Genomic DNA, 57,671 nt, shown 5'->3' on the forward strand with positions numbered 1-57,671 from the left:
CATCACCGTTTCCGGCACCGATTACAACGTAAACAGCGCCATCTCAACGGTTGCTGCGAATGCAACGGAAACCTTCACTGTCAGCCTTTCAGGAACCAACACAGGCAACTTCAGCGCTACCGTAACCATCACAAGCGACGATGCTGATGAAAACCCTTTTACATTCCCGGTAAGCGGAACTATCACGTTCCCCGAAATCAATGTATTTGCTGGTAATGACAACACGGCATCAGCTATTTCCGATGACCAAACAGAAACAATTAGCTTTGGATCCGCTGTTAAAGAGACTGACGTTTCCAGAACTTTCACTATCGAGAATACCGGCACCAGTACTCTTAACGTGAGTAGTGTGATTGTTTCCGGATCAGATTTCAGTGTTTCCAGTGCCATTACTTCCGTCGGAGCAAATGAGTCAGCCAACTTTAGCATCACCCTTTCAGGAGCAAATGCAGGCACCTTCAATGCGACAGTAACTATTGCGTCTGACGATGCGGATGAGAGTCCTTTCACCTTCGTTATTACCGGCACAGTCACGTATTCAGAGATCAATATCTTCGCTGGCCCAGACAATACTGCGACGATGGTCACAGACGGGCAAACGTCGCCAGTGGATTTTGGCAGCATAGTTCAGGGCAATTCCATCACTCGTACTTTTGCCATACAAAATGCAGGCACCAGTGTGCTCACGGTGAACAGCATTACATTATCCGGCACCGATTTCAGCGTTTTCAATACCATCACCAGCATTGCCGCTGGCGCCACAGAAACATTCACCATCACACTGTCGGGGAACAACACAGGAAACTTCAGCGCCGATGTAACCATCGGCAGCGACAACAGTGGTGACAGCTCATTTACCTTCCCGATTACAGGCTCGATTACCTATCCTGACATTGCTGTGTTTGCCGGAGAGAGCAATTCGGGAGAAGCTGTATCTGATGAACAAGCCACCCCTATTAACTTCGGCAGTGCTATTCAGGAAAATAATATCGTTAGAACATTTGCCATTGAAAACACAGGCACAAGCAACCTCAACATCAGCACCATCACTGTCGACGGTACAGACTTCATAGTCAACAGCACCATCGCCGGTATTTCACCCGGAAACACCAAAATGTTTACAGTAACTCTATCTGGTGCCAATGCAGGCACGTTCAACGCCACAGTTGCTATCATCAGCGACGACCTGAATGAAAGCTCTTTTACATTCCCCATAACCGGCGAAATATTATCTGGAGTGCCTCTGGTACCTGAAATAGAAGTATTTGTGGGAAGCAGCGACACCGGCACAAGCATAACTGATGGACAATCCACAGCCATTGAAATGGGTACCACCGAACAGGGTGCCGACCTGGAAGCGGTCTTCACAATCAAAAACACGGGAAATGCTGCGCTCGAAATCTCAGGCATCACCTCTTCAAGCGAAGTATTCAGTATTCTGTCGTCAATAACAAGCTTACTGCCGGGAACAACCGGGCAGTTTACAGTAGTGATGGACGCCTCGGCGGGGGGAGATTTCACTGCAACTATTTCCATTGCCAGCAATGACGACGATGAAGCAGATTTTGACTTTTCGGTCAGTGGAAAAGTTGAATTTGAAGAGATGCAGGTAATAGAGGAAAGCAACAACAAGCTGATCACTTCCAACACACCAGTCAACCTGGGCACGACTCAGTTTGGAGACCCTATTTCCAAAGTATTTTTTATCGCCAACCCGTCAGAAAATGAAATCTTGATAATTCACTCCGTTGAAATCACAGGTGACGAATTTGAGGTGGCGCAGGTACCAGAAACCGTTGAAATTGGCGAAACAGGCCTGCTTGAGGTAGTGCTTCGGGCAACAGCCGAGGGAAGTTTTTCGGGTACCGTGACGATCAAAAGTAACTTCGCTGATTTTGTTTTTGACGTGTCGGGTGAGGTTGGGCCCAGAAACAAGACCATTCATGTCTTTAACGTGCTTACCCCCAATGGCGATGGAAAACATGATTTTCTGAAGATTGAGCGCATTACCGAATACGCAAATAATTCGGTTTCCATTTTCACCAAGGCAGGCAAACTGGTGTATCAAGCTGACCGGTATGACAACATAGATATCAAATTTGAAGGCAATGGGAATGTTGGCAGCAATCAGGCCCTGGATGCCGGCACTTATTATTACCTAATCAAGCTAGAGCGTGGGAAAAATGAATCCGGATTCATTCAGCTACTAAGAGACTAAATATGAACAGACACCTCTACTTATTCTTAGTTTTACTTGTAGCTGGGCGTTGTTTTGGACAGAATGTAGTACCGTACAGCCTGTACCTGATGAATCAGTCAACTCTGAACCCTGCTTATATTGGCGTGAACAGCCTAGCCAATGTCACAGCGATATCGAGGAAACAATGGCTGGGCATCGATGGGTCTCCCCTTACCACCACGTTAATGGGATCGAGCACCATTTCCATGCACAGTGCTGCCGGCTTGCGGCTTATGAGTGATAGTTATGGTATTAATACCGACACTGAAGTAATCGCCAACTATGCCTATCATATCAATTTCGACGATGACCATAACCTCTCGTTTGGTCTTCAGGGAGGCTTTCTTTCCTCCACCATTAATTACGCTAAGTTAGATGTCGACGTCTTTGACGACCCGTCGGTAGGCACTGGGAAGCAGTCGGAGTTTACGCCTAGCTTTGGCTTTGGCGCCATGTATAAGTCAGATTTCTTCTATCTCGGCGTGGCTGTTCCTCAGGTAACTAATTCCAATCTGCAAACCAATGGCGTCCAAACACGGAACCTGTATCAAAGTTACAACGTAACCGGCGGGTTCATCATCACCACCGTACGAACCTTAAAAATTAAACCTTCCTTTCTCGTTAGCTATTCTCACAACGATCTCCTGGTGGATTTGAACGGTCAGGTGCTCATCGACGAAAAGATATGGCTGGGTGCCTCCATCAGAAACTTTGGTGCTGGCGGAGTGAATATCCTATTCACAGAAAACAATATGTTTCACTTTGGCTACTCCTTCCAATTTCCGTTCAATGAATTGGCTACCGTGGGATATGGAACACATGAAGTGATTGTTTCTGCCGACCTCAAGCTTGGCAAAAGACATGACCTTTCGGGTCGGTATTTCTGATCTATGAATGCGTTGATTGCTGGACCAAAAACCACATAGATAAACCGTGCGCCATCCGTTCGTGCACCAGAGCGGGTATCAAGTCAAATTCGGTTACATATTTCCAGACTGATCGAAACCTACTTGTCATATACATTTGCGTCCCATCGTGCATCAGAGGCATAATGGCTTTCTAGTCAATTAGATGTACTTTTAGTGTCCGCCGTTCATTTGGCGACACCGATGTTTAGCCAAAAAAAGAAATTCAGGACAAGACAAATAAAGACATGGATGAAACTGATCCTCGAACGCTGCCTATCTTCAAAAAAGGACAAGAAATACTCGAAACTGTCCGGCTTATTGGAAATCTAATTCCTGAGGATGACGAGATGTTACAAGATATCAAGGGCCATATGCTGTCGGATGCTGCATTGCTCACAGTAAAAGTAGCCGGCGCAGAAGCTGGCGACCTTTACGACATCAGAATGGAAGCAGCGGCCATTATCCGAAAAGCAGCCAGAGACTTAATGGTGCAAAACCACAGTCTCGACATGCATGGGTTTAAAGAAGTGCGATACTACCAACTGGTACGGGATCTGATAGAAGAGTATCGGCTGCTCTTCATCGATTGGGTGGCAGGATTTGACACAGATAACTATATCGTCGACCAATGGGGCTTGTTTAATCCTCCCGGAATTGGGCCTTTTGACGAAAACGATGAGTAAACGTCGCTACCAATTTTTTGATTCTGATGTGCCTCAAAATAGACGCCCTAAACCATCAGACATCACCATAGCGTATTCCCAAATATTCAGTTAAATTGAGAGTGTAAACCTATACCTATGAAACGATTACTCCTCATTTTCCTGGCAGGAATTCTCCTCACCTGCCAGCCCCTCCAGGATCCGGCTTCCTCTGCGCTTACTATTGGCACCCCGAAGGCTGCCGGGTTCTCTCCCACCCGATTGGCCAGAATCGACACCTCTCTGCAGGACTGGGTAGACAAAGGCTGGATAAATGGGGCAGTTGGCCTGATCGCACGAAATGGTAAAATTGTTTATTACAAGGGCGTTGGTTACAACGACATTGAAACGAAAGAGGTGTTGGACAAAGAGGGCATTTTCAGGATCGCCTCTCAAACCAAAGCTATCACCAGCGTGGCCGCCATGATGCTGTACGAGGAAGGAAAATTTCTGCTGGATGACCCGGTGGCGAACTACATATCCTCCTTCAAAAATGCTCAGGTTTTGGATACGTTCAACCCGGACGACACCACTTACACCACGGTTCCGGCGAACAGAGCTATTACCGTACGAGATATTCTTACTCACACCTCCGGCATAGACTATGCACAAATAGGCAGCCAGGAGGCGCAGGCAATTTATGCTAAAAACAATATCACTGCCGGGTTGGACGTGTATGAGGGAACCCTGGCGGAGGCAATGGGCAAACTGGGCAGCCTGCCTCTTGTGCATCAACCAGGCGAGCGATGGACGTATGGGCTCAATACTGACTTAGCAGGCCGTCTTGTGGAGATCTGGTCCGGGATGACTTTGGAGGAATTCTTCAACGCCCGCATTTTCAAACCACTGGGGATGGAAGACACCTATTTCAATATCCCTGAAGTGAAGGCTGACCGTTTGGTGAATTTCTTTTTGGAGGACTCCACCGGTTTGAAAAAAAGTGAACAAGCCCTGGGTGGCGATATGAACTTCCCGCTTCGTAAAAAAAGCTATTTCTCCGGTGGCGGTGGATTGTCGTCTACCATTTACGATTACACTATTTTTCTACAGATGCTGTTAAATGGTGGTGAGTACGACGGAGTGAGACTGCTTTCCCGCAATACTGTGCGCATGATGACAATGAATCAAATTGGAGACGTGACATTTGGGGTGAACAAATTCGGGTTAGGATTCGAGGTCGTTTCAGCAGCAGGAAGTGGCAAATCCCCATCCAATGAGGGCACCTACAGTTGGGGTGGAGCATTCTCCACCAGTTATTGGGTTGACCCGAAAGAAAAAATGGTGATCCTTTTCTATCAGCAAATGTGGGGTTCTCATACCAACACGACTGGCAACACCTTTAAAGTGCTGGCTTACCAGGCACTGGTTGATTGAGTGTGTCCGGAAAAGCAGATTAATTGAAGGTAGTTATAAAATAAATCACGGCTACTCCGAAGGCTTAAAGAAAATGAAAATTTGAATGATCACCCCGATCACGATAAGCACAGCAATTTCCAGCTTGGCGATCATATCGCTATTCTTTATTGCCCGGTTTGAGTAGTGAATTTGCCTGATCCCCTCGGCTAACTGTATCTCCGATAGCACGTCCAAATCGTTGCTGACCCTATCAAACTGAGCTTGTATATTCTCAATATATCCTTTTTGTTCGGAGGGAGACTTGCCAAACAATTGCTTTTCGGCCTTCAATAGCCTTTCCAGGTTGGCCTGAAGCGACTCAAAGTACTGCGCCTCTTTCGGGGTAAGCTCCGTAGTGTTGTATTTCTCAATAAGGCTTTCTATTGAGTCGTTTGCACTTTGGTTTGCCTTCGCTATTCCCTCCAAGTCGTCGGTATAAAGTGATTTATTCTTATACTGCAACTGGCGGGAAATTTTATAAATATAGTCCTTGGCAACAAGCCGGTCGTCGTAAACGGTTTCCAGCGAACGCTGCACAATGGCAAAATGATTATTGTCCATGATGTTTGTGGCCAGCACAAGCAAAAACACCACAAGCAGCGCCGCAACAATCTTGATCTTTTGGAAATGGGTCAGTTTACGTATCATATCGGGTCAGTTTTCACAAGAGTTACGTGAACTCTACCATGTGGGTTAGTTTTCTCTGATCAACAGCTACGTCTGTCTTGCAAGCGGTATTGTATCATGCTATTCTATAGTTCACGTGGGCATTTTTCGAAACCTTCCTTCTGATCTTTAGTTTTTCTGTCTTTGTGCATTGGTCTCGACAGTGTCTACTTTACATACACCGTTTTCACATTCACGAACTCCATCATGCCATTTTTGGCCAGTTCACGGCCATAGCCCGAACTTTTAGTGCCGCCGAAGGGCAATCGTGGATCCGACTTCACCAGCTCGTTGACAAAATAAGCGCCATCGCTGATGTTCTCCGCATGACTAAGGGCCTTTTCAATGTCGGTCGTACAAACCGTGGTACCCAAGCCGAATTTTGACTGCTCAGCCAAAGCAAAGGCATGCTTTTCATCTTTGGCTTTGATCATTGGCGCCAGCGGTCCAAATGTTTCCTCGTCAAAGGCAGGCATGCCCGGAGTAACATTCGTTAAAATGGTAGGCTCGTGAAAGCATTCGTTTTGCTTTCCGCCGAGCAAGAGCTTCGCCCCTGCTTTGATCGACTCCTGCACCTGCCGCTGAAGTTGATCTGCCAAATCCTTGCGAGCCAGGGTGCCTATCTGAGTGGTATCATCCATCGTGTCACCAGCTTTCAGTTTGCCGACGGCCTCCACATACTTTGCGACAAACTCGTCGAACACAGCTTCAACAACAATAAACCGCTTGGCGGCAATGCAGCTCTGACCACAGTTCATCATTCTTGCCGTGAGTGCCGTCTGAATGGCTTTTTCCATGTCGGCATCCTCCAGCACGATAAAGGAGTTGCTTCCTCCCAGCTCAAGAACGGTCTTTTTCAAGTACTTTCCAGCTGTTTGAGCCACCGACTTACCTGCACCTTCGCTGCCAGTAAGCGTTACTGCCTTTACTGTATCATGGGCGATGACGGCTTCTATTTTCGTATGATGAATAATTAGGTTTTGGAACACTCCCTCAGGAAAACCGGCTTTTTGAAATACACCAGCTATTTGCTCAGCGCAGCCAAAAACGTTGGGGGCATGTTTGAGCAAGGCAACGTTGCCAGCCGTGAGAGAAGGCGCAGCGAAACGGAAGACCTGCCAGAAAGGGAAATTCCAGGGCATGATGGAAAGGATACATCCCATGGGATCGTGTCGCACGAAGCTTTTTTGCGCCTCCGTCTTTATCACTTCATCAGCCAGGAAGTCAGCGGCATTCTCAGCGTAGTAATCGCAAACCCATGCACATTTGTTCACCTCTCCTCTTGACTCAGAAATTGGTTTACCCATTTCCAGCGTGATCATTTTTGCATACTCCTCCACATTATCCCGCAGCACAGCGCCCGCCTTTGCCATCAAACGGGCTCGTTCAGCAACAGGTACCTTTCTCCATTTATCGAAAGCACTCTGAGCCTTTTCAATCATCAAGTCGACTTGTGGCGTGGTTTGCTCTTCGTAAGTTCCTATTACCTGTCCGTTATAAGGATTAATGCTCTTGAATTCCATTCATCTCAATTTAATGACTAATGTAGTCAGTAACTACCCACTCTCTGTAATTGATTCTACGATACAACAACAACGCATTTTTAGCATTCACTAATAACATTTCCGCTCTCTGCAAATGATGGCATTTGCTGGTTTAATCCATCATTATCGTTCTTGCACTTAAAAATACAAATCGATGATCTTGAAAGCTTCTGATGATTGAATAATTTGTCGTTTGATATCAAAACCGAAGCAGACCATGCCCATGCAACCAGGTACCAGTAACCACCCTCTAAGCTTTACAAAGACGGAAGAATTGCTTGCCCGTAGAAAAAAAGTGGTAGCCAACGGCGTAAGCGTTTTCGTGCCTTCCTCGGTCATGGAGGCGCACGGAGCCACCATTGTTGATGCCAATGGAAACGAGTTGATCGATTTTGCCGGAGGTATTGGAGTTACCAACGCTGGTCATTGCCCGCCGCCAGTAGTGAAGGCTATTCAGCAGCAGGCAGAAAAGCTGATCCATGCTTGCTTTAATATTTCCACCTATGAGCCCTACCTCGAACTAAGCGAAAAATTGGCTTCGCTTTTCCCGCACGGCGACAGCACGAAAGTGATGCTGACCAACACCGGTGCTGAGTCGGTGGAAAATGCCATCAAAATTGCCCGTCAGGCCACCAAACGACCTGCAGTGTTGTGTTTCAGCGAAGCATTTCATGGCCGCACTATGATGGCCATGACGCTCACTTCCAAAATTAACTATAAAACTGATTGCGGCCCCTTTGCTCCAGAAGTGTACCGCTTGCCCTTCCCCAATTTCTACCACGATGGGCAGGGGCTCAGTGAAGATGATTTTGCGGAGCAGGAACTTCAGAAGCTTTACGATTCCACGCACACACTGGTCGATCCTAACAGCGTAGCTGCCATCATTATCGAGCTTGTACAGGGCGAAGGAGGCTTTAATATAGCTCCGAAAGCCTATGTAGAGGGCTTACGTGCATTCTGTGATGAATATGGCATCATGCTCATATTCGACGAAGTGCAGAGTGGATTTGGAAGAACCGGGAAATGGGGCGCTTATGAGCACTACGGCGTTACACCTGACATTTCCACCTGGGCAAAGTCATTGGGGTCAGGCATGCCCATCGGAGCAGTGATTGGTAAACAGGAAGTGATGGACGCTGCCGCCGTAGGAACAATCGGAGGTACCTATCTGGGCAATCCAGTTTGTTGTGCCGCAGCTATCGCCACGATCAAGTACATGGAAGAGATCAATTTGAACGAGAAGGCCCTGCAGGTGGCTGAGATCGTAAATAATCGCTTCCTGAAGCTAAAGGAAAAGTGCCCGGCTATTGGAGATGTCAGAGGACTTGGTGCCATGCAGGCGATTGAGTTTGTGGAGAACGGCGACCCTAACCAGCCCGATGCTGACACCGCAGCAGACCTTACCAAAGCATGCCTGAAAAGAGGCCTGATTCTGTTAACCGCAGGCACCAACAAAAATGTAGTGCGTGTACTCAGTCCACTTGTTATTTCCCAAGAGCAGCTGAATCAGGGGCTGGACATTATTGAGGAGGAGCTATTAAAACTAACAACATAAATACCAAATACTAGTCTAGTGCAGAGTGGGGCACATTTTTCACCCGCCCTCGGTATTCGATATTGGAAAAAAATGCCCCGGTGTCCTCCAACTCAGGCTCAGTATTTCACTAAAACGTCTACATCATTTGACACTGGCGAACCAAAATCGGGTCGGCCTTCCTTCCACGAAAAAGGCTGAATCCTCACCTGTCGGCTATCCCAGCCGCCTCCCTTGACCGGCATGGCATGGTACACGATATAGTCCTGCCCACCGCTTTCTACGAATGACGCATGCCCTGGACTGATCACTTGTTCTGTTCCAGAAAAGACAGGGTTTTCGCCTTTGACCCACGACTCTGGGAGTATAGGATCGCCTCCTTTCAGTTCAAGCAAACCCAAACAATAACTGTCGGACCAGCTGCCGCTGGCAGAATAGACAATAAACATGCGACCACCTTTCTGCAAAACTTGGGGACCTTCGTTGATGGTAGGCAATTCGTCGCTGGAGCCCCTCTTTTCCCATTCAAACTCCGGGCTGGATATTTTCACTCTTTCCGAGCTTATAAGCGTCGGGCTGCTCATCTCAGCAATGTACAAGTGTTGAGCTTCGTTGACTTCACCTTCCCAGCCTGACCAAACAAAGTACATTTTACCATCAAGAGTAAACACAGTGCCATCAATGGCCCACTTGTCTGTATCATCACTTACCTTACCGGCATAAGAGAAGCCGGCATGTGGCATATCGGCTGAAGATGACAACGCATGCATTCTGTGATTTTTGTTTTCTCCATCATCGGCCGCAAAGTAGACATACCACTTCTCATCCAACCGGTGGAGCTCCGGTGCCCACACCTCTTTTGAATACATGCCTGAGTCAGGAGCCTGCCAAATCATGTGTTCCTTAGCCGTATTCAAATCAGAGAACTTCTGAACCGATTTCACATAAATGCCTACACCTTTGGCGTAGCAATAGTGAAACGTGCTGTCCTGCCGGATGATCCATGGATCTGCTCCAGAGTCGACAATAGGGTTGGTTACAATTTCCTCAAAAGATGCATCTGTCTCTTTTGGCTGACTATTGCATGCGACCAGAAAAACAGCAAATAGGCTAAAAATGCTTTGTCTCATCATTGGAGTCTTGGACGATTTTCTTTAGCTGCCTAAGTTAACAGCTAAAATCTAAACCGGAAATGAAGCAAACTATAAGCAATGCCTCAAGCTCTCAGTTCCTCCATGTCAGCCAACATCTCCTGTAGCCTGTTCATCACGTTCCCATAAACCAGCTTAAGCTCAAACTTGTAAAGGCGGCCGCCGAAAAAAGCGAGAAAACAGGCCACAACCATCACGCCTATGATACCAACGAGGGGAAGCCCGCCAACCAAATAGGTTTGAGGATAATGGGCCATTAGTTTATTCATTAGTGCCTCACCCAACGTCCTTCCTTCAACGTCAAAAAACCAAAAACCAGCCAGAAGAGAAAGAAACGCCCAGGGGTAGTTAAATGCCGACATTTTTGTATTGATGGAAATTTGCTTTTGCATCCAGGCATCGAAAGCTTTGAGGTATTGATAGCTGCTTACGCTTTTATCAATTTTCTTTAATCCATTCGAAAGCCGTTTGTTAACGACTGCCACCGCATTGAGAAGCAAAAACATGGGTACCCCCATATAAGGCATGCCGAACAAAAAACTTACCGGCAACAACACAACAGAAAAAATGAGGATGGCGATCAGATTAATCTCAAACATCCTTTTAAACTTATCAACAATATGCTTCGACTTTTGGCTGTATAACTGATTGATCTTAGGTGCCACCAAAGCATCGCTCACCAAAAACCCTTCTTTCCAAATAGCTTCAATTGACCTTTCCATCTAATATTACTTTTAGTCGATCCTTGATTCGTTTAATCCGCACACCAATATTATTGGCATTGGTGCCGGTTATCTCGGCGATTTCCTGATAGCTCTTTTCGTCGAGGTAGAGCAAAACCACTCCTCTATCAACCTGAGAAAGCTGTTTGATGGCAGCATATAATTCGTTGAGCGACTCGTTGGCAAATGCCCGGCTATCTTCCGTGGCCTCATCCGGCAGGTAGTCGGACGCAAAATGATGCGGGTCGTTTTTCCTTTTCTTCAATAAGGTAAGGCAAACATTCAAGGCAACCCGGTACACCCAGGTCGACCACTGCGACTCCTCTCTGAAATTGGCATGACTCCTCCAAATCTGCAGGCACACCTCCTGATAGTAATCTTCAAAATCTTCCTGAGTATTGGTATATGCCCGGCAAATCTTGATGATGATGCCCGAAAACGGCAAAATCATGGACGTATAAAAGTCGCTGCTCAAATCTTTTACCTTGGTTGGTGGCCAAAGTTGGGGATTATTACACCCGGGGCATTCCCTTTTTGATGTTTTTTGAGGAGCGGAGGTGGAATCAACTGTTATTGATCACAGCGTCGACAAGTGGCGTTTGCGCTCAGTTATTTAAATTCAACATTTAACACCCTATCTTGTGCTTCGGCCTGAGCGTCGAGATACCTCCCAACAACCAAACCAAAAGCGATTCCAAAACTAATCCCGAGAGAGCTGCCGAGCGTTCTGTCAATCATCATTCCAAACATGCCACCAAAAGCCACGCCAAAGGCAATCCCCAGTGCTGTGTAGTGGCCTTTTGCGATAAGAGAAAATTTGTCTTTCAAAAATTGCTGAAACTTTGCCAGCTTCTTTCTTAGGTGTCTTTTTCTGTTTTCCTGGTAGGCATTCAATTCCATAACGTCCAACTCGCTTTCTACTGTGGCAAGATCCTCTGCTGATAACTGTCGGTGTTGCAAGTCCAACAGAATACCAATCATGTTTTGTAAAACCTTTATCTCAGACTTTTTCTCAGTCTGGACTTCCTCGGCTTTAAGTAAATCAATGGCTTCAGCTATTTTCATAATCGTTTTCTCTGGTTAGTGGCCAGCGCACAAAAACCTTACACCTCTTTGAATCTTTTTTTCAAATTGAAAGATTCGATTACCATATTGCCATAAGCCCCGCTCTTGATATAAATGCAATTTACCTGCAGGCAACCGACTTGCTATTTGCCATGTTCAGACTTTTTCTCTCCCTTCTTCAACAACTCATCCAGGCTACTCAGGTGTTGCGTCCAGTACTTCTCAAAGTGGCCTATCCAACTCTGAACCTCTTCGAAACCCTTAGCATTGAGGCTGCAAAGCCGTTCCCTACCCCTTTCTTCGATATTGATGAAGCCCGTATCTACCAGCACTTTGATGTGCTTTGACACTGCTGGTCGGCTTATCTCAAAAGCGTCCGCCAGGGTGTTGATGCTGCTCTTTTCCTTGGTGAGCAGCATCAGTATCTCCCTGCGGTTTTTGTCGGCAAGGGCCAGAAAACTATCGTACTGTGTGTGTGTCATGTTGTATTTCATTAAGCGCTTTCATCAGGCGCTTGCTGAAGAATTTACCCCAGCCTTTTTCCATGATAAAGGCAGTAAAGGCCCCTTTAAGTCCCTGGAAGCCTGTATGAGAAAGTTGAAGCTCCGTGCCGCCGTTCTTCTCCACCAGTTTGTAGGTAACAACAGTATCCAGCGACAGCTCGCCAGGTCGTGGGCCACCCTTGAGAGCGTAAGCCAATTTCTCTTTTGGCACTACTTCAAGCACCTCCAGGTACATAATGCCGTCCCAGCCCCGGCGGGCTTTTTGGGTTGATGTCCATTGAAACCCTGGCTCCGCCTGAAAAGGCTCGTCTCTATGAATAGTACTCCACTGTTTCAACAAATCTGCGTCGGTCAGGTATTCCCAAATAGTATCGATGGAATGCGGATAAAACCATTTTAAGTGTATTTCCTTTTTCATTGCACTATGCGTTTTTCTGGTTCAAACTCCATGTGTTGCCGTCGGGGTCTTCAATCGAAGCAAACTTACCCCAGGGTGTGTCGTCAATCTTACCAACTTCGATGCCATTGGCAGCCAACTTTTTAACGTCGCCTGCGATATCGTCGGTGTTAATCACCACCGCCTGAAGGCTGCCCGCAGGCATCTTCGGAAACCATGTCACCAATGTGATGCTCGTTTCTCCTTTGGGAAAACCCATCTGTATCCACAGCTGATCACCCTGAAATGGCGCTTCTACCACTATATGAAGTCCCATTTTCAAATAGAATTCCTTTGCTCGCTGCTGGTCTGACACCGGCACTGATAGTACGTCGATCCTGTTCATACTGCTATGCGTTTTTATGTTATGTGAATCAAAAGTTACGCAATTATATATGTAACTTTTGATTCACGCAATTTTTTTTAGTTTTTTTATGCCTGGTTGGGGTTCAAGGCACAATCAGTCACAAGTGAAGCTTTATCGCAGCGGTAGTGATTGATATAAACTTCCGATAAACTTTCCTTGATTCGTATGAAGGAATGCCAGGGTATTCGCCTTACCGCAGGATGTCCGCATTCACCTTCACATTCTCCAACGTGAAATCCTTAACCAGGCTCTTGTCAAAAGCTGGGTTGACAGCCTTGATCGTCAGGTTTTGGAAAGTGAAATCAGACAGCCGGTCGTGCTCGGTAATGGCCACATCGAAAAAGATCTCGCAGTCGAGGTCGATATTGCGCATGGTAATGTGATCTGAGTACGACAATGGCACCTCTTCCCTGCCTTTCAGGTCAAAAAACTGCGTCCAGGGCTTTACATAGATAAAGCTGTAGGCATTGCCGGTAATATTCTCAACGGTCACATACTCATACTTCTGAGGTGTATCAGGCCGCATTTTGAGCCATAGCAACCTCCTGGCTTCATTTACGTGGCTATTGCGCAGCACAACGTTCTTGTCGTGGATAGACTCACTGCCAAAGGTCAGCGCTGAGTGGCAAAAGCCAAACTCGCAGTCTTCAATGAGGATATTGGTGTTCTCTCCATTATTGGCATTAGTGTCAGCAAATGGCCCCTTTCCTCCCTTGAGAGCAATGGCATCGTCGTTGACCGACATGTAGCAACCTTTGATGAGTACGTTGGAGCAGACATCCAGATCAATGGCATCGGTGCTGGGCGCTTTCACCGGCGCATGTGGAGAAGAAATATGCAGGTCAAGGATTTTCACATTGTTGCACTGGTAGTAATGGCTGGTCCAAAAGCCCGAGTTGTGCAAACGGACGTCCTGCACCTGCACATTGTCGCTACCCCAAATAAACACCAGGCGTGGCCGTGACACCTCTAAATTGGTGCAGTTAGGGTCTTCCTCTCTGCGTTTCCAGAACGCTTCCCAATATTTCAGTCCATTACCATCAATAGTGCCTTTACCGGATATCGTGAAACCATCAACACCGTAGGCATTCACCAGCGCTGGAAAGTAGTCGAGGTTTTGGCCTTCCATTCTGGAGGCCATTTTAGGATAGTGAGCAATATTGTCAGAGCCTTTGAGGATAGCACCTTCAGACACATACAAATGTGTTTGGGGCTTAAAAAACAGCGCTCCGCTTAGAAAAGTACCTTTCGGGATGATTATAACGCCTCCGCCATTACTGCTGGCTTCGTCGATGGTTCGTTGAATGACTTCAGTTTGTAAAACAGTGCTGTCATTAACCACTCCATAGTCGGTAATGGTATAGGGCGTTCCGAGGTCAGCCAATTTCACCTTGGTGGTATCCGAAAACCACTCGGGTATTTCAGTGCCGTCGGGCCAAAGATTGACTTGCTTTGATTCCGGTGAAGTGCAGCCGAAAAATGCTGCAACACCGATGAGGAGTAAAAAAAGGACATTGCTGCTAGCTAGACGAGTCTTCATTGTTTCCGTATGTCGTGCGGAAATATAAGAAATCTCATCCTTTTTAGTGGCATTGCGATTGCCCCATCGTCTTTTATGGGGATAAAGGATGCCCAATCACTTCATGCCACATCAACGACTGGCCCATTGTTCTTCAAGTATGGCCTTTGCATACTATTTTTCAGCGCACACCCACCATCGGCAAAAGCTGGCAATCAAGCGAGCTCATGATCACTGGCTGCCCAGCTTCTTACCCTGGATCTGAATAGTGCATCGGCTTCCTCCGTCCAGTTGTAGTTATCCCTTAAGTATCTGATCGTATGTTTTTCCACCTGTGTGTAATCTTGTCCGTCTGAAATTGTACCAAAAATCTTCTCCGCATCCGCTTTGCTTATGCGTCCATCTCCCTGACCAGCAATAGCCTCATCGGCCATGTTGAGTGTGGCAGCTTTGTACCTGTGGCCATCAATATGTCGGTAGTAAGAGATTTTCCTCAGCGCCAGTTCTTTGCTGACCTCTTCGAGTTCTCTTTCTTTCTCAGCCATTTCAACTTTCAACAGCCCTATTTCCTTTTTGAAATTCTTTGATGCGATAGCGTCCGCCTTTGATACATCATGTCTTCCTGAGGCTTGCTCGTTTGCGCTGACCTTGGCCATTGTAAGTTGCTCACGGAGTTGTTCTAGTTCGCTTTCTCTTTCGTTGGTGATGGAGTGTGCTGTTTTTAGTTCTTGCTTCAGGTTGTTTACTTCCTTGCCAAGCTGATCGTTTTGACGCTGGAGTCTGTAATATTTGGCTTTCCAAAATCGATAGGTGAAAAAGACACCTATGAGGCAGGAAACGGTAAGCAATGCGAGTATTTCTAAGATGGCTAGGATCATGGTTTTGAGGATATGAGTATGGTTACTCGTCTGTTTTTAATTCTGTTCAGTTCTGAGGTATTGGGTACCAGTGGATTGGCTTCCCCTTGAGAGGTAAATGTCAACGCTGGCCAATCGATGGTGCTGGCCTTTAAGGCCGTCATCACATAGTTGGCCCTGCTGAGGCCCAGCTTCATATTGTAGGCTTCAGTCCCCAGGTCGCAGGTATAGCCCGTGATGCTCATGTCTACCTTTCGGCCAGCCAGCAAGGGTTGAAGGCTATCAGCAAACTGCTTGACCGCCCCGGGGTGTATCATGTCCGCCGTGTTTATGTGAAAGGTGAAGGTCTTTGTCAGTTCGATGGGCATTGGCACTTCCGCCGCTGACTTGTCTTCCGCAGCCATAGATGTGACTTCTGCTGCTTTCTTGGGCAGCATCACCAGTTCCTTTTGTGAGTCAGTGTCAAACACTTTGATGTAGTTCACATACAGCCAGGTGCTGAGGGTAGACCAAACCGCAAACGAAACGACTCCGAGAAAAACGTTGATATTCATAGTGGCAGCATAAAACGATGAAATTGATATCACTTTGACCACGAAAAGACCGGAGTAGCCAAGAAACACCTCGAAAAGGGTTTCAAATGATACAGTAAATTTGGACTAAACTCCGTCGTGAAGTGTTTCACGTTCCTGGAAAAGAGTTACATAATTCACAGGTTCAGGCTTAAAGTTGACAATCCAAATGCCCCGCCAGTGTGTTGCCTCCGTTGTGGAGTGCATTGAAAGGAGGCCCCACAGCCAAAAAGCTTCCGGTGCGGGTTTTTAATTTTCCCCTGCCCGACAAGCGACAATTTTGATAAACACGCCGCTTGAGCGGTCGATGAAGTATCTATTTCCTTAGCTATTCAATAACGATTTTGTCAGAAATGAAACTCTTTTAAAGCCCCATTACCACAAATAGTTATCACATTGATAACTAACATTTTAGCAATCACAAAAGACATCGTCGGTAGCGTGTCAAAATGCCTAAGAGCGTTTACCAATATGGCTTCGACGACGACCCGGAAGAGCTTAGTCCTGTGCGCCATTGGTTTGTTCACGGTATTCTGTGGGCGTCACCTGATACACTTCTTTAAAACTTTGCGAAAAATAAGAGTGGGTTTCAAAACCAACGTTGAACGCTACTGTGGCAATACTTTCACCCGCCCGGATCAACTCCGCAGCTTTTTGTAGTCGATAGCGCTTTATCAGCTCATTTGTTGTAATGCCTAATAGCGATTTTACTTTTCGATTGAGCGTGCTATTGCTCATCGCCATCTCCCTTGCCACTGTTTCAACTTTCAGAGAAGTGTCATGCAAACTTCTATCCAGAAAACGATAGAACTTATCAATAAAGGCGTCGCCAACGCTCAATGCTGGTGTCGGTAGTTCAGCAGCCAGGAGTTGTTGCTGATAATGACTAATCAAATTGCGTTGTTGAATCATTGCATTTTGGATACGCAATTCTAATTCGTAAAGGTGAAAAGGCTTGGCAATGTAGCCATCAGCGCCAGCTTCCAGTCCCTCAACTTTTGATTCCTGTGCCGTTTTGGCCGTGAGCAGGATAAAATATATGTGGGAGGTGCGAAGATCTTGCTTGGATTGCCTGCATAATTCATAGCCATTCATTTCGGGCATCATTATGTCTGAAATAACCACATCAGGCAGCCTGTCCAAAAGTATCTCCCATCCCTCCTTTCCATTCCTTGCAGAAACGACAACGTTATTCTCCGAGAGGCTTTCCACAATGAAGGCCCGGAGCTCATCATTATCCTCAACAACCAGTACCAGCGGGACATTTTCCCCTGACTCTGCCGGAGTAAAACTAATGTCGTGTTGTTCCACATCATGCAGCGGCATTTTTATCACCGGCATATACACCGTGAAGCAAGACCCTTGTCCAACAACACTTTCTACAGTTACCTCGCCACCCATCAGGCTGACCAGCTCGTTTACCAGTGACAGTCCGATGCCCGTGCCACCATGCACCCGGGTGGATGTTTCGTCTACCTGATAAAAACGATCAAATAACCTGGGCAACTGCTCTTCAGGGATGCCAATTCCTGTGTCCCTCACCTCTATTCTGAGTTGATCCCCCTGTCCTACCTCCACCGCAAGGTGAACCTGACCATGAGGTTCAGTAAACTTGATGGCATTGCTTAGCAGGTTTTGCAACACTGTCTCCAAATGAGTTTTATCAAACTGATAGAAGCCATCAAGGTTTTTGGATTCAGCTGCAAGCTCAATGTTTTTTGTTTGTGCAATTTCCTGAAACTGGTCGACACAGGATTTCACGAACGTGTCCAATCGCCCGGTAGAAGGATGAGATTGCATAAATCCTGATTCCAGTTTGGAGATATCAAGCAATTCATTCACAAGCTTCAAAAGGTGGCTCCCGTGGCGATAGTTATTTTCCAGAATGGATTGGACCTCTTTGGGGAAATTTTTATCTCGCAGTTGTTTCTCCAAAGGTGAGAGGATCAGTGTGAGAGGAGTGCGAAACTCATGTGTGATATTTGAAAAAAATCTCGTTTTCATGTCGTCAACCTCTTTCAAACGAATATTCTCCCGCCTGTTAAACTCCTCTTCCTGCTGCTTTATAATCTTTTTTCGGTAGCCCCTCCAGTAGATGTAAACCAACGAAGAAAGAGCAAGGCCATATAGTGTAAAAGCCCACCAACTCAGCCAGGGCGGCGGAAGTACTTTGATCGTCAGTTCCCTGACATTGGTACTCCAGGTTCCATTGGTGTTGGAAGCATTCATGGCGAGGGTATAAGTCCCACTCCGTAGCTTGTCGAATTTTATTTTTCTGTCGGTACCGTTGTAAACCCAGTCCTGGTTATAACCACTCAATTTATAACGATACTGGTTCTTTTTGGGGCCATTGAATTGCATGGCAGCCATTTCCAGCAAAAGCGAATTCTCCTGATAGCCAAGCTGAAGCTTTTGTAACTCGTTCAATGGAGTAGTAAGAATCGGATGGTCTTTGGAATAAGACTGTATCTGGTTGTTGATTGAAAGGCTGGTGATTTTTAGCTCAGGTTCAAAATCATCTTCCACAAATTCGTTTGGATCAAAAACAGAGTAACCTATGGTACCGCCAAGCGCAATTCTTCCATCCGGCAGCGTAAACGAATGGTGACGGTTAAATTCACTCTCTATCAGCCCATCTTGCTTATAATAGGCAGTAATCACTCCTGTCCTTTTATTTAATCTGCTGATGCCATTAAAAGTGGCCATCCATAAGTTGCCCAAACTGTCCGGCACAACTGCCCCCACACTGTTGTCTGAGAGCCCATCTTTGGCATTATAAACGTAGCTTGTTTTCTTTGTCGACTTATCCCATTTAACGAGGCCATCTCCTAGCGTAGCAATCCATAGGATATCGGATTGATCGGGGTCTTGAACAATGTCGATGAGGCTTGCATTGTCACTTGCCGGGGAAAAACGCTGAATGATTTCTCCATCTTTAACCTGGTAGAGGGTGTTGTTCACCGAGATCACCCACTGAAAATCATTGTCGACGATCATATCCGAAAGTACTTCCTCAGCCAGACTGTTGATTTCCTTCATTCTAACTTGTTCCGGAGGTGAGAGGTCATTGACCCAACTGTACATCCAACCATACTTTCCGAGTGCCCAGCGTTTATCGCTGCTTTCACCAAGCCCGACAAAGTATTCAATGCTGTTCTCCCCGGTTTCAACCGGTTCTAACTTCTTGTTATTCAGCTTAAATAATTGCCTGGGACCGTCGTAGTTGTAGTAGTCGTACTTTAAATACATCTGTCCTTTTCCTGTAGAAAAGTATCGGAAATCATATGCCCATTGATTGGCTTTCCAGCTAGCTGGCAATTCCTTGGCCGGAACTCCAATTTCTCCCATGAGAATATCGGCCACAAAATTTACCTTATATTCAGTGGAGTGAAAAGAAGGGGTAAGCAGGTTGACTTTGTACAATCCTCCGGTATTAATTCCAACCCACAGCGTATTTGACCGATCAACCAAAAGGCCTGTTACGACAAATTTTTCCCGCTCAGGGTAAGCCCACAGCACCGTGATGCGGTCGTCCTTCTCCACTCTGAAAATATACCCCTGATATTGAAAAACCGGCCTTTGCTGAAGGTCGGTTGTCAAATTGAAAATCTTCGAATTATTTATTACCGGCACATTTGGGACAGAAAGTTCTTGATACCTATTGGTCGTTTCATGGTACATGAACATTCTATTTTCGTAGGCAAACAAGACTTTGCTGTCGGGCAAGCACACAACGGGACATTTGTTTCTTATTCCGGGTTCGTAGTTGAAATCAGCCGGAATAGGAATCAGTGTCAAAGAATCTTTTGTGGTTTTCGCCACAGCAAGGCCCCTATCCGTCATGTACCAAAAGCGACCCTTTTCATCGATGTCAAATCCATACCCAAACTCCGTGCTATCCTTCGAAGCGAAAATATCACTTACCTGTGTCAGCGTGGAGTCAATATGGTAGTACTCAGTACCATTCTTTACGAACCAGTTTTTCTTTGCATTGTCACTGACAAAATAGACAAACCGGGCAGCTTTTGGCCCCATGTTAAACTTGAAGTGCAGGTCATCGGATCTCATGAAGGGCTGTACGTCCCTTTGTACTTCGAAAGTCCTGGGGTTCATCAGATCAACCTTGTAATTAAAGTTCAGTATCCAAAGATTGTTGGCGTCGTCGATAATAAGATCGAGAATTTGAGAGGTAGACAGTCGGGCGGGGTCAGGCGAATTGCTATTGAACTGGAGAAATTGGTGCCCATCGAACCGGGCAAGCCCATTCAGCGTAGCCAGCCAGATAAACCCGTCACTATCCTGGGCCAGGTAAGACACATAATTCTGCGGCAGCCCGTCTTCTACCTCGTAATGCACATAGTTGTTGTACACAGGATCAATCTGTCCGTAACAAGAGCAAGAGAGTAGTAGAACAAAAAGTAAAATGTTGCATTTGAACATCAAACTCAATATAGACAGCAATTTCGGATTATCGTTGAAAAAGTATCATTCACCAGGATGGTTGATATGACCAACTTTGGAACCCCTACTACTCAGTGTACCTGGTGCAGAGCATATTGCTTGCAGCAGCCTTCCTGCGATGCTTTCTTCGAATGACTTGATAGATGCAGAACTGGCAAGTTCTTTATCAAAATCAACACCCCCCCTCCCTTCTACCAAACTTATTAATACCTTTGCGGCCTAATTCGGTAAAATATGATCTCAGTTGATGCGGTGGGCGTCGAATTTAGCGGCACTACCCTTTTTAGCAATATCACTTTCAATGTCAATCCCACCGACCGCATTGCCCTCATGGGTAAAAACGGCGCCGGCAAGTCTACCCTCCTCAAAATCATCGCCGGAGAAAGCAAACCCACCCAAGGCAAGGTAACGGCACCAAAAGAGGCAGTCATCGCTTACCTGCCGCAGCACCTGCTCACGGCCGACGAATGCACGGTGTTTGAAGAAACGTCAAAAGCGTTTTCCAAAATCCTGGACATGAAAAACAGGATGGAAGAGCTGAATCACCAGTTGGAAACCCGCACCGACTACGAATCAGATGCCTACAGCAAGATTATAGAAGAGGTGTCTGAGCTGAGCGAAAAGTACTACAGCATTGAAGAGATCAATATTGATGCGGAAGTAGAAAAGACATTGCTGGGCCTCGGCTTCCTTCGGAGTGACTTCACCCGCTCTACCAGCGAGTTCAGCGGGGGGTGGCGCATGCGCATCGAGTTGGCCAAGATCCTGCTGCAAAAGCCCGACCTTATCCTTCTCGATGAGCCCACCAACCACCTCGACATTGAGTCCGTGCAATGGCTGGAAGACTTCCTCAAAAACAGCGCCGGTGGTGTGATGGTCATCAGCCATGACAAGGCATTTGTGGACAACCTGACCAACCGCACCATCGAAATCACCCGTGGCCGTATTTACGACTACAAAACCAACTATTCCCACTACCTGGAACTGCGCAAAGAGCGCCGTGAACAACAGCAGCGCCAGTTCGACGACCAGGCGAAGCAAATTGCCGACATCCAGGGCTTCATCGACCGCTTCAAAGGCACTTACTCAAAGACTTTGCAGGTGCAGTCCCGGGTGAAAATGCTGGAGAAGATTGAAATAGTGGAGGTGGATGAAGTGGATACTTCAGCGCTGAACATCAAGTTCCCTCCTGCCCCACGGTCGGGCAATTATCCGGTGATCGCCACCGATCTTGGCAAGTCGTATGGCGACCATGTCGTGTTCAAAGATGTCACACTGACCATTGCCCGTGGAGAGAAGGTTGCCTTTGTTGGCAAAAATGGTGAAGGAAAGTCGACCCTGGTGAAGGCCATTATGGGCGAGATTCCAGTCGACGGCACTTTGCAGGTAGGCCATAACAGTGAGATTGGCTACTTCGCTCAAAACCAGGCTTCGCTGCTCGATGAAAAGTTGACCGTCTTCGAAACAGTGGATGAAATCGCCAAAGGCGATATCCGGTCAAAGATCAAAGACCTGCTCGGGGCTTTCATGTTCAGCGGCGACACCATCGACAAGAAGGTGAAAGTGCTCTCAGGTGGTGAGCGCACCCGACTGGCGATGATCAAGCTGCTGCTACAGCCGGTAAACCTGCTTATCCTCGATGAGCCTACCAACCACCTCGACATCAAAACCAAGGACATCCTGAAAGATGCGCTAAAAGCGTTCGAAGGCACGCTTATCCTCGTTTCTCACGACCGTGATTTCCTCGACGGCCTGGCGGCGAAAGTATTTGAGTTTGGCAACAAGCGGGTAAAAGAGCACTTCGAAGACATCAATGGCTTCCTGCGGAACAAGAAGATGGAGAATTTGAAGGAGATAGAGAGAACAAAATAGTCGGCAATTAACGAGGTCACTCTGTGCTGAACCGCACGGAGTAACCTCTTTAATCTTGGACACGCCTAACCTGACTTCGCTAGCGCTTTTTTGACTTTTCTCGTTTGTCTTTAAAATATGCTTTGTCGGCTACATAAATGGTCTTTTTCACCTCACAATAGACTATGGTCTTGTCTCTGTTAGTAAGTGATGTGGTTTTTACGATTTCAATTTCATTTTCCAGTCTCACTTTGCTTCTGATTTCATCGAACTCTTCCAATGAGTAGGTGAAATCGGCGTAGATGTTTTCCCGGGCCGGGCGCTTGAAGAAAATTTGTGCCGATTTGTCCCAAACCACAAAGTCGTCGCCAATGAGGTTCATCAACTGCACCATCGGAATCGGATCCACTGCCGCAAACATACTCCCTCCAAAAATGGAGTTCACATAGTTTCTGTTTTTGTAGCTAATGGGCAGCTTGATACTCACCTCCATTAGATCATTGGAAACATAAATAATCTTAGCGGTGCTTCTTCTGTACATCGGTGATAGGTTGAACCCGTATTTGAAGAGTTTGGATTTACCTACGTACGTAGAGCCTATTTTTGCTATTGTTTGATATATGGACATGCTCAGCCTTTTTTTAATTCTCGCCAATCAGCTCAATATACGTAACAGCCCTTATCTCAGATATACTTCCGAGCAATCGTTGTAGCTGGCAGGCTCTATTATTTCCTTACCCGCACCTGCATTTTCATGAAATATCTACTTACGTAAAAAATAATAGCCCCTCCGATACCTTGTTCGACAACGTGATATATCGTGTTTTTCACCTCATAAAGTATCGATGTCTCGTGTGTGGCTGCCATTGCCAAGCCATGTGGAAACACCCATAAAACCCCAATGATGCAGCCATGCCTTATCCCTTTTGCCCAGGAGTTTTTCCCTTCCGTAGTTGAATAAATATAGGTCATTAAAAAAGCCAAAATAAAATAAGCGATCAAGGTGGTACCCAGCCCTTCGTGGTGCGGATGCATGTCCTTGTTAACGGTTGGCAATATCAAATTGTGGTAGAGCCCCCCTACTACCCACATGCCAAGTCCGGTTAATAGTGCAGAAGCAATAAACCACTTCAGTGTTTTTCCATTGCTCTTTGTTGAAATCTCATTCATAGTCATATCAGTTAGTAAGCTGTAAAATATATGACCGCAAAGCTCCCTTCTCGGCGAGTGGAAAACTTGAACAAACGGACTATTTCAAACTTGTCGAAGGCTTTATTCCAAAATTGTCCTTGAACGTTCTGGTGAGATGCGGTTGGTCTGCAAACCCGCCAATGAATGCTGCCTGTGTTAGGCTGTTTTGCTCATACATAGCAAAAATGGATTTTATCAGCTTGCTGTGGAGGACAAACTTTCGAAATGTAAGCCCTGTTTCTTTCTTGAACAATCGGTTAAAATGGCTTACAGACAAACAAACCTGGGGTGCAACCTCACTTACAGATAGTTTCTGTCCATCGTTCTGCATAATCAGTTCAAAACTCGCCATCACCCTGCAATCAATCTCAATACTGTCACAGTGCAACCTGGGAATCGATGAAACTGCTTGCAACAACTCTTTAATTTTTTGCGGATCATGTCCATCCTGCCGGAACCAGGTTTTTATTTTCCTGAGCACTGAGTCGAAATCAGCAATATCCAGTGCTCTGATAGCACATTTGCCGTCCGACAATTTCAAGCCTTCGCTCGTGTAGGGTACGATATGAATAAACGCCAGGTAGTCCGTTTTTCCGCTCTTAAGACTATAGCTAACATTCTTCTGCACTAAGGCAGCACCATAGACGCCCTCTTTATGCCCTGCTAGCTTAATACTGAAAGTCTCGCCAAATGAAATAATCACTGTGACTGCGTAGTGCTTATGGAAATCAGACTGGATGTTCTTTCCTATAAAAATGCCTCCAATGTCTGAAAACCCTATCTTAAAACTTCTCTTCGCCATTCAGGAGGAACATTTGGTTTTTTCTTTCAATGCGGGGAAAATATTTCGAAAGACTTTCATTTTTCAATGGCCATTTTACCGAATATGTGTGCCACCAGGCTGACAATCTAGCCGATTTTTCGGTTTTGAAAAAAAGTAACACTGTAAGCTAATTATGGAACATACCCTTTGTTCAAAAATAAAAGAGTACTAATTCAAAATCTCTACAGAATCAGATCGTAAATTGATGCAAGATTTTTCCTATTTTCCATCTATGCTCCTGCGCATTTACCAGGTTACTGCCACCCTCTTCGCCTTTTCGGTGCTGCCTCTCACTGCACAAAAAATAGAAAAAGCTAGCTGGGAGCTTGTGAGCAGTGAAAAAGAATTAAGCATTTACACCAGAGCATCCGACGGATCATTGATCAAGGAAATTCAGATCGTCACTACCATTGAAAGCACTATGCAGAGGGTGACCGACCTGCTCAGCGATGTGCCCAACTACAAGGCTTGGGTATATAAGTGCAATGATGCCAAAAGGATCAAGACGACGTCAGCTAACGACTTTCACTACTACGTTGAGACGGCCCTTCCCTACCCTTTCAGCAACAGGGACTTGTCGATCCACTCTACGCAATGGTGGAACAAGGAAACTGGAGTCTACCACTCTCACTCAGTCGCTGCTGCCAACGCTGTTCCTGAAAAAAAGGGAATTGTCCGGGTCACAGAATTTGAATCGAAATGGGAAATAAGACCACGAAACGATGGCAGGGTGGATATTGTTTACACTGCCTTGGCTAACCCAGGAGGAGAGATACCTGTTTGGCTTGTCAACTTGGTCATTACAAAAGGGCCACTGGAAACCATGCAAAAGTTTGCCGAGCTGGCCAGGGTGTTTGAAAGCAGCGAGGATTGACCACCAATTCTTTTTAGCTTCTGTAGTCTGGTAGTATTTGACTCAATAGTGTTTATGGCAACGCTCTTTTTTTTCTTGTTTTTTTTAATTCGGATAAATTTATCCGAATTAAAAAATTGTTTTATATCTTTGACACAAACAAACCACAATGTTCTCAAAAGCCTGTGAATATGGAATCAGAGCCACCTTGCACATCGCTCTTTTGTCGATGGATGGCGTGAGGGTAAGCCTGAAGGATATCGCCAGAGACATCGACTCTCCGGTTGCCTTCACAGCCAAGATTTTGCAACAACTCGCCCGCAACAACATCATCGATTCAGTGAAAGGGCCTGTTGGTGGTTTTGAAATCCAGAAGGATAAAATAGCGTCTATCAAACTGAGCCAAATTGTATTTGCGATAGATGGTGACAGTATCTATCGGGGATGCGGCCTGGGTCTCAAAGAGTGCAATGCGCTGGAGCCCTGCCCTTTGCACGAAAAATTTGTGTTGATACGTAACGATTTGAAGGAAATGCTGGAAACAACCAGCCTGTATGAGTTAACAAAAGGCCTTGATGTGGGCCTCACTTTTCTGAAACGGTAAAAAAATTTGATTCTTAACAAGATAAAAAGGTCTTAAATTCTTAATAATGAAATTCAAGCAGCTGTCATTACCCCTATTCATTTGTCTTGCTTCCAGCACTCCTCTGGCAGATCGGCTGGTTAAACTTTACAAATCTTCATTCTGATGAACAAAGACATTCAAAACAAAGATGACATAAAACTGCTGGTCAACGACTTCTACTCAAAAGTAAGGGAGGATGAATTGCTCAAAGGCATCTTCAATGGCGTGATACAAGACAGATGGCCCGTGCACCTGGAAAAAATGTACAAATTCTGGCAAACCGTCCTTTTGGAAGAGCACACCTATTATGGCAGCCCCTTCGCACCTCACGCACATTTACCAGTAAACAAAGCCCATTTCGAGAGATGGATCGAGTTATTCCATCAAACCCTTGATGAGCATTTCGAAGGAGAAAGAGCCCTGGAAGCCAAATGGAGGTCAGAAAAAATGGCTGAAATGTTTCTTTACAAAATCGAGTACTTCAAAACCAGTGGAACAAAACCCTTAGTATGAATTTAAACTTCAATTATCATGAATAATCTTTTAGACAAAACAATCGGAGAAATAGTAGCCGAAGACTACCGCACAGCAGAGGTATTCGGGAACCATGGCATTGACTTCTGCTGCAAAGGCAACCGCAGCATTCAGGAAGCTTGCACCAAAGCCAATATTGATCAGGCAAAGCTCACAGCGGAGGTTGAAGCTATATTGAACAAAGGCGAAACTGTCTCCTACGACTACCAGTCGTGGCCACTGGATAAGCTGGCTGATCATATAGAGCAAAAGCACCACCACTATGTTGAGGAGAAAATGCCGGTTCTCAAACAATATCTGGAGAAGCTGTGCCAGGTGCATGGGAAAAGTCACCCAGAACTATTTGAGATAACCAGGCTGTTCACTGCCTCCGCAGGAGAACTGGCTATGCATATGAAAAAGGAAGAATTTATCCTGTTTCCTTTTGTACGGAAAATGGAAAGAGTGAAAAAAAATGGCGAAAAAATTACTCACGCACAGTTTGACACGGTGGAAAGCCCCGTTAAAATGATGATGGAGGAGCATGAAACTGAGGGAGATCGCTTTCAGCAAATCAGCGACTTGAGCAATCACTACTCACTGCCGGACGATGCCTGCAACACTTACCGGGTCACCTATGCCATGTTAAAGGAATTTGAGGAAGATTTACACCTTCACATTCATCTGGAGAACAATATATTGTTTCCTAAATCCATAGCATTGGAGAAGCAGCTCAGTTGAACTGGCAAATGCACTGATTCTATAAAAAACAGCTCACGATCAGGTGAAAATGTGTTCGTGGGCTGACTATCTTACACCCGAAACGGTGAAACACACCACAACTCAAAACTGTCATCCATGAAAGAGCGCACACCCATAAAAAGAGCAAAGCAGCTTCAGCCCCTTAGCCGTGATCATCATCATACCTTGCTGTTGTGTTGGAAGATTAGAAAAGGCTTCGCTAAGGATATAGCACCTGAGCGCATTAAAAAATATGCAGACTGGTTCTTTGAAAATCACATTCTACCGCATTTCGTGGCCGAAGAGAGTTATATCTTTCCGATACTTGGCAGTGAAAACGAGCTGGTGAAAAAGGCATTAATGGAGCATCGAAGGCTTACCAGGCTATTCAATGACGACGAGGCTGAAAAGTCCCTGAGTTTGATCGAAGAAGAGCTGGAAAAACATATCCGATTTGAAGAAAGGGTTCTTTTCAACGAAATCCAGCAAAAGGCATCGGAGGAGCAACTGGCGCTAATCAGCTCCCTTCATGAAGAACATAGTTTTGTTGACCTGAAGGATGATGAATTCTGGAAGTAAAGAGGATAAAAACCTCATTGCCTGCCAACGGAACATGCCCCAGCCCCGCCCGGAATTATCCACAAGGTCACTTCAGCACGCCCAGGTACCTCGCCATCCAATACGGCAACAAATATTCGTCCCCGGCTAATACCGAGTTGCCCTCAGTCCCACCATCCAACTCAAAGGGATTGGCGTTGTGCCGGTGCGTCCGGCGCTCGCCGGGGGTTAGCAACACCTTTGTTGTTTGGCCACGAAAGTTGGGTTCGAGCAGCTCCAGGTCTTTGCGGTGCGAGTTCTTTACTACATACGACATCTGATCGAGGCCAAACTCCTGCAAGTGCCAGCGCACATCTTCCAAATTGATATCACCAGCGGTGCCGTAAGTTAGCAGATTCCAAAGCGCATTCCTTTCTGGCAATTCTATCTTCCAGTGGTCGGTGATAATGTCTGTATAATGCTGCTTCAGGGTGTCGTTGAGTGCATAATGATAAAGAGGCCAGTAAGTGAGAAAGGCCATTTCGTCATCGGAATGGTTCCAGCCGTCGCCCATGGTGTGTCCATCGTACATCACAATGTGTTCCTTCATGTCGTACATACTGGGAAGCATGTTTTTGAAATAGCCAAACTCGTTCATCATTTTGAACATCTCAGTTTTGTAGCGCTCCTTTTTGGTGAGGGAAAAGGCCAATTGCAGCCCCGCAACCAGGTGGATACTGTTGAGCTTTCTATCGTATACCTCCGCTGGGTACATGTTCACATATTCAGGATTCCAACGCCCCCAGGTGGTGGGTTTACCATCCAGGTCTACGAAGTAGTAGTCATTGTCAAGAATATGGGTCATGATGGCATCTATAAAATCGGCCACCCGCTTCTTCTCTTCTGGTGCTTTGGCAATGAACTGATCCATCAGTGCCGCTACAAACAGATAGGCGATGTATTCATCGGAGCTGGTGGTGCCCTTCCACTCCCAACCCTCTTCCGGCGACTTTCGCCATCTGTCGGGGTCATTCACTTTATAGCCCTCCCGCTCAAAGGTCCTGGAGGGGAAGCCTTTCAACTGGTTGACAGTCAAAAGCCGTTCGAAAGCTTCAAACGATTCCCAAACATATCGCTTGGCCACCTCTTCGCCAGTAACAGCATAACGAAACACCTGACTGCCCAGGTAAAAGGACGTCCACAGACCATCGTTGTCGTGGTCAATGATTTCCTCAGAGGTTAAATCGTAAGCTACAGGCAACTGTGGCGCACAGACGAAGCCGTACCGCATGTGGTACTTGCGAATGCGGTTCTGAAAGAGTTCTGTCTTTTCAGCGAGCGTAAAGGGCATTTGTTCAATCATATTGAGCCCCGTGGGCGTGAGCAGATAGATATTGCCATTGGCATCCGCTGCCATGTCGATCACTTCGTTAACATCAAGCCATCGTTTAGAGGCAAAATATCGATACCTGTCACTCTCTTTTCTAAAAGCTCCGTCGGCAGTTGAAAACCAAAGCTCGTTGCTTCCGGTCAGCAACATCTTCCTTATGGCGGGCACCGGCAGGCTTGATTCTGTGTCTGTCACCCTTTTACCCTGATCGTCGATTACGTAGTATCCATTTTTTGTTCCAACAGTGACTCCACTTTCATTAAACACCAAAGACGTCATGTCAACCCCTTCATGCATCACCTTCCATGCTTTTCCTTCGAGTTTGTAAATAGCTTTGGCTGTGAGCGCTAAGAATTGTCCTTTGGCAACATAGACGTCAATTACTGCTTCCTTCGGCACTGTCAAATCGGCTATTTTCTTATTTCCATCAAAAAGAGCTGCCTTCTTCTCACCCATCAGCAAGACTTTCAGGTCTTTGCTAACGCTAATGCGGCTGTACCGTTCTGGCTCTAGCTTTGTATCCAGCGTACCGGCGTATCCATTGGTGAGAAACTTGTCTTTGTACAGATAGAAAAGGATGCCAGTGCTCTCTTGCGTGGTGATGTCAACCGGCACCTTGTCGGCCAGCGACCGGTAGGTGTGGTCAGGCGCCAGCTGGTAGCCAGGGAAGTCCCGGAAGAGCCCCTTATCGGTGAGAACATGCACTATGCTGTTGTAGTCGACCACTACCTTTTTGGGTCGGGCTTCGCCAAAACCACCAGGCACCTCATAATGATGCCCAACCAACTGGATATAGGGCTCGTCAGCCACTTGTGCGGCTGCCTGCCAATTACTGAAAGTCGCCACCAGCACGAAAAAACAGCATCTATGCTTCATAATAATAGTATTAACAGGTGTTAGCGTTCGTTACTCAGTCCTTTCCGGAGTATTGGGAATCTTGTTGATCAGTACATTTGGCTTACCAGCTTTCTTCACCAAATCAAAGGCATCATACAACTCACCCTTCGCTGTAAACGCATTATACGTCGCTGTATCTTCTCCCACTTTTATCACCTGAAAAAGCTGCGTATTGGCAGCCTTTCGCTCCATCCATTTATCATCGCTGATGTCATACATCTTAGGCCCGCTTACGGATACCACATACATCGTACCAGAGCGATCCTCCCTCACGCCTGCCCCTGTCGACACATTGCTCACCATTCCTCTTCCGTAAGCATGATCATGCCCCTGTAGCACGAGGTCTACCCGGTGTTTGTCGAACAACGGCTTAAAGACTTCTCTAAGCGTCAGATTGTCCCGATTGGGTTTGGTGGAAAAGACCGGATAGTGAAAGGTGATCACCGTCCACTTTTTTGGGTTATTGGTGAGTACAGAATCCAGCCATTGCGCCTGCAAGGCTCTGAAGTGTTCCGATTCGTCAATCTGTTCGGCATCGAGAGAGACTACCTTCATCTGCGGAAAATCAATTACATAGCAGGTTTCCTCCAGGCCAGCGGGGCCATTTTTTGGCAGGTTAAACTGGGGGCGCCATTGCGGAGAAAGCACCACATCTTTGTACTCGTGGTTGCCGGGCGTCATCACCGCTGGCACCATAGCATGAATAAAACCGCCGGCATGAAACCACTCCCCCCATTCCACATCTCTGTCGTGCCGGTTGATCAGGTCTCCAGCGTGCAGCATGAAATCCACCTTTGGCATAGTTTGGTAAGCCTCCCTTATCACCCTTGACCACATAGACTTTACATCGTTTTGCGCATCACCGAAATAGATAAAAGACACCGGGCCACTTTCCTGCGGCATCTCGATCTGGTACCATTCTGACCAATAGGGCTCGGAGCCTACCCGGTACACATATTTACCTCCGGGCAGCAACTCATTAATGACAGCTGAATGGTAATTGGCTGAAATTTCGGGTTCTTCTTCCCGTGAGACTGTCAGAGGTTCCGTGGCAGCGGCTATGGTTCTAACACTGTCTTTGAACTCCGGGCCGTCAGAAGCAACAGCCACCTCCACAGTACCTTGGGTGATCTTGGTGGAGGTGCGCCAATTCACAGCTACCGAATGAATTGGGTCTTCGGTCAGATTAAGAATGACCCGGTCAGGTTCGTTGCCAGGGAAAAGCAGCTTCACATTCGGGAGACTATCAGCTAGGCTGTGTTGATGACTATGCTCATGGTCGTGGTAGTCTTCAGCGCTGTTCTGCTGGCAGCTAAATAGTCCAAGCACAGCGACTAACGCCATAATACCGAGTGAGCCGAACCGAATCAATTTACTTAAGATCATTGTGATGTTGTCGTTAGTTGAAGGTAATTCCTTTGTCTTTTTCCTGTCCTAAAGTAATTATTTTTTCCTCCTGCGAATATGAAGATTTGTTAACAGGAAGAGAAGCAGTAGAAGTTGTCGCAAGAAATTCCAGATTAAATAGCTAAGTTTTGCCATTGTTTTGACCGACACCCCTCAAAAAAATGACACCGAAACGCCCATTCCTTATCCTTTTTCTGCTATTCGCAGTTGGCTTGTCCGCTAAGGTCGTTGCCCAAAGCAACCTAACTGCCGACAATGCACTGGAGAATTACTTGAACAATGGCGACCAAACTTACAAATGGATGGTGACCGATACCTTCGAAACTGAAGAAGTAAGGGGGTATCAGCTCATTTTAACCTCTCAAAAATGGAGAGAATATACCTGGAAGCACCAGTTAACAGTATTTGTTCCGGAAAAGACCACCCAAACCGAAAGCCTCCTGTTTATCTCCGGCGGTTCAAACAAAGACAGCCAGCCCAACCCGAGAAGCAACCAGGACGAACTCAGCAAAGCCATGGCGCATATTGCGTCCACCAATAGCGCCATCGTGTCTCTTATCCGCCAGGTGCCTAATCAGCCGCTCTACGGCGACAAGACAGAGGACGTGCTTATCTCCTACACCCTGCACAACTTCACCGAGACGGGCGACTATACCTGGCCCCTGCTGTTTCCTATGGTAAAGAGCGTGGTGAAGGGAATGCAGGCAGTACAGGAGTTCTCAAAAGACCAACTGCGCCAGCCGGTAAATGAATTTGTGTTGTCGGGGCTTTCCAAACGTGGCTGGACAACCTGGCTCACCGGAGCCAACGACGACCGGGTAATTGCCATCGCTCCTATGGTGATTGACGTGCTTAACATGCCGGTAAGCCTGCAATACCACCTGGAAGCGTGGAACGAATACAGCCCGGAAATAAACGACTATGTGAGTCTTGGCATCCCGCAGGCCTCGGCTACCGAATCAGGGCAAAAAATCAATGCGATGGTTGATCCGTACTCCTACCGGGCAAAGCTAAACAAGCCCAAGATGATTTTCATTGGCACCAACGACCCCTATTGGCCAGTGGATGCTGTCAAGCACTATATCGACAGCATCCCTGGTCAAAACTTCATCCACTATGTGCCCAATGCCGGCCACGATATTGACGATCACCCACAGACTTTTAAAGCATTAAATGCATTTTTCGGCTTTACAGCTAATGGAAAATCGTATCCTGTATGTGATTGGGACATCGATATCACAGAAAAAGAAATTGTGCTAACAGTCACGCCATCGCCAAAAAAACTGATCGATGCCACGCTTTGGCTGGCAACATCCGATGACCGGGACTTCAGGGATGAAGTATGGGTGGGGAAAAGCCTGAATGCATCAAAGGCAAAGGAAGTAGTAGTAAAAGAGGCCTACCCTGCTTCCGGTTTCAAAGCATTTTACGTTGACCTGAAGTATTTAGACACAGCGGGAAATGAATTCACCGAGAGCACCCGGATGTTTGTTGCAAACCCTCAAAAAGTGTTTATCGACTGACGCCTGTAGTATCCACGACTCATACTCTTCGCAAGAGCAACCTGGTATTTACACCAAAGGTTCTCCCCTCTCTGCGGGCTTTTAGTAATATTACTTGCTTAAAAGACTCAACCATGACCAAGCGAAGTCTCGCCCCGGTAGTGCTGTTCATTTCTTCCTTACTTTGGTACGGGTGTGTCAGCACCACTGACACACCGCCAGTTGTCGAAACCGGCGTATCACTCGAACTGGCCAATTATCGAAAAACGGTCATCAGCGCACTTGGCTACCAGCTATCATTCGACATCCCGGACGACAAATCAGAAGACATCCCCGCCTCGGAGGTGATCACTTTCAAATTAAGCAAGAACGACGCTGATCTCCAGATAGACTTCAAAGAAGATTCCGATCATGTTTTAGAAGTAGTTGTTAACAGCACGACTATTGCTGTAGACCACAGGGAGGGGCATATCATCGTTCCGAAAAGCGCATTGAGGCCAGGCTCCAATAGCATCAAAATCACCTTCGTCGCAGGCAACCTGTCTCTTAATCGGAACGACGAATATCTTTATACACTGTTAGTGCCTGACAGAGCCCGCACGGTCTTCCCCTGTTTCGATCAACCCAACCTGAAGGCTTCTTATCAACTGAGTCTCACCATGCCTGGCCAATGGCAGGCACTTTCCAACGGCCCACTGGCCGATTCGGTGATTTCCGGAGAGCGAAAGACATTTAACTTCATGCCTTCGGATACCATTAGCACCTATTTGTTTGCTTTTGCGGCAGGCGAATTTCAGAAGGTAACTCGCATGATAGATGGACGCACGATGAACCTCTTTCACCGTGAAACCGACGAGGAAAAGATTTCCGAAAGCATTGACACAATATTTTACCTGCACGGCAAAGCCCTCGATTTTCTCGAAGCGTATACGGCCATCCCCTACCCGTTCAAAAAGTTCGACTTCGTTGCCATTCCAGACTTTCAGTATGGTGGAATGGAGCATGTGGGAGCCATTCAGTACCGTGCTTCCTCTCTTTTTCTTGATAAAACCGCTACGCAGAGTCGCAAGATTGGCAGAGCCAACCTCATTGCGCACGAAACGGCTCATATGTGGTTTGGCGACCTTGTCACCATGGACTGGTTCAACGATGTGTGGATGAAAGAGGTGTTTGCCAACTTCATGGCCGACAAGGTTTCAGAGGTAACCTTCCCGGATACCGGTAGCGACCTCAAATTTCTGCTGGCTCACTACCCCGCAGCCTATGCAGTCGACCGTACTCCCGGTGCTAACCCGGTACGCCAGCAGCTTGATAACCTGAAGGACGCTGGCAGCATGTACGGAGCCATCATCTATCATAAAGCCCCCATTGTGATGAAACAGCTGGAAATGCTGATGGGAAAACAGGACTTCCAACAAGGTCTGCAGCAGTACCTGTCCGAGTTTGCCTTTTCAAATGCAACCTGGACTGACCTGATTAATATACTGGATCAACTAACCGATGAAGATCTGCTGGCATGGAATAAAGTATGGGTAGAAGAGCCATTCAGGCCCGTTTTTAGTTATGATATGAAGACCAACGAAGGCTTGATAACGGCCTTAACCATCTCTCAAAAAGAAGAAAAAACGAATACGACATCCTCCAGTGATAAAGTTTGGTCGCAATACTTCAAAATCGGAATGGGTTATGGAGATAGCCTCATTCAGGTGCCTGCGCTTAGCTACCGTGCGGTAGCGGACGTCAGCCAGGCGACAGGCAGGCCTAAGCCAAATTATATCGTTTTCAACACCTCTGGCGAAGGGTACGGTGTGTTCCCAATCGACTCGGCTATGCTTCCTTACATAGGCACATGGAGTGATCCGGTTGCGAGAGCATCAGCCTATATCAACAATTACGAAAACATGCTCAATGGTGATGGCATTACGTCCACCGAACTGCTAGCACTGAATACTGCTCTGCTCTCTCGGGAAACAGAGGAGCTTTCGGTTCGACAACTTACCAGTCAGCTAAGTGCGACCTATTGGCAGTTTATTACCCCATCAAACAGGAAGCTGATCAGCCAATCATTGGAAGGCGATGTTTGGTCAGCAATGGAACAAACTCCTTCGGCCAGCATCAAAAAGATGCTATTCGGAACATTCCAGGAGATTGCCACCTCAGAAAAAGCAATGGAAAAGCTGTATGGCATTTGGAAGTCGGAAACGCCACCAAAGGAGGTTAGACTATCTGAGGACGACTACACTGGCCTGGCAGCCACGCTAAGCCTGCTGAGCCACCCAAAATCTGTTGAAATTCAACAGCAACAGCTTGCAAGAATTAATAATGGTGATCGGAAAAAACGCTGGAAATTTCTTCTTCCCGCACTATCAAGCGACACCGCAACCCGCAATGCTTTTTTTGAAAGCTTGAAACTAGCCGAAAACAGGGAAAAAGAATCGTGGGTGAGCACCGCAGTATCTTACCTGCATCATCCGGAAAGGCAGCATGTCTCTATCGGCTACTTGAAGGAGAGCCTTGAGTTGCTTTCTGACATACAGGCTACTGGTGATATATTTTTCCCGACTGCCTGGCTAAGCGCTACCTTCGGAGCCTACCAAAGCGACGAAGCGGCATCGATCGTCAAAAGCTTTCTTTCGGCCCACCCTGATTATCCGCTGAAACTAAAAGGGAAGATATTGCAAGCTACCGACGACCTTAACAGGGCCAGCAGACTGCTGAAGAGTCAATCAAATCTCTGATCTTAATTAAGATGAAAGGGCTGATTGCTCTTTCTTTGCACTGTTCTTGTTGTTAATAGAATCACGTGAACTAGCAAGCTGAGCACAATAGCCACGCCTACCTCTAAAAATGTGAGCATATGAACACTCGCTTTAATATGGTGAGAATCGTTGAGTAACTCCCTGCCATTGTTCGATTGAATTTCTGTTAATTGGTGCAGGTCACTTAGCATAGCATTGAAGCGATCCCCTCCTTCGTTTTCCAGCATTGCCAGTGCCTGCCTTGAATCATTTGCATACGCCAGGTTTATCACCTTGTTCTCGAGTTGGTCGTAAGCCTCCATTCTTTCCTTAAACTCACTTAAAAGGCTCGCCTCATCCAGTACAAAATAGGTTTTTTCTATTTCAGTCACCAGTGAGTCAATTCTGCTGTCATAGGCATCAAGCTTTTTGATTAAATCCTCTTTCTCAATACTCGGCGCCAATACATTCTTTTCAAGGAGCAACCGCTTTTGATAAAGAGTTTCCGTGATATAAAAAAACTCAGTCGCTGGCATAAGCCTGTCATTATAAATGGAGGTGAATGACCTGTCCATGCTGTCTATGTCTCTTTGCATTACGAGGTTGCTTATCACAAGCAAGGCAACTATTATTGCTAAAATGACAGAAACTCGCATTTGATTGCCTATTTTGAAAGCCCACCTCATCACATAGTTTTTTTTAAATGCTATTAACGTGAATTCACCTGATCCCAGCATCCTGACTGACATAGTTAAGACAAAAATGCCGTTCGGCAAATACAAGAATGTTTTAATATGTGACCTACCCGAAAACTACCTTGAGTGGTTCAAGAGTGCCGGCTTTCCGCAGGGGAGGCTGGGCATGATGCTTTCTACCATGCATGAAATTCGGCTCAATGGGCTGACCGACCTGCTCAATCAACTAAAAAAAATCCACAGAAACCCATAGGTTACAGAGGCCGTTAAACCCCCGAACGGAGCCGTTGCACTTATGTAAATACAAAAACAACCAAGATTTCTTATATTTACAATGCCAATTGGCTTAATAATTGCGTTAGGTGTGTAAATTATTTTTGTGTATGAAATTAAGAATTGTTCAATTAACCCTGATATCAATTCTCGCATCTGCCTGTATTACCGGACTGTCGGCACAATCTACGGACAGTGTGAGCATCGTCAAGAAGTTTGATGAATTGGTTTTAAGGTGGGATTTATTAGCCGTTGAGCTTGGCAAATATGAAGGCCTGGACAAGTATTGCACTGACAAGCCCTATCAGGACAATGTAATCAAGACGCTTGAAGAAATTCACCATTATGATACACTGCTCTACCAAACGCTTGCAAAGAAAGCACGGTACGACAAGAGTTCTGAACTCAAAAAAACGCTCAAACAAATAGAAGAGTTTGAAACTGAGTTCAAAGGACCCAGCTTTTTGAAAAAACTTCACGATGAATGTGTCGGGCGGAGAGAAATAGAGAAAGACTACAAAGAAACCAGGAATGACATCGGCATGAACTCCTACGATGGCCAAGTGCTTGTTCTGGAAGCGGATCTTAATAAGTATATCCAACACATCACCAAGTTAATGGATCATATTGAGGAGCATATCCACCATTTGCATCTTGAATAGCCGCCATGTGGCAAATACGTAATTTCTGAAATCCGGCCCTTTTTCGGTCAACCTGACGCCCTGTCTGTCGTATATTTGTATATTCCTGCATCCTTCCAACCGAAGCCTGTTCTAGTTAATTCACCTGGTGTATCCATGGCTGTTTTAAAACTAGATATAGATGAAAAAATATTTGCTTGTACTAATTGCTGCGACAGTTCCGCTACTACCGTTGCAGGCAAACAACGGTGAAAACGGGGTTTTCAAAGACTTTAAAGAGCTAACCCACAAGTGGTATTTTGTCTCAGATAAGCTTGTAACTTACAGAGGATTGTCAAAATACTGCGGCGATCCCACTTTTCAAGATGAAGTGAAAAGTGTGTTAAAAGAGATTCACGCCTACGATAGCGCCCTTTATATTCGTGTATCTTCGATGATAAAGGAGGAACCGAGCAAGGAGCTGAAAAAGACTTTGAGACAAATCGGCCATTTGGAACACAAACTAAATGCCCTCTCGCTGTCGAAGACGTTGTACAGTGAGTGCCACAACCAAAGACAGCTCGAAAGAGAGTACAAAAAGGTAAAAAACTATTTTGGCGCTCACTCCTTCGACAACCAGATTGTAGTTACAGAAGTCTTCTTAAAAAAGCACGTTGACCGGATCAACAAAATCATGGAAAACATAGAAGACCACTTCCATCACCTCGACGCAGATTAAGTAGGGCAGGAATCCGATGTGGGAAATACGTAATTTTCCAAAATTGTCAGCTCGCCAATATTTGGTCACCAATTCCGTTCCCTACATTTGTTGTATTCCTGCAACACTACCACATGTTCTGTACTAGTTTGTTTACAAAGGCATTGCCATTACCACAACTAAACATATACTATGCTCAGACGTCTCGCTCTTGCCATTTCTTGCCTCGTTTTGGCTGGAAGTACATACGCCACTGGTGACCAAAATGAAAGTGCCCTTCTGGTCAGTAAATTCAACGACCTTACCAACCAGTGGGCTTTGATCTCTTACGACCTCAGGACGTACGACGGGCTTAAGAAGTATTGCGCAGATCACTCCTTTAGAAGGAATGTAGCAGAGACCCTCAATGGCATCCACCATTACGACAGCCTTTTATACGAAAGACTAGCCGTAAAGGCCAGGTTCAGCAACAACCATGAGATCAAGAAAGTAATTCATCAAATTGAGGCATTTGAAACCCAGTACAAAGCTGCCAACTTTTCAAAAACACTCTCGGAGGAATGCTCCGATCAATGGTCTCTTGAGAAGAATTCAGATGAGCTAAGAAACGACATCGGCATGAACTCGTACGACAGTCAGGTAATTTTGCTGGAGGCTACTCTCGACAAGTATGTAAAAAATATTACGAAACTGATGGACCATATTAATGATCACATCCACCACTTGCACCTTGATTGAGTAGTCCTTCCTCTATCGCTTCACGAACGCCAGTACCTGTGGCAGCTCGGGGCTAACTAGTACCCTGCCTTCAATGTCGACTACCGGCAATGAGATGTTTCCCATGAACCTAGCTGCTTCAAGCTTTCTCAGCATCTCATCTGCCTTATCCTGATCGGCATCCACATCATAAAAAGTATACTTTATGTTGAGTGAATCCATCTTCTTTCGGAAATTAATACAATGATCACATGTATTAACTCCATACACAATCATTTGCTTTTGAGTAGCGCTTTCAGCTGCCTTGCTTTCAGAAGAATCCTTCGTAGCCGGGCCGCAGGAAAGCAGTAAGACAAATACCGAGAGAATGGAAATAGCTGCTATGTTCTTTTTCATAACCCAATCTTACGGATTTTTTATGTTTATCCATACTGCTTTTATACATCAGCAAGCACAGCTTTACACGACGGGTTACAACTCGTTTTGGCCAACACGTGTCATCATTTCAATATTCATTTGCAATGCCCGGTAAAGTCCTTGTATATTAACGCTGACGATACAATCAAAATGATGCAAAAGATCAGTCTGTTTCTTTTACTATCTGCCATTTACTTCGGCTGCTCGGTAAAGGTGGTGTCTTTCGAGAACCCCAGAACAAACTTTGGAAAATTCGAGGAGTACACTTTAAAGCGGCCAATGGCCGATAACAAGGATCTGACACCTGAAGGCAAGCAATTCATCGCCAGCTTCGAAGACGCCATTAATTCCGAGATGAAAAAGAGAGGTTATGACCTCACCTACTCTCCTGACCTGGAGGTAAGCTACGATATCGTTTCGAGCCGACAACGGGATACCAATGTAAATAGAAGCCCCTACTACTATAACCCGTGGTACTATGGAAACTACTACAATGTATCACAGACCAACTACACCGAAAGCATTGTTATTGTGGAGATGAAGGACGCCACCACAGGCAAAACCGTGTGGCAGGGTAGCCTCGACCTTCGCTACACACGTAATTCCAAAAAGAAAGACAGCATCATCCCCGATGCTGTCGAACGAATCTTCAGTGACTACCCCTACCTGGCCGGTAGCAATAAAAAAGTTGAGGTTGAAGGAAAAAAGAAGAAAGGGTGATAATAAAGTATCCTGGTGCAAGTGTTTAGTTAAATACCATTCTTTCCCTACCTTTGCGGCTTCAATTGCAAAAATTCCATTTATGATTTCTGTTTCTAACGTCTCTCTCCAGTTCGGAAAGCGTGTATTATTTGATGAGGTCAACATCAAGTTCGTTCAGGGTAACTGTTATGGTGTGATCGGAGCCAATGGTGCCGGTAAATCCACTTTCCTTAAAATTCTATCAGGCGAGATGGCTGCGAACGCTGGCCAGGTAAGTATGGAGCCTGGCAAAAGAATGGCCGTATTGAATCAGAATCACTTCGAGTTTGACGAGGTGCCTGTCATTGAAACGGTAATGATGGGGCACAAAAAGCTATGGACTATCATAAAGGAAAAAGACGCCATTTACGCAAAGCCTGATTTTTCTGAAGAAGATGGCATCAAAGCTTCCGAGCTGGAGGCTGAGTTTGCAGAAATGGATGGCTGGAACGCCGAATCGGACGCTGCAGCCATGCTCAGTGGCCTTGGCATCGTAGAAGCCGACCACTACAAGCTGATGAAGGAATTGCCCGGCAACCTCAAAGTAAGAGTGTTGCTTGCACAAGCCCTTTTCGGTAATCCTGATGTACTTATTCTTGACGAACCTACCAACGACCTAGACATCCGTACGGTGTCGTGGCTGGAAGACTTCTTGCTGGAATTCAAGAACACAGTCATCGTGGTTTCTCACGACAGACACTTTTTGGACACCGTATGTACACATGTGGTTGACATTGACTTCAGCCAGGTAAAGTTATACACTGGTAACTATAGCTTCTGGTACGAGTCCAGCCAGCTAGCCCTTCAGCAGCGAGGCTCAGCTAATAAGAAGGCTGAAGAGAAAAAGAAAGAGTTGCAGGATTTCATTGCCCGCTTTAGTGCCAACGCCTCCAAGTCCAAGCAGGCAACCAGTAGGAGAAAGCTACTCGAAAAAATCAATATCGACGACATTCAGCCCTCCACCAGGCGGTACCCAGCTATCATATTCAATCAAAGCCGCCAGGCTGGCGATCAAATTTTGGAAGTAAAAAATCTGGGGTACAGCACCGACGGCACAAACCTTTTTACCGGGCTGGATCTTTTTGTTAACAAGGGAGATAAAATAGCGGTGCTTAGTAAGGACAGTATGGCCATTTCGGCATTCTTTAAAGTGCTCATGGGAGAACTGAAGCCTACCAAAGGCGAGTTCAAGTTTGGCCAAACCATTACAACGGCCTACCTGCCTAATGAAAACGATAAGTTCTTTAATACAAGTGACAACCTGATTGATTGGCTGCGTCAGTTTTCAGAAGGAGAAAAAGACGAAGTGTTCATCAGAGGCTTCCTCGGAAAGATGCTTTTCTCTGGCGAAGAAGTCTTCAAGAAAGCAAGCGTTCTTTCCGGTGGCGAAAAGGTGCGATGTATGATCAGCAAAATGATGCTTGCCCAGGGCAATGTGCTGATCCTGGACGAACCCACCAATCACCTCGATTTGGAATCCATTCAAGCATTCAACAACGCACTGGCAGATTTTCCGGGCACAGTGCTTTTCACGTCTCATGACCATCAGTTTACCCAAACAATTGCCAACCGGATCATTGAGCTAACGCCAAATGGTTGCCTTGATAAACTGATGACTTACGATGAGTATGTGGAGAACGAAAAGATTACAGCGCAGAGAGAAGAACTCTATGCCTGATCGGCTATGACCAGGGCCAGTGTTTTGAAAAGCTTTCCATCGGAGACGAGGTGACCGCTGCTTAGCATTAGAAAAAGCTCCTCTTCACGTACTGTGTTGTAGAGCTTTTCGGAGGTGAATAGCTCAATATCGGACGGAGGACTGGCTAAGGCCTTTTGCAAAAAATCCTGATCGGTAAAATCGGCCGCTTCCCCTCCATGCATCCCGCAAAGAACAATTTTGTCCTGAAGGCACTGATAGGTCATTACGTGAGTCCTTGTTCTAAGCTCCAAAAACTCAGTCTTTCTCAATACGTCTTCGAAAACCACGTCGCTGAACAAACCCACTATTTTATTGGCCTTGGCGGGAGTTTTCTTCTTCAACTTCTCCCAGTCGTCTGCGGTGATTCCGTTGACGATCAAATAGTCAATAAACTCCTTTTCAAGCGCTGTCAGTTCTTCCCTTGTTAGGGTACGGTATTTTGCCATAGGTGGCAAAGATAACGCTCAAAACTGTTTCATGGCACCAAAAATTAGCACTAGAAATTAGTTGGTTCAATTTTCCTGCAGCAACGGCATGACGATTACGCTCTTTCCTGACCGGCTAACATTGAGATTTCCTTGTCAGCTCACTTGTTAATGTGCGCAGGAATATCCGTAACTAAGTATTATATCAACTACCTTTGTGCTCAAGGTTCTCAAAATGATCGATCAATACTTAAGCAGTCTGGGCATTTCACAGCTCAACGAAATGCAGCAGGCCACTATAAAAGCCGCTGGAAAAGAAAAAGAGCTCATCTTGCTTTCTCCCACGGGCTCTGGCAAAACCCTGGCGTTTCTGCTCTCCCTCCTCCCCCGTCTCGTCAAAGACCAACCAGGGATGCAAGCCCTCATCATTGCACCCTCCAGAGAGTTGGCAATTCAAATAGAGCAAGTGGCGAGAGGCATGGGTAGCGGCTTCCGTGTCAATAGCTTCTATGGTGGTCATTCGCTGAGAACAGAGCTGAACAACCTCGGCAACCCTCCAGCCATCGCTATCGGCACACCGGGTCGGCTACTCGACCTGATCACAAAAGAGGCTTTCGATACAAAGAGTATTAAGCACCTTATCCTGGATGAGTTTGACAAGTCGCTCGAAATGGGTTTCGGTGGCGAGATGTCAAGTATCCTTGAGCACCTGACAAACCTTAAAACCAGGTTTCTTACCTCTGCCACACAGGCTGTTAAAATCCCTTCTTTTCTTAAAATGTCTGCCCCGTACACGCTGGACTTCACCACCAGGTATGAGAACAAGGAAAGCAAGCTGGATCAAAAAATGGTAGTGGCAGAGGGCAACGACAAGCTTGACGCTCTCTTTAAACTCCTTTGCCTCCTGGGCAGCAAGAAAAGTCTGATCTTCTGTAACCACAGGGAGGCTGTTGACAGAATTGGAGAGCTGTTGTCCGTCAAAGGCGTGGAACACAGGACTTACCATGGAAAGCTTGAACAGGATGCTCGTGAAAAAGTATTAGCCCAATTTCGCAACGGTAGCGTCAACTTTTTGCTCGCCACCGACCTGGCAGCCAGAGGGCTTGATATTGCAGAAATAGAAAATGTGATACACTACCAGCTTCCGCAAACACAGGAGGCCTTTATCCACCGAAATGGCAGGACTGCCAGAATGAATGCTTCTGGCAGCTCTTACCTTTTACTGCTTCAATCAGAGAAACCACCAAAATACCTGGCCAAAAAGCCTCAACTGGTAACCCTGCCTGAAACCCTGCTCACCCCCCCTGCTCCTGCGTGGTCAACCCTTGAGTTTTCCGCCGGTAAAAAGGATAAGATCAATAAAGTAGATATTGTAGGCCTTCTCTTCAAAAAAGGTCTTTTGGAAAAGGGAGACATTGGCTTGATAGACGTGACAGACAAGGCTGCTTATGCTGCTGTGAACAGAGAGAAAGCTGTGAAAACAGCCATGAAAGTGAGTGGAGAAAAAATAAAGAAGATAAAAGTCAGAGTCTCGGTGCTTTAGGAAAGTACCTAACGGCAAGCACAATAGCTAAAAGCAGAAAGGCCCGCTTCGCAGCAGGCCTTTCTTTTTGCAGATATAATGAATATGACTTAAGCAGCTGCCTTTTTGGCGTCAGCTAATGATACCGCCTTGTGGGGCTTGATCTCTATAACACCCATTTTATCCAGCAGCTTGATAATATAATAAGTTGGATCTATTTCATGCCAACGAATTCCACCAAAATTTGCACGATTGCCATATTTGTGGTGGTTATTGTGATAGCTTTCACCCATCATCAGGAAGTCTACAGGCAAGAAATTCCGGGAAGTATCGCCAACCTCGAAATTTCTGTATCCATACTTGTGAGCAAACCAGTTGATAATCGCTCCATGAATAGGCGACAGAATGAATTGCAGTGGCAGAAATAGCCACAACCACCATGCATCAGCATACAAAAAGTACACTCCTACGTACAAAGCACCCCAAAACACTCTTGAGTACCATGAACGAGCGAATTTATCAAAGGCATCCCATTTTGCAACTCCTTCCGTGAATCTCTTCTCCGGCACTACTCTTCCACTGGCAATGTCTGAGTAAATGGTCTTTGTTTTCCACATCATCTTGAAAATGGTCTCATCATACTTTGGAGAGTGGGGATCATTTTCTGTGTCAGCAAAAGCGTGGTGCATCCTGTGCATTACGCCATAGCCGTAAGGGCTCAGGTAATTTGACCCCTGAAATATCCAGGTAAGTACAAAGAATACTTTCTCAGTGAACTTACTCATCGTAAACGCACCATGAGCTGCATAACGATGTAGGAAGAACGTTTGAAAGAACAATGACAAGTACCACTGGGCAATAAAAAAGGGTATGATAACTTCCATCTTGTTATTAGTATTTTTTACGGTTTAGATTTGACCTGTTTGTGATCTATTCCCTTAAGACAAAGTCAAATTTAATTTGTGACAGAATTAATAAAATATTTTTTTTCGTAGTGGCAACATAGCCGTTTTCCTGGCCAACTAAGCCTTTTGGCTGATCTCAAGTCTCAAACCCTCAATGAGCTCTTTGGGCTCCCCAAATGAGCAGGCCTTCTTGAAACTTTCAATAAGCTGAGCTGAGCTTACCATATCGAAATTTATCTTGCTGGTATCTATTGCCAGTTTCTCCTTAGCTCTGGAAAACAACTGGCGACAGTTCTCTTTCTTTTTATTGACAATCTGCTGAAGCTCGTCGTACTCAATATTGAACACCTCCCGCAGCAGGTAGACTGCCCTCTCCACAGGTTCCAACTTTTTATGCAACATTGCCAAGGCGGTGGAAATTTCGTGCTCTATATCGATATGAGAAAGATCCAGCTTCTCCACAAACTCCATTGGGTTAATGGCATCAAGGTATTCGTTCTTCTTTCGTTTGATCGAATTGAGATGATTGATGCAACTATTGGTCACCGACTTGATCAAATAAGCTTTTGTGTTCTTGATTTTTTCGTGATCAAGTGTTAACCACTTCAAAAAGGTGTCCTGCACAATGTCTTCGGCGTCTTGCCATGAGCCTACCATCTTCATGGCAAGCCTGTGAAGCAAGGGTTGATAGAGCGTTATCGTTTGAGCCTGATTCAATTTCTGAAATTATATACAAAGGTAAAGTCAATACCTTTAGTTAGCACTATTTGTTTTCGATTATTTAACCCTTAAACAATCGAAACACCAATAAAGTGCAATTTCGGATGGCAATTCTCAAGGTTGAATTGCCACAAGCCTGAGAAAATGATAATGTGCGGTCTGGAGATTGCTAACTGATGCAGTCTAAAAAGCAAAACGGGCAGGGATTAGTCATCCGCTGCCCGCTTCATTCTTCACCAGCCTTAACCAGTGAACAACGTCAAGCTATTGTTCATCCGCCTCAATCGCAACGTCACCTAGGTGGCACTACGCCTGACAGGATTCAAAGTACGCCGATCACTCGACTTTTCTTTTTCTTCCCTGGGCCCTGCTGGCCGAGCAAACTATCTCTCACTTGATGAAATGAATTTCCATATAAACCTTTGCAATAACAATTTTGCAAGCACCTACTTTTCAACAACTTATACACGATATTATCAACACCCTGACCAGTGTTGTTCACCTCCATATCAACAGGATATCCACAATTGTCAGCTGGTTTACTTTCTCAATCCAGGTTTCGACTTAGCTTTGCGTCAAGTTCTTAGCCATGAATAAAGCAACTACCCAGGCCCTCGTTATTTGGGCATCACTTCTCGTAGTATCCTGTGACTCAAAAAATAGCCCATCTTCGAGCGAACAGTCATTTACAACCCCCATTCAGCAAATACCTTCCGCACTTCAGGAAGGCCTTAAGGCCCATGGCGGTCTTGAAAAATGGGCAAAATACGGTACGCTGAGCTATACCGTAGCCTCCAAAAGCATCCCGGAAAAGTATCTGATTGACCTGAATAGTAGAAAAGTGCTGATCACCACCGACAGCACCTTCACAATGGGTTTTGATGGGAAGGATGTTTGGGTAAGCCCAAACCTGGCAGCCTATCCAGGCTCCTCAGCCACTTTTTACCACAATCTTGTATTCTATTTCTTTTCCCTTCCTTTTGTCGTTGCCGATCCTGGGGTTAATCACCACGCTTTACCAGACATCACATTTGACGGAGTGGCTTACAGCAGGATCAGCATTACTTTTGGAAGTGATGTGGGCGAGTCTCCTGATGATCAGTACATACTTTGGTTCAGAAAATCAGACAAACTGCTAAGTATGATCAATTACTCAGTCACCTATTTTGATCCTGCCAATGCCAGTAAATTCAATGCTATGGTTTACGAAGAATGGCAAACTGTCAATGGCCTAAAGGTTCCTTCAAAATGGACTTCCTACAAATGGGAAAACGACTCCCTGGGAGACAAAAGAGGCTCTACCTTGATAAAAGATGTATCCTTTCAGGAAAGCGCTCCAGGTGCTACCTTATTTCAAAAGCCGGAAACAGCTGAGATCGATACTAAACCCAATTAAATAACTACTTACTCAGATGATGGAGCCTGGAAGCTGGCCATTTCAGGCGCCATGTAGTGTCTAACTTCAAAGCTTTGTTGAGAATGGTTTTCATCTCTACGTGTTGATGTGTTCTCAAATGAATCAGGTAATAAAAGCCCCGGAACTGAACCTCAGTTACCGTAGCCTCCACACCTTTCCCATCTCCTGCCAAAGTCAGATCTTCGGGTCGTAGCATCCACTTGCCATTTACCTCGCTGGCCTTCACTCCCATTGATTCCAGATTTTTCCTGGTGAAGATGTTTACCTCGCCAAAAAAAGAAGCACCATAGGCGGTGGCTGGCTGGTTGTACATCTTTTTTGGGCTGGACAACATGTCCATTTTGCCAAGCCGTAAAAGAAGTATCTTGTCCGCCATGGAAAGCGCCTCTGCCGGGTCGTGAGTGACCATGATAACAGTAATGTCGAGCTCTCTATGGATCTCCTTTAAAACAGCCGTCATCTCACTTTTCAGCATTACATCGAGGTGACTGAAAGGTTCATCCAGCAGCAGCAACTCGGGTTCATCGGCGAGATTAACCGCCCATACTACTCTTTGCCTTTGTCCTCCAGACAGTTGATCGGGCCGTCGCTCCTCCAGGTCTTTTAGTCGACAAATTTTGATGAGTTCATCTACCCTTTGCGATTTGTACGGGTCACTGAAGGCCCTCAGTGCATGCCTTAGGTTTTCCCGCACCGTCATCTTCTCCTGAAGCTCCAATTCCTGAGTAATCAGTTTTATATGGTTGTAGCCAGGAACTAAGCGGTCGATGGGCCCCTGGATAAGACTGCCACCCCAGGTGATTTTTCCATCGCTTAAATCGACCAAGCCCGCTATCGAACGCAGCAATGTTGTTTTACCGGATCCACTGGCGCCAGAGATGACCAAAAAAGAACCCCGGGGCACATTGAAACTAAGCTTCGAAAGTGCTTTTGTCTCAACCCCGGGGTACTTTACACTGCATGTAGTAACTTTCAAACCTTCAGGCATGCCCAAAGGTATTTCATTTTTTTAACCCAATCGAATTTTAATCAAGTTGGCCAATAATTTAAGGCTTTCATCGAGATAGACGTCCTTTGGTTCCTTTCTATCTGTGCCAGCTTCTTTCACCTCTGAGTCGTTTATCTGAGTACTTAGGTCTCTGATAGATTCTCTGGCTGCTCTCACATCATCTATTTCAGCCTTTCTTATAGTGTAGTTCAGAGAAATTTCATTTTTTGAGCGTGCTTTTTTTGCTTCTTCTATGTCATACTGTAGCTCTTTGAACTCTGCATTGTTCTGCAAGTCAAGCGAATAAATGCGTGTTAGCTGCTCTATAAGTTTGCTGTCAATTTTATTTACCGGAGTAAAACTGGAGCTTCTGATTTGATCCCAGGGCAATGCACTTGGCTGCGAGCTTTCACCAAAACTATCCGCATCATATGCAGACGGGAATTCGATGTCAGGCTTTACTCCAAGGTGCTGTGTGCTACTCCCGTTGACTCTATAATATTTGGACAACGTAAGTTTTACCTGCCCCAGTTTGGCAGTTTCCTGCGGCAAAAACTGATCAAGATCAACAAGCTGTTGCACGGTGCCTTTGCCAAAAGAGTTTTCACCAATGACTATACCTCTTTTATAGTCCTGAATAGCCCCTGCAAAAATTTCGCTGGCTGAAGCACTAAATCTGTTAACCAAAATTGCCAGGGGCCCGTTGTAGGCTATCTCGCTGTCCTTGTCAGTTCCTACGTCAATTGATCCGTCAGCATTCTTTACCTGCACTACAGGCCCCTTAGAGATAAAAAGACCAGACAAATTAATGGCCTCCTGGAGCGAACCTCCACCATTGAACCTCAGATCCATCATCACGCCGTCTACACCATCGGCTTCCAACTCCGCAAGAAGTCTTTTTACATCCCTGGTAGCACTCTTATAATCCTTCTCCCCTTTTTGAGCACCTTCCCAGTCAAAGTAAAAAGACGGAAGGGTAATCACGCCAAGCTTATAGGTCGTTCCGCCTTCGGTATAGGGCACTATCTTTTTTGAAGCTGTTTCCTCCTCAAGTTTTACCTTATCCCTTACAAGGCGCAACTCTACAGGTAAAGAGCCATCAGGTGCATCGTGAGGAACGATTTTTAAGCGAACAACTGTCCCTTTTGGCCCTCTGATCAGCTGAACAACATCATCAAGTCGCCAGCCGATTACATCAACAAAGTCTTCTTTGTCGCCCTGGGCCACTGCCACAATTTTATCGTCTTTGTAAATCTGCTTACTCTTATAAGCCGGTCCGCCAGGAATTACCTCATACACCTGCGTATTGTCCATTTGCTGCGTCAGTCTTGCTCCAATACCCTCCAGAGATTGCGCCATGTCAATCTGAAAGTTCTCGGATGTGATCGGCGAAAAATAGTTGGTATGTGGGTCAAAGGCCTCTGTAAATGAATTCATGAACATTTGAAAAGCATCTTCGCTATTGTACTGTTCAATCATTTTGTGATAGCGTGCATAGCGGCTTGCCAGCGTGGTCTTGATATCTTTCCACTCCTTACCTTCAAGCTTCAACCCCAGTGCCTGGTACTTGATGGTTTTTCTCCACAGTTCGTCCAACTCGTCAAACGACTTAGCCCATGGCTCCTTTTCCCGGTCTGGCGTAAACATCTCATCTGAGTTGAAGTCAGGCTCGGTCTCCAATATCTTATTCACCTTGCTGATTCGATCCAGGGCTCTTTCCTGATACAGCCTGAACATTTGAAATGGCACATCGATATTTCCGGTAAGCAAGTAGTTGTCGAAATAGTCCTTGTAGCGCTTGAAATATTCAATATCGGACGCAACGAAGTACATCCGGTTGTTGTCCAGGTTAGTGATATAATTGTTAAATATCACATTAGAGAGAGAGTCATTCAGAGGTGTTTTTCTGTAATGATTCTGAAGAAGTAGACGAGTGATCAGGAGTGCCTCTTTGCCGTGTTCAGCATTTGGCACTATCAGCTTCGTTGTGTCAGCAATAACTTCGGCTTTTCCGGCTGAAGCTTGAATACCAGTGCCCAACAGCACAAACAAAAGGGCGACCCATAAGAATGATGCTTTATTCATAATTTTGTTTTGTCAATAATAATGTATCCAACGAAAATTAGGCCAGAATGATCTCTAGAAAAGAAATATTTCCATGACCGGAAAACAGTTTTGGCAAATTGGTTTCTCTATTCGGCATAGTTCGACTTAAGAATTCCTGAAAAGTATTATTTAAAAACAAAAAAAGCAGGTTTCCCTGCTTTAAATATCATTGTTTGTTTGTGACGGCTAATACCTCACCACTTTGCCACTGCTATTTTGGTCGGCAATTAGTCTGTCAGGCGTTCCTTTGTATGTCACTCTGCCGCTACTACTAACGTCTGCCATTAGCTCCCTGCTTACCGACACATTTACCTTTCCGCTGCTGCTGACATCAGCTCTCACCTTTTCACTTTCCAGATCAAACCCATCGTAGTAACCTGAGCTGCTCCCATCTATTTCCTGAAATGTGGCCCGGCCACGGAGTGTCACCCGGCCACTGCTCGACACATCTACCTCAAGATCACTGCAATTTACCACCAACGACATTCTGCCTGAGCTACTGGCATCGGCATAAAAAGAAGTCGCATTAATAGTTTCTTCGGCAGTGACTCTGGCTGACGAGCCCACTGACACCCCTTCAAGCTCCCGATAGGTCAACCTGATTTTTATACTGCCCCTCCAGTTTCTGTTCCATCCATCAAGATGTATCTTCAGCTTGCTACCCGATACTTCAGTCAGAATATCTTCAAGATCAACCTCGTCAGAAGTAATTTCCGCCCTTTCCTCACTACCCTTAACCAACTCGACCTCAATAGATTGAGAGACAGACAGCTGGCTGAAGGCCGGTAACCTTCTGGTTTCCTTCATCTGGGCATTTACCTGAAAAGAAATGAGCCCGACAAAAAGTAGTATAATAAGATGTTTCATGTGTGCAGTATAGTTTCGTTAATTAGTGCTTTGGTGAAAGACTGAAATTTAGAAAAGGGGTTGCAATTGTTTGAAAATCTTTTCGTTTCGATGAGGAAAGAAATTAGACCGGCTAATTGATGATGAGATTTTGCGTGTTGTCCGTTGTTTTTCTGGTGGCAGGGAGTTTGTCGGCCCAGAGTCCTGTGGGAAACAACAGTAGGGTATTAGAAGTAAGCCCCGAGCTTTCGGTACAAAGAGTAATCCCCAACAATCAAGGTGAATATGAGCTTTCATCCGGCGAAAAATATTTTACCTCGCTAGTGGTTAAAATATCAGGTTCCGATTCTTTCGAAACTTCTTCTATAGCCGCCGAAGGGAATTCTTATCCCCTTGAGGTTGATGAGCACACAGACTTAGATGGAGAACTTCAGAGTCTTCCTGTCATCTTCGACCTACCCGGACAAAATGCCAGATTGCGACTACCCAACGTAACTGAACCATTTTCAGTTTATTATATTAGTGCAGGTGAGCTGCCATCTTCTGCCCGCACAGCCGGTGAGCTCAAACCGTTGATCACAACACCAGGTAGCTGTGAAGAGCCCGAAACTATCGATCAATCTGAATGGAGAAAAGGGCTTTCCGCACCGTCTTATTCGAGGAGCTACACAGAAACAGAACATCTCATTGTCCATCACTCCGCTACCTCCAATTCGCTTACAGACTATTACAATGTGGTTCGAAACATCTATATCTACCATACGCAAGTAAACGGCTGGTCCGACATTGGTTATAACTATTTGGTGGCACCTGACGGTACCATTTTTAAGGGAAGAGATCCGGCTGATGGTGAGCAAGACCTTGTGCTTGGGGCTCATTTTTGTGGAAAAAACTCCTCCACCATGGGCGTTTGCATGATGGGCGACTACAGTACCACAGAGCCGAAGGAAGAGGCTATTTCTTCGCTGGAAGCACTACTCACATGGAAAGCATCAAAAGACATATTGGATGTACTGGGGAGCACGCCACATCCGCTCAACGGTGATCTAAATACTATTGCGGGACACAGACAGGGCTGCGCCACACAATGCCCTGGCGACAAGGTATTTGAAAAACTAGAAACAATACGGCAGGATGTCTTTGCAAATTTGCAGGCTTGTAGTGATCCGCTGGTGGTAAGCACCGTTACGTTTTATCCAAACCCAAGTGAAGGAGATGTGCTCATTGAACTACCCAAGGAAACGGAGCTTGAAGCTGTTGACTTGGTAACATTGAGCGGACAAAAACAGTCCATTGGACTAATCAACGAGGGCCTTAATGGGTACCGTGCAGTGACCTCTTTTCTTCAACCCGGAGTTTACGTGATGATGTTCAAACTAAAAAATGAACTCCCTCAATACAAAAAAATAATTCTTCGATAAGCGCTTACGTTATCAATGCGCTTTTACCTCAGCCAATTCAAGCACCTGAGCAAGATAAAACTGCCTGAAGTACAACTCCCTTGACTCCTCGTCCAGAAAAGCGTCTTTTGCCTTATTAAAATGTCTTACTTCCTTTGTTTTTAGCAATTTGAGAAGTCCTTCCGAAATTTTGTTATCTAATAGCATGGCAATAATAATTATAGGTCTTTACTTTTCAGGAAAGCAACATTAGCTCTTAACGTTACTACCCCCCATTTTTGTTACTTTTTTTCTGGCTAAATCTAGTCAGGTGAAGAAGCCTACTTGCGCAAAGCAGCGCTGCGTGTAGTAACCTTCCTCTACTTATTGTCAACAAAAAGGCGGTTTACCCCCATGCTGTTTTAAAAAAAGAATGACTTCATTGATTTTTTTTGATGACGACCTGCGCACTGGACACGCTACTCATGCCGAAGTAGCCGAGTATTACTCCCTCATCATCATTCAGGTATTTTAAGTTTCCCCTGACCAGCGATGGTGGCGTGCTGGTAGACTTCCCGAGGCCAATTGCCTGTGTGTTAAGGTTTTTAAGGTATTCAAAGGCAGCTGCGTCAATTGTATATTGACTAACAGTGACAGTGTCGTCTATCTGGAATAACAGGCTTGATAGCTCAAAACCGAATTTTTTTCCATTGAAAAATCGGTCAGTAATGAGAATCAAGTCTTCGGCTCCGCTGAACGAAATTCCGTTCTCCGCTACTTTCCAACGGTAGTAGTCATTTTCAGTCGCAGGATCCGACACGAAACCAGTCACCAAATAGCCCGAAGTAAATGATAAAGTTTCGGGCACAAAAATGTTCGGTACGAACGTATAGGTAAGTGTGTCTATTGGCGGAGCTGGTTTAAAAGAGTTTTCGTTTGAAACAATGATGTTATCCTCCCATTCCACCACAAGTTTGTAGTTCACGCCAGGCACACCCACAAACTCTGCTGAATCTGTTAGATACTCGCCGGGTTTTTCCGGATTTTCAGTCAAAAAATAGTTGACCCCCTTCGAATTGATGTAAACCTTTGCGTTGGATATTCTTGGGTTTGTCTCAGGCGAATCAAAGGGTAAAGTCTGAGAAAGGCTAACACGGTAAGGGCCTGGTTGATCGGTAATCCATCCTTCAACAACCAGGTAAGTGCTGCCGGAAGGCAAATCGATCGAGATAGGGTCTTCGCATGCCAGTAGCACAAAAGAGCTTAAAATAATAGCTAGCAGGGCTGATCTACGCATCCGTCAGAATTTGAAATTATAGGAAACTGATGGAATGATTGTGCCCAACACAGAATACCTGATGGTTTCTGTTTGGCTTGGGTCTAGAGCGCTTTGCCTGAAAAGGTAAGAATAGGCGTTCCGCCGGGCGTATACATTGTAGATGGAAAACGTCCAGCTGCTTTTAAACTTTCTTTCAAGACTTTTTCTGCTCACGTAAGTTGTCGACAGATCCAGCCTATGGTAGTCGGAAAGCCTGCCCTGATTACGTTTTGAGAAATTTGGCACTATCACACCATCATAAACGTATTTTGCGTCTGGCAGGGTTACGGGGCGCCCTGTGCTGAAATTAAACGTAGCAGAGAAGCTCCATTGTCTGCCTTCGTCATAAATACTCACCACTGAAACGTCATGCGTTCTGTCATAATCGCTGGGGAAAAAATCTCCATCATTTAGTGTTTCTTCCACTGTTGCTCCCTTTATCTGTGTCTCCGCTCTCGCCAGGGTATAACTTATCCAGCCCCGAAGCACCCCCTCAGGCTTTCTAACAAGAAGCTCAGTGCCATAAGCCCTGCCAATACCAGCAAGGACCTCTGTTTCAATAGTTTCATTTAATAGTAAGTCGGCCCCATTCTTAAATGCTATTGTATTTGACAGCAACTTAAAATATGCTTCAAGAGAGAGTTCCAGATTTCCATTAAACATATCTCTGTAGTAGCCTAGGGTCCATTGATTCGACACTTGCGGCTTAATATACCTGTCACTGAGTTTCCATATGTCGGTAGGCGCAGGCGAGATACTATTAGTAATTCTGTGGATGTATTGATAGTTTTTGTTGTAACTGGCCTTAAGCATCGAGGCTTTGCTTAATTTATAGCTTGCAACGAGTCTGGGCTCAAACCCTTCATAAAAGTCGATAATTTGACCAAATTTATACTGCACGGTGTCGACAATCGACGTTCTGCTTTTTGGTAACCCGTTTACATAAATATAGTCATTTGACGGGCCCAGGTAGTAAAAACGAGACCACCTTGCTCCTGCCACAGTTTCAATCCTTCTGCTCCACTTCTTCTCCCAACTGCCATACAGGGCTGGCTCTACAGCATGCTCCGAACTCAGCTTTATTTCCACCACCGAAGCGTCTTCAGTAAGCGGTATCCTGTCTCCAGGATTGAGCCTGTGGATAATAGACGAATAGCCAAAATTATAGGTATTGTCAGGGTTTGAATAAAAATTGAAATCGGACTTAAAAGTGTAGTTGAAAATGTAAGACGTTCCTATAAAATTGGAAATTTCGGAAGGGTCTTCCGTTTTATAACTGTACTCGCTCAGCGTGAACGTATGATTGCTGAATAGACGATTTCCAAAAATATGATTCCACCGGGCGATCAGCGCACTATTGCCCCAGGTTCGTTGAAATGTTTCTCCAACCTTGTTACGGTCTTTGCCAACATAGCCCGATAGATAAACCTTATTTTTGGAGTTCAAGTCGTAGTTGAGTTTCATATTGAAGTCGGCAAAGTTGAGGGTACTCCTCCTTACATTGTTGTCGCCCAGTTCATAATTGATATTAAACAATGAAGACCGTACCGATGCCAGGAATGAGCTTTTTCCTTTTACAAGTGGCCCTTCCGCTACCAACCTACCTGACAAAAGCCCAAGTCCTCCTGAAAAAGCAAATCGTTCCTTGTTGCCCTCTCTCTGTCTCACACTCACCACTGAAGACGTTCTGCCACCGTAGGACGCCGGTATATCACCTTTATATATTTCTATGTCGTTGATCGCCTCAGGGTTGAAAACGCCCACTAGTCCAAAAAAATGAGATGTATTGAAAATGACGGCTTCATCCAGCAGTATCAGGTTATTGTCGGCCGATCCGCCCCTTACATTAATACCAGTGGCGTCCTCCCCAACGTTTCTGATGCCTGGCAGCAGCAATGCCCCCTGCAGCACATCTACTTCGCTGAGAAAGTAGGGAATCTTGCCAAAGATGTTTCGGCTTATCTTGTGATAACCAGTGTTTTTAGCTGTCAGCAAAACGTCAAAGTCCTTTGGAGACACGACCAATTCGGGCAAATTGGCCTCTGCCGACTCAAGAGAAAAGTTTTCTTCTGTCGACTCTGCCAAAGTCAACCTGGTCTCGATTGACTTATAGCCTACAAATGAGACACGAATATCGTAAACTCCCTTAGGCAATGAGAGCGAGAAAAAACCGTAGGAGTTGGTAGAAGACCCAGTTTTAAGAGAATCAATCCAGATTGTGGCACCAATCAGGGCCTCGCCAGTGCTGGCCTCTCGCACCTGGCCTTTCATGGTTACGTTGTCATTTTTTAGCGGAGCCTTATTTTTGACGGCTATTAGCAAGATTAGGTTGCCTTCAAACTGATACTTCAGATTTTCAGCAAGCACTATCTTGTCGAGCAAATCATCCAGCAAAATAGTGCTTCCATTGACTTTGATCTTCTTGTCGAATGGAATCGACTGATCAATGTAGGAGGGTTTGAAAGAGGTTTGGTCAGCTATCAGGCGCAAAGCTTGCCTGACAGAAAGGCTAGCTTCGCCGTCAGGCATTCTCACAACCACGTCAGTGTGACTCTGAGCGACTAATGCTGAGCTTGCCGACAGCAAGCAAATGTGAAAGATAAAACAGACTCTTAAAAACGTTGGCATACTCCCGAAAGCGACCTCTAAATAAAGACATGTTTCGTCTATAAAAGGTAACTATAGGAGTAATAAATAAAAAAAGAGGTTGGAAGTTCCCTGGTCTAATTTTCGCAGGGCTCCGCAAGAATTACATATGAATCACCTTTTTGCTCCACAGATCCATTCAGTAGCCTAGCTATCACGTTCAGACTTTCCTGAAGGCTGAGGTTATCAAGGGTTACACTTACCTTGCACGCCTTCAATGCTTCATTGCCCAGTGTGATTTTAGCCTGGTAGTGATCTTGTACTTGTTTCAGTACTTTATCCAGTGGCCGATTAGAAAAAGTCATCATGCCTGTTTTCCAGGAAAGAAAATTCATGTCGGTTATATCGGATCTCCTAATGACGTTATCTTTCATTAGTACGTCCACCTGTTGATTTTTTTGGAGCATAAGAACCTTTTCCAGAGCTGAGGCTTCCACAGTTCCAGCAATCACAGCAAGCCTGACCCCTTCCTTCGTGTTTTTCAGATTAAACTCTGTACCCAACACTTTAGCCGTCATACCGTTCGACTCCACAACAAAAGGATGCTCAGCATCGTGAGTTACTTTAAAATAAGCTTCCCCCTTCAACTTGATATTTCTGGGCTCATCCTCAGAATAAGATATCTGGCTATTGGCGTTGAGCCAAACTGAAGAGCCATCAGGTAGCGTAGTCTCCTTTACCTTCTCATTGGCATTAACTACGGCGGTTTCGGAAAAAGCCTGACTAGTGACAGTCGATTGAAACACAAAATAGCTGCCAACGATGAGAGCAAGACTTGCAGCAGCCCAGTAGAAGTACCTCAAAGCAAACTCCTTCTTTTCCACACTAAGTCTGCTCTTTACTTTACCCCATGCACATTCCACATCAGGGCAATAGTCCGAGGTGTCGAGGGATGCATGCTCCCATACCTTAATCGTCTCTTGAAGCTCGACTGATTGATGAACATCAACGTTCTTCTCAGCTTCAGAAGCACCTTTTGCTTTACCGTTAAAATATTCGACTAAGTCTCGTTGCATTATAATCAGGTGTATTCAATTAGATGTCAAGGATTTTCATCCTAACCCCCAAGCTATCTACAAAAAGTTTTCGATTAAGGCTAGCAAAATTACTCCCAGCTTATCAACGTACGGCTTCAGGCTTACTCTGAGTTTTTTGAGCGCTATGCTCATTTGATTCTCTACCGTCTTTACAGACAGTTCCAGCTTTTCGGCAATTTCCTGATAGGTAAGCCCTTCTTCCCTGCTGAGCACAAAAATAACTTTGCATCGGTCGGGCAATAAATCAATAGCCTTCTGGACGATTGAATATAGCTCATTGTACTCAATTTGAGTTGGATCTGACAGGTCAGCCTTTTCACTTAAATTATCCACATCCTCCTTTTTCAACTCCTTGGGCAGTTGCAATTTGAGGTAGTTGATTGACCTGTTGCGAACGGATGCTACGAGATAGGCTTTAACAGAATAGCTAATATTGATCTCTTCACGCCGCTCCCAAAAGTTCACGAAAACTTCCTGAACCACTTCTTCTGCCACTTCATTATTGCGGGTCAGTTTCAGCGCATACCGGCACAATTCCGTGTAATGCTGTTTGAAGAGTACTTCTAGTGAGGATAAGTTATCAGGAAGCAGTTGGCTCAATTTTAAAATCTATAAAACTCTACAAAGACAGCCGAAATTAATGATTGGTGTGGAATACCAAAAAAGGAAAGCCCCGTAAAACGAGGCATTTCCTTAACAACCAACCAAACCTAATGTTTATTAGTTCAACGAAGACTTTTTTGAAATATTGAGTCCTCATTTCTATTTTAACAA

The 57,671-nt window shown here is 45.6% G+C and carries 53 protein-coding genes; 22 read left to right on the forward strand and 31 right to left on the reverse strand.

Annotation, left to right across the window (positions count from 1 at the left end; genetic code table 11):
* The 4 genes from RIG68_RS26745 to RIG68_RS26760 form a co-directional block, all read left to right on the forward strand.
* The coding region (locus RIG68_RS26745; protein WP_350129735.1) for a choice-of-anchor D domain-containing protein at positions 1–2,218 on the forward strand (2,218 nt) is incomplete at its 5' end.
* 2 nt (positions 2,219–2,220) lie between these two features.
* The gene (locus RIG68_RS26750; protein WP_350129738.1) at positions 2,221–3,126 is read left to right on the forward strand and encodes a PorP/SprF family type IX secretion system membrane protein; all 906 of its coding nucleotides are present in this window, start codon (positions 2,221–2,223) and stop codon (positions 3,124–3,126) included.
* Positions 3,127–3,392: 266 nt separating this feature from the next.
* The gene (locus RIG68_RS26755) at positions 3,393–3,830 is read left to right on the forward strand and encodes a hypothetical protein (RefSeq protein WP_350129741.1); all 438 of its coding nucleotides are present in this window, start codon (positions 3,393–3,395) and stop codon (positions 3,828–3,830) included.
* Between the two features lie 117 nt (positions 3,831–3,947).
* A complete protein-coding gene (locus tag RIG68_RS26760; RefSeq protein ID WP_350129744.1) occupies positions 3,948–5,222 on the forward strand; it encodes a serine hydrolase domain-containing protein in 1,275 nt (424 codons plus the stop codon).
* 51 nt (positions 5,223–5,273) lie between these two features.
* Here the strand turns inward: RIG68_RS26760 and RIG68_RS26765 are convergent, their stop codons facing one another.
* Both RIG68_RS26765 and RIG68_RS26770 read right to left on the reverse strand, forming a co-directional pair.
* Positions 5,274–5,891: an MCP four helix bundle domain-containing protein gene (locus RIG68_RS26765; RefSeq protein WP_350129747.1), complete on the reverse strand. Its 618-nt coding sequence runs from the start codon at positions 5,889–5,891 to the stop codon at positions 5,274–5,276.
* A 185-nt stretch (positions 5,892–6,076) separates the two neighbouring features.
* Positions 6,077–7,432 (reverse strand): NAD-dependent succinate-semialdehyde dehydrogenase, encoded by a 1,356-nt coding sequence (locus RIG68_RS26770; RefSeq protein ID WP_350129750.1) that lies wholly within the window; start codon positions 7,430–7,432, stop codon positions 6,077–6,079.
* Between the two features lie 238 nt (positions 7,433–7,670).
* Here RIG68_RS26770 and RIG68_RS26775 point away from each other — a divergent pair, with 238 nt between their 5' ends.
* A complete protein-coding gene (locus tag RIG68_RS26775; protein ID WP_350129753.1) occupies positions 7,671–9,008 on the forward strand; it encodes an aspartate aminotransferase family protein in 1,338 nt (445 codons plus the stop codon).
* A 98-nt stretch (positions 9,009–9,106) separates the two neighbouring features.
* Here the strand turns inward: RIG68_RS26775 and RIG68_RS26780 are convergent, their stop codons facing one another.
* The 11 genes from RIG68_RS26780 to RIG68_RS26830 all read right to left on the reverse strand — a co-directional run bounded on the left by RIG68_RS26780 (position 9,107) and on the right by RIG68_RS26830 (position 20,619).
* A complete protein-coding gene (locus RIG68_RS26780) occupies positions 9,107–10,120 on the reverse strand; it encodes a glycoside hydrolase family 43 protein (RefSeq protein WP_350129756.1) in 1,014 nt (337 codons plus the stop codon).
* A gap of 83 nt (positions 10,121–10,203) precedes the next feature.
* Positions 10,204–10,860, reverse strand: a complete 657-nt coding sequence (locus tag RIG68_RS26785; RefSeq protein ID WP_350129759.1) for a hypothetical protein — start codon at positions 10,858–10,860, stop codon at positions 10,204–10,206.
* Entirely contained in the window at positions 10,844–11,335 is a 492-nt protein-coding gene (locus tag RIG68_RS26790; RefSeq protein ID WP_350129762.1) for an RNA polymerase sigma factor, read from the reverse strand. The genes RIG68_RS26785 and RIG68_RS26790 overlap by 17 nt, the downstream gene beginning before the upstream one ends.
* Positions 11,336–11,469: 134 nt before the next feature.
* A complete protein-coding gene (locus tag RIG68_RS26795) occupies positions 11,470–11,925 on the reverse strand; it encodes a hypothetical protein (RefSeq protein ID WP_350129765.1) in 456 nt (151 codons plus the stop codon).
* Positions 11,926–12,068: 143 nt separating this feature from the next.
* Entirely contained in the window at positions 12,069–12,407 is a 339-nt protein-coding gene (locus RIG68_RS26800) for an ArsR/SmtB family transcription factor (protein ID WP_151996858.1), read from the reverse strand.
* Positions 12,385–12,846, reverse strand: coding sequence for an SRPBCC family protein (locus tag RIG68_RS26805; protein WP_350129768.1), 462 nt, complete (start codon positions 12,844–12,846; stop codon positions 12,385–12,387). Before RIG68_RS26805 ends, RIG68_RS26800 begins: the two co-directional genes overlap by 23 nt.
* A 4-nt stretch (positions 12,847–12,850) precedes the next feature.
* Positions 12,851–13,210: a VOC family protein gene (locus RIG68_RS26810; protein ID WP_350073970.1), complete on the reverse strand. Its 360-nt coding sequence runs from the start codon at positions 13,208–13,210 to the stop codon at positions 12,851–12,853.
* Between the two features lie 211 nt (positions 13,211–13,421).
* Complete coding sequence (locus RIG68_RS26815; protein ID WP_350129771.1) at positions 13,422–14,771, reverse strand: rhamnogalacturonidase; 1,350 nt, start codon at positions 14,769–14,771, stop codon at positions 13,422–13,424.
* Positions 14,772–14,965: 194 nt separating this feature from the next.
* On the reverse strand, positions 14,966–15,628 hold the full coding sequence (locus tag RIG68_RS26820; RefSeq protein WP_350129773.1) for a hypothetical protein: 663 nt from the start codon (positions 15,626–15,628) through the stop codon (positions 14,966–14,968).
* A complete protein-coding gene (locus RIG68_RS26825; RefSeq protein ID WP_350129775.1) occupies positions 15,625–16,161 on the reverse strand; it encodes an OmpA family protein in 537 nt (178 codons plus the stop codon). The genes RIG68_RS26820 and RIG68_RS26825 overlap by 4 nt, the downstream gene beginning before the upstream one ends.
* A gap of 516 nt (positions 16,162–16,677) precedes the next feature.
* The gene (locus RIG68_RS26830) at positions 16,678–20,619 is read right to left on the reverse strand and encodes an ATP-binding protein (protein WP_350129777.1); all 3,942 of its coding nucleotides are present in this window, start codon (positions 20,617–20,619) and stop codon (positions 16,678–16,680) included.
* Between the two features lie 255 nt (positions 20,620–20,874).
* Here RIG68_RS26830 and RIG68_RS26835 point away from each other — a divergent pair, with 255 nt between their 5' ends.
* Positions 20,875–22,512 carry an ABC-F family ATP-binding cassette domain-containing protein gene (locus RIG68_RS26835; protein ID WP_350129779.1) on the forward strand — a complete coding sequence of 546 codons (1,638 nt, stop codon included), beginning with the start codon at positions 20,875–20,877 and terminating at the stop codon, positions 22,510–22,512.
* A gap of 79 nt (positions 22,513–22,591) precedes the next feature.
* Here the strand turns inward: RIG68_RS26835 and RIG68_RS26840 are convergent, their stop codons facing one another.
* From RIG68_RS26840 to RIG68_RS26850, 3 genes are all read right to left on the reverse strand, one after another.
* The gene (locus RIG68_RS26840; RefSeq protein WP_350129781.1) at positions 22,592–23,119 is read right to left on the reverse strand and encodes a DUF4442 domain-containing protein; all 528 of its coding nucleotides are present in this window, start codon (positions 23,117–23,119) and stop codon (positions 22,592–22,594) included.
* A 98-nt stretch (positions 23,120–23,217) separates the two neighbouring features.
* Complete coding sequence (locus RIG68_RS26845; RefSeq protein WP_350129784.1) at positions 23,218–23,661, reverse strand: hypothetical protein; 444 nt, start codon at positions 23,659–23,661, stop codon at positions 23,218–23,220.
* Positions 23,662–23,740: 79 nt separating this feature from the next.
* Positions 23,741–24,484: a helix-turn-helix domain-containing protein gene (locus RIG68_RS26850; protein WP_350129787.1), complete on the reverse strand. Its 744-nt coding sequence runs from the start codon at positions 24,482–24,484 to the stop codon at positions 23,741–23,743.
* A gap of 226 nt (positions 24,485–24,710) precedes the next feature.
* Here RIG68_RS26850 and RIG68_RS26855 point away from each other — a divergent pair, with 226 nt between their 5' ends.
* The 5 genes from RIG68_RS26855 to RIG68_RS26875 all read left to right on the forward strand — a co-directional run bounded on the left by RIG68_RS26855 (position 24,711) and on the right by RIG68_RS26875 (position 27,816).
* A complete protein-coding gene (locus tag RIG68_RS26855) occupies positions 24,711–25,379 on the forward strand; it encodes an START domain-containing protein (RefSeq protein ID WP_350129790.1) in 669 nt (222 codons plus the stop codon).
* Positions 25,380–25,527: 148 nt separating this feature from the next.
* Complete coding sequence (locus RIG68_RS26860) at positions 25,528–25,962, forward strand: RrF2 family transcriptional regulator (RefSeq protein ID WP_317492016.1); 435 nt, start codon at positions 25,528–25,530, stop codon at positions 25,960–25,962.
* Between the two features lie 144 nt (positions 25,963–26,106).
* Entirely contained in the window at positions 26,107–26,496 is a 390-nt protein-coding gene (locus RIG68_RS26865; protein WP_350129793.1) for a group III truncated hemoglobin, read from the forward strand.
* An 18-nt stretch (positions 26,497–26,514) separates the two neighbouring features.
* On the forward strand, positions 26,515–27,237 hold the full coding sequence (gene ric, locus RIG68_RS26870) for an iron-sulfur cluster repair di-iron protein (RefSeq protein ID WP_350129796.1): 723 nt from the start codon (positions 26,515–26,517) through the stop codon (positions 27,235–27,237).
* Between the two features lie 117 nt (positions 27,238–27,354).
* Positions 27,355–27,816, forward strand: a complete 462-nt coding sequence (locus RIG68_RS26875; RefSeq protein ID WP_350122289.1) for a hemerythrin domain-containing protein — start codon at positions 27,355–27,357, stop codon at positions 27,814–27,816.
* A 67-nt stretch (positions 27,817–27,883) separates the two neighbouring features.
* Here RIG68_RS26875 and RIG68_RS26880 read toward each other — a convergent pair whose 3' ends face one another.
* On the reverse strand, positions 27,884–30,040 hold the full coding sequence (locus RIG68_RS26880) for a hypothetical protein (protein ID WP_350129799.1): 2,157 nt from the start codon (positions 30,038–30,040) through the stop codon (positions 27,884–27,886).
* Between the two features lie 30 nt (positions 30,041–30,070).
* A complete protein-coding gene (locus RIG68_RS26885; protein ID WP_350129802.1) occupies positions 30,071–31,447 on the reverse strand; it encodes a purple acid phosphatase family protein in 1,377 nt (458 codons plus the stop codon).
* Between the two features lie 182 nt (positions 31,448–31,629).
* On the opposite strand from RIG68_RS26885, the gene RIG68_RS26890 reads away from it, so the two are divergent.
* Both RIG68_RS26890 and RIG68_RS26895 read left to right on the forward strand, forming a co-directional pair.
* The gene (locus tag RIG68_RS26890) at positions 31,630–32,991 is read left to right on the forward strand and encodes a PhoPQ-activated pathogenicity-related family protein (RefSeq protein ID WP_350129805.1); all 1,362 of its coding nucleotides are present in this window, start codon (positions 31,630–31,632) and stop codon (positions 32,989–32,991) included.
* 113 nt (positions 32,992–33,104) lie between these two features.
* Positions 33,105–35,708 (forward strand): M1 family metallopeptidase, encoded by a 2,604-nt coding sequence (locus tag RIG68_RS26895; protein ID WP_350129808.1) that lies wholly within the window; start codon positions 33,105–33,107, stop codon positions 35,706–35,708.
* 2 nt (positions 35,709–35,710) lie between these two features.
* Here the strand turns inward: RIG68_RS26895 and RIG68_RS26900 are convergent, their stop codons facing one another.
* Positions 35,711–36,457, reverse strand: coding sequence for an MCP four helix bundle domain-containing protein (locus tag RIG68_RS26900; RefSeq protein WP_350129811.1), 747 nt, complete (start codon positions 36,455–36,457; stop codon positions 35,711–35,713).
* Between RIG68_RS26900 and RIG68_RS26905 the strand changes: the two genes are divergently transcribed.
* The 4 genes from RIG68_RS26905 (at position 36,423) to RIG68_RS26920 (ending at position 38,752) form a co-directional block, all read left to right on the forward strand.
* A complete protein-coding gene (locus RIG68_RS26905; protein ID WP_370455731.1) occupies positions 36,423–36,656 on the forward strand; it encodes a DUF3820 family protein in 234 nt (77 codons plus the stop codon). The two genes, RIG68_RS26900 and RIG68_RS26905, sit on opposite strands and share 35 nt — an antisense overlap.
* Positions 36,657–36,786: 130 nt before the next feature.
* On the forward strand, positions 36,787–37,338 hold the full coding sequence (locus tag RIG68_RS26910; RefSeq protein ID WP_350129814.1) for a hypothetical protein: 552 nt from the start codon (positions 36,787–36,789) through the stop codon (positions 37,336–37,338).
* A 160-nt stretch (positions 37,339–37,498) separates the two neighbouring features.
* On the forward strand, positions 37,499–38,035 hold the full coding sequence (locus RIG68_RS26915) for a hypothetical protein (protein ID WP_350129816.1): 537 nt from the start codon (positions 37,499–37,501) through the stop codon (positions 38,033–38,035).
* 171 nt (positions 38,036–38,206) lie between these two features.
* Entirely contained in the window at positions 38,207–38,752 is a 546-nt protein-coding gene (locus RIG68_RS26920) for a hypothetical protein (RefSeq protein WP_350129819.1), read from the forward strand.
* A gap of 12 nt (positions 38,753–38,764) precedes the next feature.
* Here RIG68_RS26920 and RIG68_RS26925 read toward each other — a convergent pair whose 3' ends face one another.
* A complete protein-coding gene (locus RIG68_RS26925; RefSeq protein ID WP_350074004.1) occupies positions 38,765–39,127 on the reverse strand; it encodes a glutaredoxin family protein in 363 nt (120 codons plus the stop codon).
* Positions 39,128–39,301: 174 nt separating this feature from the next.
* Here RIG68_RS26925 and RIG68_RS26930 point away from each other — a divergent pair, with 174 nt between their 5' ends.
* Entirely contained in the window at positions 39,302–39,868 is a 567-nt protein-coding gene (locus tag RIG68_RS26930) for a DUF4136 domain-containing protein (RefSeq protein WP_350129822.1), read from the forward strand.
* Between the two features lie 82 nt (positions 39,869–39,950).
* Positions 39,951–41,567, forward strand: a complete 1,617-nt coding sequence (locus RIG68_RS26935; protein ID WP_350129825.1) for an ABC-F family ATP-binding cassette domain-containing protein — start codon at positions 39,951–39,953, stop codon at positions 41,565–41,567.
* Here RIG68_RS26935 and RIG68_RS26940 read toward each other — a convergent pair.
* Complete coding sequence (locus tag RIG68_RS26940; RefSeq protein ID WP_350129828.1) at positions 41,558–42,034, reverse strand: DUF6495 family protein; 477 nt, start codon at positions 42,032–42,034, stop codon at positions 41,558–41,560. The two genes, RIG68_RS26935 and RIG68_RS26940, sit on opposite strands and share 10 nt — an antisense overlap.
* 214 nt (positions 42,035–42,248) lie before the next feature.
* Here RIG68_RS26940 and RIG68_RS26945 point away from each other — a divergent pair, with 214 nt between their 5' ends.
* A complete protein-coding gene (locus RIG68_RS26945; protein ID WP_350129830.1) occupies positions 42,249–43,556 on the forward strand; it encodes a DEAD/DEAH box helicase in 1,308 nt (435 codons plus the stop codon).
* An 89-nt stretch (positions 43,557–43,645) separates the two neighbouring features.
* Here the strand turns inward: RIG68_RS26945 and RIG68_RS26950 are convergent, their stop codons facing one another.
* Positions 43,646–44,419: an acyl-CoA desaturase gene (locus RIG68_RS26950; protein ID WP_350129833.1), complete on the reverse strand. Its 774-nt coding sequence runs from the start codon at positions 44,417–44,419 to the stop codon at positions 43,646–43,648.
* Positions 44,420–44,557: 138 nt separating this feature from the next.
* Positions 44,558–45,157 (reverse strand): sigma-70 family RNA polymerase sigma factor, encoded by a 600-nt coding sequence (locus tag RIG68_RS26955; RefSeq protein ID WP_151996890.1) that lies wholly within the window; start codon positions 45,155–45,157, stop codon positions 44,558–44,560.
* 592 nt (positions 45,158–45,749) lie between these two features.
* Here RIG68_RS26955 and RIG68_RS26960 point away from each other — a divergent pair.
* The gene (locus RIG68_RS26960) at positions 45,750–46,556 is read left to right on the forward strand and encodes a hypothetical protein (protein WP_350129835.1); all 807 of its coding nucleotides are present in this window, start codon (positions 45,750–45,752) and stop codon (positions 46,554–46,556) included.
* 4 nt (positions 46,557–46,560) lie between these two features.
* On the opposite strand, the gene RIG68_RS26965 is transcribed toward RIG68_RS26960, so the two are convergent.
* The 3 genes from RIG68_RS26965 to RIG68_RS26975 all read right to left on the reverse strand — a co-directional run bounded on the left by RIG68_RS26965 (position 46,561) and on the right by RIG68_RS26975 (position 50,538).
* Positions 46,561–47,565 (reverse strand): ABC transporter ATP-binding protein, encoded by a 1,005-nt coding sequence (locus RIG68_RS26965; protein WP_350129838.1) that lies wholly within the window; start codon positions 47,563–47,565, stop codon positions 46,561–46,563.
* Between the two features lie 21 nt (positions 47,566–47,586).
* Positions 47,587–49,650 carry a carboxy terminal-processing peptidase gene (locus tag RIG68_RS26970; RefSeq protein WP_350129841.1) on the reverse strand — a complete coding sequence of 688 codons (2,064 nt, stop codon included), beginning with the start codon at positions 49,648–49,650 and terminating at the stop codon, positions 47,587–47,589.
* Between the two features lie 207 nt (positions 49,651–49,857).
* Positions 49,858–50,538 (reverse strand): head GIN domain-containing protein, encoded by a 681-nt coding sequence (locus tag RIG68_RS26975; RefSeq protein ID WP_151996894.1) that lies wholly within the window; start codon positions 50,536–50,538, stop codon positions 49,858–49,860.
* Positions 50,539–50,657: 119 nt separating this feature from the next.
* Between RIG68_RS26975 and RIG68_RS26980 the strand changes: the two genes are divergently transcribed.
* Positions 50,658–51,938, forward strand: a complete 1,281-nt coding sequence (locus RIG68_RS26980; RefSeq protein WP_350129844.1) for an N-acetylmuramoyl-L-alanine amidase — start codon at positions 50,658–50,660, stop codon at positions 51,936–51,938.
* 12 nt (positions 51,939–51,950) lie between these two features.
* Here RIG68_RS26980 and RIG68_RS26985 read toward each other — a convergent pair whose 3' ends face one another.
* The 5 genes from RIG68_RS26985 to RIG68_RS27005 form a co-directional block, all read right to left on the reverse strand.
* Complete coding sequence (locus RIG68_RS26985) at positions 51,951–52,124, reverse strand: hypothetical protein (RefSeq protein WP_193217756.1); 174 nt, start codon at positions 52,122–52,124, stop codon at positions 51,951–51,953.
* A gap of 211 nt (positions 52,125–52,335) precedes the next feature.
* Positions 52,336–53,193, reverse strand: a complete 858-nt coding sequence (locus tag RIG68_RS26990; protein ID WP_350129847.1) for a DUF4249 domain-containing protein — start codon at positions 53,191–53,193, stop codon at positions 52,336–52,338.
* A 3-nt stretch (positions 53,194–53,196) separates the two neighbouring features.
* The gene (locus RIG68_RS26995; RefSeq protein ID WP_350130049.1) at positions 53,197–55,743 is read right to left on the reverse strand and encodes a TonB-dependent receptor; all 2,547 of its coding nucleotides are present in this window, start codon (positions 55,741–55,743) and stop codon (positions 53,197–53,199) included.
* A gap of 194 nt (positions 55,744–55,937) precedes the next feature.
* Positions 55,938–56,876: a FecR family protein gene (locus RIG68_RS27000; protein ID WP_350129850.1), complete on the reverse strand. Its 939-nt coding sequence runs from the start codon at positions 56,874–56,876 to the stop codon at positions 55,938–55,940.
* A 57-nt stretch (positions 56,877–56,933) separates the two neighbouring features.
* Positions 56,934–57,497 carry an RNA polymerase sigma-70 factor gene (locus tag RIG68_RS27005; protein WP_193217758.1) on the reverse strand — a complete coding sequence of 188 codons (564 nt, stop codon included), beginning with the start codon at positions 57,495–57,497 and terminating at the stop codon, positions 56,934–56,936.
* Between the last annotated feature and the right edge of the window lie 174 nt (positions 57,498–57,671).

This window comes from Imperialibacter sp., from assembly GCF_040222385.1.
In the GTDB taxonomy this organism is placed as follows: domain Bacteria; phylum Bacteroidota; class Bacteroidia; order Cytophagales; family Cyclobacteriaceae; genus Imperialibacter.

What these genes read in the sequence shown, in the direction of transcription:
- RIG68_RS26750 (WP_350129738.1), top strand. Translation starts at nt 2,221, where the DNA reads ATGAACAGACACCTCTACTTATTCTTAGTTTTACTTGTAGCTGGGCGT.
- RIG68_RS26755 (WP_350129741.1), top strand. Translation starts at nt 3,393, where the DNA reads ATGGATGAAACTGATCCTCGAACGCTGCCTATCTTCAAAAAAGGACAA.
- RIG68_RS26760 (WP_350129744.1), top strand. Translation starts at nt 3,948, where the DNA reads ATGAAACGATTACTCCTCATTTTCCTGGCAGGAATTCTCCTCACCTGC.
- RIG68_RS26765 (WP_350129747.1), bottom strand. Translation starts at nt 5,891, where the DNA reads ATGATACGTAAACTGACCCATTTCCAAAAGATCAAGATTGTTGCGGCG.
- RIG68_RS26770 (WP_350129750.1), bottom strand. Translation starts at nt 7,432, where the DNA reads ATGGAATTCAAGAGCATTAATCCTTATAACGGACAGGTAATAGGAACT.
- RIG68_RS26775 (WP_350129753.1), top strand. Translation starts at nt 7,671, where the DNA reads ATGCCCATGCAACCAGGTACCAGTAACCACCCTCTAAGCTTTACAAAG.
- RIG68_RS26780 (WP_350129756.1), bottom strand. Translation starts at nt 10,120, where the DNA reads ATGATGAGACAAAGCATTTTTAGCCTATTTGCTGTTTTTCTGGTCGCA.
- RIG68_RS26785 (WP_350129759.1), bottom strand. Translation starts at nt 10,860, where the DNA reads ATGGAAAGGTCAATTGAAGCTATTTGGAAAGAAGGGTTTTTGGTGAGC.
- RIG68_RS26795 (WP_350129765.1), bottom strand. Translation starts at nt 11,925, where the DNA reads ATGAAAATAGCTGAAGCCATTGATTTACTTAAAGCCGAGGAAGTCCAG.
- RIG68_RS26800 (WP_151996858.1), bottom strand. Translation starts at nt 12,407, where the DNA reads ATGACACACACACAGTACGATAGTTTTCTGGCCCTTGCCGACAAAAAC.
- RIG68_RS26805 (WP_350129768.1), bottom strand. Translation starts at nt 12,846, where the DNA reads ATGAAAAAGGAAATACACTTAAAATGGTTTTATCCGCATTCCATCGAT.
- RIG68_RS26810 (WP_350073970.1), bottom strand. Translation starts at nt 13,210, where the DNA reads ATGAACAGGATCGACGTACTATCAGTGCCGGTGTCAGACCAGCAGCGA.
- RIG68_RS26815 (WP_350129771.1), bottom strand. Translation starts at nt 14,771, where the DNA reads ATGAAGACTCGTCTAGCTAGCAGCAATGTCCTTTTTTTACTCCTCATC.
- RIG68_RS26820 (WP_350129773.1), bottom strand. Translation starts at nt 15,628, where the DNA reads ATGATCCTAGCCATCTTAGAAATACTCGCATTGCTTACCGTTTCCTGC.
- RIG68_RS26825 (WP_350129775.1), bottom strand. Translation starts at nt 16,161, where the DNA reads ATGAATATCAACGTTTTTCTCGGAGTCGTTTCGTTTGCGGTTTGGTCT.
- RIG68_RS26830 (WP_350129777.1), bottom strand. Translation starts at nt 20,619, where the DNA reads ATGTTCAAATGCAACATTTTACTTTTTGTTCTACTACTCTCTTGCTCT.
- RIG68_RS26835 (WP_350129779.1), top strand. Translation starts at nt 20,875, where the DNA reads ATGATCTCAGTTGATGCGGTGGGCGTCGAATTTAGCGGCACTACCCTT.
- RIG68_RS26840 (WP_350129781.1), bottom strand. Translation starts at nt 23,119, where the DNA reads ATGTCCATATATCAAACAATAGCAAAAATAGGCTCTACGTACGTAGGT.
- RIG68_RS26845 (WP_350129784.1), bottom strand. Translation starts at nt 23,661, where the DNA reads ATGAATGAGATTTCAACAAAGAGCAATGGAAAAACACTGAAGTGGTTT.
- RIG68_RS26850 (WP_350129787.1), bottom strand. Translation starts at nt 24,484, where the DNA reads ATGGCGAAGAGAAGTTTTAAGATAGGGTTTTCAGACATTGGAGGCATT.
- RIG68_RS26855 (WP_350129790.1), top strand. Translation starts at nt 24,711, where the DNA reads ATGCAAGATTTTTCCTATTTTCCATCTATGCTCCTGCGCATTTACCAG.
- RIG68_RS26860 (WP_317492016.1), top strand. Translation starts at nt 25,528, where the DNA reads ATGTTCTCAAAAGCCTGTGAATATGGAATCAGAGCCACCTTGCACATC.
- RIG68_RS26865 (WP_350129793.1), top strand. Translation starts at nt 26,107, where the DNA reads ATGAACAAAGACATTCAAAACAAAGATGACATAAAACTGCTGGTCAAC.
- ric (WP_350129796.1), top strand. Translation starts at nt 26,515, where the DNA reads ATGAATAATCTTTTAGACAAAACAATCGGAGAAATAGTAGCCGAAGAC.
- RIG68_RS26875 (WP_350122289.1), top strand. Translation starts at nt 27,355, where the DNA reads ATGAAAGAGCGCACACCCATAAAAAGAGCAAAGCAGCTTCAGCCCCTT.
- RIG68_RS26880 (WP_350129799.1), bottom strand. Translation starts at nt 30,040, where the DNA reads ATGAAGCATAGATGCTGTTTTTTCGTGCTGGTGGCGACTTTCAGTAAT.
- RIG68_RS26885 (WP_350129802.1), bottom strand. Translation starts at nt 31,447, where the DNA reads ATGATCTTAAGTAAATTGATTCGGTTCGGCTCACTCGGTATTATGGCG.
- RIG68_RS26890 (WP_350129805.1), top strand. Translation starts at nt 31,630, where the DNA reads ATGACACCGAAACGCCCATTCCTTATCCTTTTTCTGCTATTCGCAGTT.
- RIG68_RS26895 (WP_350129808.1), top strand. Translation starts at nt 33,105, where the DNA reads ATGACCAAGCGAAGTCTCGCCCCGGTAGTGCTGTTCATTTCTTCCTTA.
- RIG68_RS26900 (WP_350129811.1), bottom strand. Translation starts at nt 36,457, where the DNA reads ATGTCAGTCAGGATGCTGGGATCAGGTGAATTCACGTTAATAGCATTT.
- RIG68_RS26910 (WP_350129814.1), top strand. Translation starts at nt 36,787, where the DNA reads ATGAAATTAAGAATTGTTCAATTAACCCTGATATCAATTCTCGCATCT.
- RIG68_RS26915 (WP_350129816.1), top strand. Translation starts at nt 37,499, where the DNA reads ATGAAAAAATATTTGCTTGTACTAATTGCTGCGACAGTTCCGCTACTA.
- RIG68_RS26920 (WP_350129819.1), top strand. Translation starts at nt 38,207, where the DNA reads ATGCTCAGACGTCTCGCTCTTGCCATTTCTTGCCTCGTTTTGGCTGGA.
- RIG68_RS26925 (WP_350074004.1), bottom strand. Translation starts at nt 39,127, where the DNA reads ATGAAAAAGAACATAGCAGCTATTTCCATTCTCTCGGTATTTGTCTTA.
- RIG68_RS26930 (WP_350129822.1), top strand. Translation starts at nt 39,302, where the DNA reads ATGCAAAAGATCAGTCTGTTTCTTTTACTATCTGCCATTTACTTCGGC.
- RIG68_RS26935 (WP_350129825.1), top strand. Translation starts at nt 39,951, where the DNA reads ATGATTTCTGTTTCTAACGTCTCTCTCCAGTTCGGAAAGCGTGTATTA.
- RIG68_RS26940 (WP_350129828.1), bottom strand. Translation starts at nt 42,034, where the DNA reads ATGGCAAAATACCGTACCCTAACAAGGGAAGAACTGACAGCGCTTGAA.
- RIG68_RS26945 (WP_350129830.1), top strand. Translation starts at nt 42,249, where the DNA reads ATGATCGATCAATACTTAAGCAGTCTGGGCATTTCACAGCTCAACGAA.
- RIG68_RS26950 (WP_350129833.1), bottom strand. Translation starts at nt 44,419, where the DNA reads ATGGAAGTTATCATACCCTTTTTTATTGCCCAGTGGTACTTGTCATTG.
- RIG68_RS26960 (WP_350129835.1), top strand. Translation starts at nt 45,750, where the DNA reads ATGAATAAAGCAACTACCCAGGCCCTCGTTATTTGGGCATCACTTCTC.
- RIG68_RS26965 (WP_350129838.1), bottom strand. Translation starts at nt 47,565, where the DNA reads ATGCCTGAAGGTTTGAAAGTTACTACATGCAGTGTAAAGTACCCCGGG.
- RIG68_RS26970 (WP_350129841.1), bottom strand. Translation starts at nt 49,650, where the DNA reads ATGAATAAAGCATCATTCTTATGGGTCGCCCTTTTGTTTGTGCTGTTG.
- RIG68_RS26975 (WP_151996894.1), bottom strand. Translation starts at nt 50,538, where the DNA reads ATGAAACATCTTATTATACTACTTTTTGTCGGGCTCATTTCTTTTCAG.
- RIG68_RS26980 (WP_350129844.1), top strand. Translation starts at nt 50,658, where the DNA reads ATGATGAGATTTTGCGTGTTGTCCGTTGTTTTTCTGGTGGCAGGGAGT.
- RIG68_RS26985 (WP_193217756.1), bottom strand. Translation starts at nt 52,124, where the DNA reads ATGCTATTAGATAACAAAATTTCGGAAGGACTTCTCAAATTGCTAAAA.
- RIG68_RS26990 (WP_350129847.1), bottom strand. Translation starts at nt 53,193, where the DNA reads ATGCGTAGATCAGCCCTGCTAGCTATTATTTTAAGCTCTTTTGTGCTA.
- RIG68_RS26995 (WP_350130049.1), bottom strand. Translation starts at nt 55,743, where the DNA reads ATGCCTGACGGCGAAGCTAGCCTTTCTGTCAGGCAAGCTTTGCGCCTG.
- RIG68_RS27000 (WP_350129850.1), bottom strand. Translation starts at nt 56,876, where the DNA reads ATGCAACGAGACTTAGTCGAATATTTTAACGGTAAAGCAAAAGGTGCT.